At 64.3% G+C, this 57,671-nt stretch carries 38 protein-coding genes (1 of these 38 running past the window's edge); 30 read left to right on the top strand and 8 right to left on the bottom strand.

What is annotated here, in order from left to right; genetic code table 11:
* Positions 1 to 895: the 5' portion of a signal recognition particle-docking protein FtsY gene (gene ftsY, locus ACFSJC_RS11645; protein ID WP_386026825.1), read on the bottom strand. Its footprint begins 434 nt before the window's first position; the window shows 895 of its 1,329 coding nt (coding positions 1-895); the start codon lies at positions 893 to 895; its stop codon lies beyond the left edge, outside the window.
* A 329-nt stretch (positions 896 to 1,224) separates the two neighbouring features.
* Between ftsY and ACFSJC_RS11640 the strand changes: the two genes are divergently transcribed.
* The 8 genes from ACFSJC_RS11640 to ACFSJC_RS11605 all read left to right on the top strand — a co-directional run bounded on the left by ACFSJC_RS11640 (position 1,225) and on the right by ACFSJC_RS11605 (position 14,449).
* On the top strand, positions 1,225 to 2,604 hold the full coding sequence (locus tag ACFSJC_RS11640) for a M16 family metallopeptidase (protein WP_386026823.1): 1,380 nt from the start codon (positions 1,225 to 1,227) through the stop codon (positions 2,602 to 2,604).
* Positions 2,594 to 3,967: a M16 family metallopeptidase gene (locus tag ACFSJC_RS11635; RefSeq protein WP_386026821.1), complete on the top strand. Its 1,374-nt coding sequence runs from the start codon at positions 2,594 to 2,596 to the stop codon at positions 3,965 to 3,967. The genes ACFSJC_RS11640 and ACFSJC_RS11635 overlap by 11 nt, the downstream gene beginning before the upstream one ends.
* On the top strand, positions 3,951 to 4,526 hold the full coding sequence (rsmD, locus tag ACFSJC_RS11630; protein ID WP_386026820.1) for a 16S rRNA (guanine(966)-N(2))-methyltransferase RsmD: 576 nt from the start codon (positions 3,951 to 3,953) through the stop codon (positions 4,524 to 4,526). Before ACFSJC_RS11635 ends, rsmD begins: the two co-directional genes overlap by 17 nt.
* 272 nt (positions 4,527 to 4,798) lie before the next feature.
* Positions 4,799 to 5,275 carry a pantetheine-phosphate adenylyltransferase gene (gene coaD, locus ACFSJC_RS11625; protein WP_386026818.1) on the top strand — a complete coding sequence of 159 codons (477 nt, stop codon included), beginning with the start codon at positions 4,799 to 4,801 and terminating at the stop codon, positions 5,273 to 5,275.
* 84 nt (positions 5,276 to 5,359) lie between these two features.
* A complete protein-coding gene (locus ACFSJC_RS11620) occupies positions 5,360 to 5,614 on the top strand; it encodes a YfhL family 4Fe-4S dicluster ferredoxin (RefSeq protein WP_386026816.1) in 255 nt (84 codons plus the stop codon).
* A 633-nt stretch (positions 5,615 to 6,247) separates the two neighbouring features.
* On the top strand, positions 6,248 to 7,696 hold the full coding sequence (locus ACFSJC_RS11615; protein WP_386026814.1) for a glycosyltransferase: 1,449 nt from the start codon (positions 6,248 to 6,250) through the stop codon (positions 7,694 to 7,696).
* 278 nt (positions 7,697 to 7,974) lie between these two features.
* Positions 7,975 to 10,980 (top strand): chemotaxis protein CheB, encoded by a 3,006-nt coding sequence (locus ACFSJC_RS11610; RefSeq protein ID WP_386026812.1) that lies wholly within the window; start codon positions 7,975 to 7,977, stop codon positions 10,978 to 10,980.
* Positions 10,970 to 14,449: a bifunctional diguanylate cyclase/phosphodiesterase gene (locus tag ACFSJC_RS11605; RefSeq protein ID WP_386026810.1), complete on the top strand. Its 3,480-nt coding sequence runs from the start codon at positions 10,970 to 10,972 to the stop codon at positions 14,447 to 14,449. Before ACFSJC_RS11610 ends, ACFSJC_RS11605 begins: the two co-directional genes overlap by 11 nt.
* A 114-nt stretch (positions 14,450 to 14,563) precedes the next feature.
* On the opposite strand, the gene ACFSJC_RS11600 is transcribed toward ACFSJC_RS11605, so the two are convergent.
* Positions 14,564 to 15,607: a quinone-dependent dihydroorotate dehydrogenase gene (locus tag ACFSJC_RS11600; RefSeq protein ID WP_386026809.1), complete on the bottom strand. Its 1,044-nt coding sequence runs from the start codon at positions 15,605 to 15,607 to the stop codon at positions 14,564 to 14,566.
* A 140-nt stretch (positions 15,608 to 15,747) separates the two neighbouring features.
* On the opposite strand from ACFSJC_RS11600, the gene ACFSJC_RS11595 reads away from it, so the two are divergent.
* The 9 genes from ACFSJC_RS11595 to ACFSJC_RS11555 all read left to right on the top strand — a co-directional run bounded on the left by ACFSJC_RS11595 (position 15,748) and on the right by ACFSJC_RS11555 (position 23,211).
* Entirely contained in the window at positions 15,748 to 16,335 is a 588-nt protein-coding gene (locus tag ACFSJC_RS11595; RefSeq protein WP_007038842.1) for a DJ-1/PfpI family protein, read from the top strand.
* 7 nt (positions 16,336 to 16,342) lie between these two features.
* The gene (locus ACFSJC_RS11590) at positions 16,343 to 16,807 is read left to right on the top strand and encodes a gamma-glutamylcyclotransferase family protein (RefSeq protein ID WP_386026807.1); all 465 of its coding nucleotides are present in this window, start codon (positions 16,343 to 16,345) and stop codon (positions 16,805 to 16,807) included.
* Between the two features lie 38 nt (positions 16,808 to 16,845).
* Positions 16,846 to 17,307, top strand: coding sequence for an OsmC family protein (locus ACFSJC_RS11585; protein ID WP_386026805.1), 462 nt, complete (start codon positions 16,846 to 16,848; stop codon positions 17,305 to 17,307).
* Positions 17,308 to 17,380: 73 nt separating this feature from the next.
* A complete protein-coding gene (locus ACFSJC_RS11580; RefSeq protein ID WP_386026803.1) occupies positions 17,381 to 18,151 on the top strand; it encodes a hypothetical protein in 771 nt (256 codons plus the stop codon).
* 12 nt (positions 18,152 to 18,163) lie between these two features.
* Positions 18,164 to 19,900, top strand: a complete 1,737-nt coding sequence (locus ACFSJC_RS11575; RefSeq protein WP_386026802.1) for a RyR domain-containing protein — start codon at positions 18,164 to 18,166, stop codon at positions 19,898 to 19,900.
* Positions 19,901 to 19,906: 6 nt separating this feature from the next.
* Complete coding sequence (locus ACFSJC_RS11570; RefSeq protein WP_386026800.1) at positions 19,907 to 20,728, top strand: MlaE family ABC transporter permease; 822 nt, start codon at positions 19,907 to 19,909, stop codon at positions 20,726 to 20,728.
* A gap of 4 nt (positions 20,729 to 20,732) precedes the next feature.
* A complete protein-coding gene (locus ACFSJC_RS11565; RefSeq protein ID WP_386026798.1) occupies positions 20,733 to 21,470 on the top strand; it encodes an ATP-binding cassette domain-containing protein in 738 nt (245 codons plus the stop codon).
* Positions 21,467 to 22,582 (top strand): MlaD family protein, encoded by a 1,116-nt coding sequence (locus tag ACFSJC_RS11560; RefSeq protein WP_386026797.1) that lies wholly within the window; start codon positions 21,467 to 21,469, stop codon positions 22,580 to 22,582. Before ACFSJC_RS11565 ends, ACFSJC_RS11560 begins: the two co-directional genes overlap by 4 nt.
* Positions 22,579 to 23,211: an ABC-type transport auxiliary lipoprotein family protein gene (locus tag ACFSJC_RS11555; RefSeq protein WP_386026795.1), complete on the top strand. Its 633-nt coding sequence runs from the start codon at positions 22,579 to 22,581 to the stop codon at positions 23,209 to 23,211. Before ACFSJC_RS11560 ends, ACFSJC_RS11555 begins: the two co-directional genes overlap by 4 nt.
* A 6-nt stretch (positions 23,212 to 23,217) precedes the next feature.
* Here ACFSJC_RS11555 and ACFSJC_RS11550 read toward each other — a convergent pair whose 3' ends face one another.
* A complete protein-coding gene (locus ACFSJC_RS11550) occupies positions 23,218 to 28,017 on the bottom strand; it encodes an nSTAND1 domain-containing NTPase (protein ID WP_386026793.1) in 4,800 nt (1,599 codons plus the stop codon).
* Between the two features lie 334 nt (positions 28,018 to 28,351).
* Here ACFSJC_RS11550 and ACFSJC_RS11545 point away from each other — a divergent pair, with 334 nt between their 5' ends.
* Positions 28,352 to 30,328, top strand: coding sequence for an SEC-C metal-binding domain-containing protein (locus ACFSJC_RS11545; RefSeq protein WP_386026791.1), 1,977 nt, complete (start codon positions 28,352 to 28,354; stop codon positions 30,326 to 30,328).
* Positions 30,329 to 30,357: 29 nt separating this feature from the next.
* Positions 30,358 to 31,644, top strand: a complete 1,287-nt coding sequence (locus ACFSJC_RS11540) for a BPSS1780 family membrane protein (protein WP_386026789.1) — start codon at positions 30,358 to 30,360, stop codon at positions 31,642 to 31,644.
* Positions 31,645 to 31,716: 72 nt separating this feature from the next.
* Here the strand turns inward: ACFSJC_RS11540 and ACFSJC_RS11535 are convergent, their stop codons facing one another.
* Entirely contained in the window at positions 31,717 to 33,450 is a 1,734-nt protein-coding gene (locus ACFSJC_RS11535; RefSeq protein WP_386026787.1) for a PIG-L family deacetylase, read from the bottom strand.
* Positions 33,451 to 33,469: 19 nt separating this feature from the next.
* On the opposite strand from ACFSJC_RS11535, the gene ACFSJC_RS11530 reads away from it, so the two are divergent.
* The 7 genes from ACFSJC_RS11530 (at position 33,470) to ACFSJC_RS11500 (ending at position 44,572) form a co-directional block, all read left to right on the top strand.
* Positions 33,470 to 36,028: an O-linked N-acetylglucosamine transferase, SPINDLY family protein gene (locus ACFSJC_RS11530; RefSeq protein WP_386026785.1), complete on the top strand. Its 2,559-nt coding sequence runs from the start codon at positions 33,470 to 33,472 to the stop codon at positions 36,026 to 36,028.
* Positions 36,029 to 36,107: 79 nt separating this feature from the next.
* Entirely contained in the window at positions 36,108 to 37,055 is a 948-nt protein-coding gene (locus ACFSJC_RS11525) for a GNAT family N-acetyltransferase (protein WP_386026784.1), read from the top strand.
* Between the two features lie 422 nt (positions 37,056 to 37,477).
* Entirely contained in the window at positions 37,478 to 38,539 is a 1,062-nt protein-coding gene (locus ACFSJC_RS11520; protein ID WP_386026782.1) for a hypothetical protein, read from the top strand.
* A 181-nt stretch (positions 38,540 to 38,720) separates the two neighbouring features.
* Positions 38,721 to 40,559 (top strand): sialidase family protein, encoded by a 1,839-nt coding sequence (locus tag ACFSJC_RS11515; protein ID WP_386026781.1) that lies wholly within the window; start codon positions 38,721 to 38,723, stop codon positions 40,557 to 40,559.
* 146 nt (positions 40,560 to 40,705) lie between these two features.
* Positions 40,706 to 41,869, top strand: coding sequence for a glycosyltransferase (locus ACFSJC_RS11510; protein ID WP_386026779.1), 1,164 nt, complete (start codon positions 40,706 to 40,708; stop codon positions 41,867 to 41,869).
* Positions 41,870 to 41,954: 85 nt separating this feature from the next.
* A complete protein-coding gene (locus ACFSJC_RS11505; RefSeq protein ID WP_386026778.1) occupies positions 41,955 to 43,103 on the top strand; it encodes a hypothetical protein in 1,149 nt (382 codons plus the stop codon).
* Positions 43,104 to 43,105: 2 nt separating this feature from the next.
* Positions 43,106 to 44,572 (top strand): hypothetical protein, encoded by a 1,467-nt coding sequence (locus ACFSJC_RS11500; protein ID WP_386026776.1) that lies wholly within the window; start codon positions 43,106 to 43,108, stop codon positions 44,570 to 44,572.
* On the opposite strand, the gene ACFSJC_RS11495 is transcribed toward ACFSJC_RS11500, so the two are convergent.
* Genes ACFSJC_RS11495 through ACFSJC_RS11485 form a run of 3 tightly spaced genes read right to left on the bottom strand, consistent with a single transcriptional unit; the run spans position 44,523 to position 46,780 of the window.
* The gene (locus tag ACFSJC_RS11495) at positions 44,523 to 45,686 is read right to left on the bottom strand and encodes a glycosyltransferase (RefSeq protein WP_386026774.1); all 1,164 of its coding nucleotides are present in this window, start codon (positions 45,684 to 45,686) and stop codon (positions 44,523 to 44,525) included. The two genes, ACFSJC_RS11500 and ACFSJC_RS11495, sit on opposite strands and share 50 nt — an antisense overlap.
* Before the next feature lie 9 nt (positions 45,687 to 45,695).
* Positions 45,696 to 46,067: a DUF2304 domain-containing protein gene (locus tag ACFSJC_RS11490; RefSeq protein ID WP_386026772.1), complete on the bottom strand. Its 372-nt coding sequence runs from the start codon at positions 46,065 to 46,067 to the stop codon at positions 45,696 to 45,698.
* 26 nt (positions 46,068 to 46,093) lie between these two features.
* Positions 46,094 to 46,780 carry a glycosyltransferase family 2 protein gene (locus ACFSJC_RS11485; RefSeq protein ID WP_386026770.1) on the bottom strand — a complete coding sequence of 229 codons (687 nt, stop codon included), beginning with the start codon at positions 46,778 to 46,780 and terminating at the stop codon, positions 46,094 to 46,096.
* Between the two features lie 236 nt (positions 46,781 to 47,016).
* Between ACFSJC_RS11485 and ACFSJC_RS11480 the strand changes: the two genes are divergently transcribed.
* Positions 47,017 to 48,588 carry a hypothetical protein gene (locus ACFSJC_RS11480; RefSeq protein ID WP_386026768.1) on the top strand — a complete coding sequence of 524 codons (1,572 nt, stop codon included), beginning with the start codon at positions 47,017 to 47,019 and terminating at the stop codon, positions 48,586 to 48,588.
* Positions 48,589 to 49,050: 462 nt separating this feature from the next.
* Here the strand turns inward: ACFSJC_RS11480 and ACFSJC_RS11475 are convergent, their stop codons facing one another.
* Positions 49,051 to 51,549 (bottom strand): trypsin-like serine protease, encoded by a 2,499-nt coding sequence (locus ACFSJC_RS11475; protein WP_386026766.1) that lies wholly within the window; start codon positions 51,547 to 51,549, stop codon positions 49,051 to 49,053.
* Between the two features lie 309 nt (positions 51,550 to 51,858).
* On the opposite strand from ACFSJC_RS11475, the gene ACFSJC_RS11470 reads away from it, so the two are divergent.
* The 3 genes from ACFSJC_RS11470 (at position 51,859) to ACFSJC_RS11460 (ending at position 57,557) form a co-directional block, all read left to right on the top strand.
* Entirely contained in the window at positions 51,859 to 52,968 is a 1,110-nt protein-coding gene (locus ACFSJC_RS11470) for a glycosyltransferase (protein ID WP_386026764.1), read from the top strand.
* 41 nt (positions 52,969 to 53,009) lie between these two features.
* Positions 53,010 to 56,459 (top strand): acyl-[ACP]--phospholipid O-acyltransferase, encoded by a 3,450-nt coding sequence (locus tag ACFSJC_RS11465; protein WP_386026762.1) that lies wholly within the window; start codon positions 53,010 to 53,012, stop codon positions 56,457 to 56,459.
* Between the two features lie 144 nt (positions 56,460 to 56,603).
* Positions 56,604 to 57,557 carry a 2-dehydropantoate 2-reductase gene (locus tag ACFSJC_RS11460; protein WP_386026760.1) on the top strand — a complete coding sequence of 318 codons (954 nt, stop codon included), beginning with the start codon at positions 56,604 to 56,606 and terminating at the stop codon, positions 57,555 to 57,557.
* Positions 57,558 to 57,671: the final 114 nt, after the last annotated feature.

Genomic DNA, 57,671 nt, shown 5'->3' with positions numbered 1-57,671 from the left:
CCGGAATCTGGTTGCGCTCGCCCCAGGTTTCGAGCTGCTCCACGGCAGCGGCGCGGAAGGTGTCGCCGGCGGCGAGGATGACGCTGTTGCCTTCTTCTTGAAGACGCTTGGCGAGTTTGCCGATGGTGGTCGTCTTGCCGGCGCCGTTGATGCCGACCATGAGGATCACCTGGGGGCGTCCTGGCTGGGGTTGGCGGACCGGGCCGTCGGCCGCGCGCAGGATGTCGCGCAGCTCGTCCTTCAGGGCCTTGAGCAGGGCCTGGGGATCGGAGAGCGACTTGCGCTTCACCCGCTCGGCCAGGTCCGAGATGATGCGGCTGGTCGAGTCGACACCGAGATCGGCGGTGATGAGCAGCGTTTCCAGCTCCTCCATGAGGTCGTCGTCGATCTTCTTGCGTCCGAGAAAGGCGTTCCCGAGTCCGTCCCCAAGCTGGGTGCGGGTTCGGGTCAGTCGATCGCGCAGCCGGTTGAGGACGCCGCGCTTGGCGCCTTCGGGCTGATCGTCCGCTGTCGGCTTGGCCGAAGTCGCCGAGGGCGCGGTCTCCGGCTTGCGCTTGGTCGGCTCGGGACGCTTAGCCTCGACTGGGCGTGGCGTCGGCGGAGCGGTTGGCGTGGCGGGTTGGGTTGCCTTCGCCGGTGTCGGATCGGCCGGCTCGGTCTTGGCTGGAGCTGCCTTGCTCTGCGTGGGCTCTTGACTCGGCGGCGTCTCGGCGTCGGGAGCCGGCTGCGAACGGAAGAGCTTGCCGAACCAGGGCTTCTTGATCCTGCCAGGGGCTTCCGGTTCCGGCGTGGGTTCCGGGGCTGGAGCCTGTGCCGAAGGGACTGCGACCGGGGCGCTCTGTGGCTCCTTTTCAGGCTGGTCGGGTGTCTTGTTCTTCTTGCCGAAACCAAACATAAGAAGGATCGCTTGCGAGGTTGAAGTTCAGTGGTGGAGGTGCGTCAGGTCAACCGATGGATGGCCAGGAATGGCGAATGCCAATGCTAACAGATCACCCGAGTGCGCGTCCGCGCTCATCGGGATTGGCTCCGTGGGAACTTCCGGCGCTTCCGGCTTGCCCATAGATGGCCCGTACCGTATCCGCTTTGGGCACCGGTCTCGATTGGAGCGCTTCGCGCCGTCCCCCGGGGATGCTGTCATCCGTTCCCTTCCGTGAGATCATCCGCGCCCATTTTCGGGGAGCGCAATCGACCGATCCTTCGCTCGGCCTATGATTCGGAGTCTTCATGCAACGACGCCTCATTCCACTCCTGCTCTTGAGTCTTCTGCCGCTCGCTGTGCCGGCCGCTCCTGCGGTCTATGAGCACCAACTCGCGAATGGACTCAAGATTCTGGTCAAGCCCGATCATCGCGCGCCCATTCTGACCTCGCAGGTCTGGTATCGCATCGGTTCGAGTTACGAACATGGCGGTATCACCGGCGTGTCCCACGTCCTGGAGCACATGATGTTCCAAGGCACGAAGCGCCATCCGCCCGGCACCTTTTCGCGCATCGTCGCCGAGCAGGGCGGCGAGGAGAACGCCTTCACCGGGCGCGACTACACCGCCTATTACCAGAATCTCGCCAGCGATCGGCTTGAGGTCGCCTTCGAGCTGGAAGCGGACCGGATGCGCAACCTGACCCTGGGCGAAAAGGAGTTTGCGAAGGAGCTGGAGGTGGTGAAGGAGGAACGGCGCATGCGCACCGACGACGATCCCCAGTCGCTGGTGTACGAGCGTTTCTCGGCCGTCGCCTATGACGCCTCGCCCTATGGCAACCCGGTCATCGGCTGGGCCTCGGACCTGGATCATCTGACGGTCGAGGATCTGCGCGATTGGTATCGTCTCTGGTACGCCCCGAACAACGCGATTCTGGTGGTGGCCGGCGACGTGGAGCCCGAGACGGTGTTTGAGCTCGCGGAGACCTATTTCGGTCCCTTGAAGGCGGAGCCCCTCGTCCCGCCCAAGACCCGTAGCGAGCCCGAGCAGCTTGGAGAGAAACGCCTCACGGTCAAGGCGCCGGCCAAGGAGCCCTATCTGCTGATGGGCTACAAGACCCCGTCGGCGACGGATGCCTCCGAGCCCTGGGAGCCCTATGCGCTGGAGATGCTGGCATCGGTCCTCGACGGTGGCGACAGCGCCCGCTTCTCGCACGATCTGGTGCGCGGGCATCAGATCGCCGCCTCGGTCGGCGCTAGCTATAGCGCCTTCGAGCGTCTGCCCGGTCTCTTCCTGTTCGATGGCGTGCCGGCCAAGGGGCATGATCTGGACGAGCTGGAGCGGGCGATTCGCGCCGAGATCGAGCGCATCAAGCGTGAGCCGATCGCCGAGGCCGAGCTGGAGCGGGTGCGCACCCAGGTGGTCGCGGCCAAGGTCTACGAGCGCGACGCACTCTTCCGTCAGGCGATGCAGTTGGGCCTGTTGGAGGCCATCGGCCTCGACTGGAAGCTGGCCGAGACCTATGTCGATCATCTGGCGGCGGTGACGGCGGATCAGATCCAGACGGTCGCCAGGAAGTACCTGAACAGCGATCGACTCACGGTCGCCGTGCTCGATCCCCAGCCGCTCGACGGGCGGTCGCGGGTCACAACCCCGATGTCTCTGGGAGGACACGGCAATGTGCGTTGATCGGATATCCACCCATGTCGCTCGGGGACGCCGTTTTGGGCTGCCGCTGTGGATGGGGCTCTCGCTGCTGCTGGTCGGCGGTCTGGCCCAGGCGACCCCTGAGATCCAGTCCTGGCAGACCGCCAAGGGCGCGCGGGTGCTCTTCGTCGCGGCGCCCGAGATCCCGATGTTGGACGTCAAGGTGGTGTTCGACGCGGGCAGTGCCCGCGACGGCGATCGTCCCGGCCTGGCATCCATGACCGCTGCGATGCTCGACGAGGGGGCGGGTGAGTGGGACGCGGATGCCTTGGCGGATCGGCTGGAGAACATCGGCGCCTCGCTGTCGGCTGGGGTCGATCGCGACATGAGTGCCGTTGCGTTGCGCTCCCTGACCCAGCAGCCGGCGCTCGATACCGCCGTCGAGACCCTGACGCGGGTGCTTGCCCGGCCGACCTTCGATCCCGACGCGCTCGAACGAGTACGCAGGAATCGTCTGACCGGACTGCGTCAGCAGCAGGAATCGCCGCGCAGCGTGGGCCAGAAGGCGCTCTATCGCGCCATCTATGGGACGCATCCCTATGCCTCCGATCCCTCCGGCACCCCGGAGTCGATCAGTGCGCTGACACGGGAGGATCTGATGTCCTTCCATCGGCGTTACTACAGTACTTCGAACGCTCTGATCGCCATGGTCGGCGATCTGACTCGGGCCGAGGCCGAGACGCTGGCCGAACGCATCACCGCAGGTCTGCCGGTCGGCACGCCTCCCGCTCCACTGCCCGAGGTCTCGGACCTCAGCGCCGGCAGCCTGGAGCCGATCGCCTTTCCGGCGAGCCAGACCACGATTCTGGCCGGTCAGCCCGGTATGCAGCGTGGCGACCCCGATTATTTCGCGCTCTATGTCGGCAATCACATCTTCGGTGGCAGCGGCCTGGTCTCACTCCTGATGGATGAGATCCGCGAGAAGCGGGGTCTGTCCTACAGCACCTTCAGCTTCTTCATGCCGCTGGCGCGACCGGGTCCATTCATCCTTGGGTTGCAAACACGCAACGATCAGGCCGACGAGGCCCGAACCCTGATGCTTCAGACCCTGAAGCGCTTCATCGCCCAGGGGCCGACCGACGATGAGCTGACGGCGGCCAAGAAGAACCTGACCGGAGGCTTTCCGCTGCGTATCGCGAGCAACGGCGACATCATTCAGTATCTGGCGGTGATCGGTTTCTACCATCTGCCGCTCGATTATCTCGATCGCTTCAATGACCGCGTCGAGTCCGTGACCAGCGAGCAGATCCGCGACGCCTTCGCGCGGCGCGTCCATCCGGATCGGCTCGCCATCGTGACGGTGGGCGGTCAGACCCAGCGGGTGTCCCTTGCCAGCGAGCGCTAAAACCAATCAGCTGCGCATCATCGGCGGCCGGCATCGCGGTCGCCGTCTGCCCTTTCCCGATCAGGAGGGGCTGCGGCCGACATCCGACCGGGTGCGCGAGACGCTCTTCAACTGGGTCGCGCCCATCATCGAGGGCGCGCGCTGTCTGGACGTCTTCTCCGGCAGTGGCGCGCTCGGGTTCGAGGCCGCTTCGCGCGGGGCGGGCGAGGTGGTGATGCTCGAACGTGCGCCGAAGGTGGTGCGCCAGTTGCGGTGCAATGTCGAAACCCTCGCCTTGGAGGCGGTCAGCATCCATCAGGCCGACAGTCTCGAATGGCTCGACCGTCCGGGTCGTCCATTCGATCTGATCTTCCTCGATCCGCCTTTCGCCGACGATCTGCTCGAATCGGCCTGCGCGCGTCTGGCGGCCAATGGCTGGCTGGCCCCTGGGTCCAGGATCTATCTCGAATCAGCGGCCAAGCCGGGCTTCCCGAATCTGCCGGCCGATTGGGATCTGGTGCGAGAGAAGACGGCGGGGCAGGTTCTTTATGGTCTCGCCATCGTGGCGGATGCGGCCTAGGGCGATAAGGCGATGCCCTGTCGTCGTGCGAGGTCGTATGACGGACGCAGCGTTTCACTCGGGTTTGTGCTATGGTGCGCGCCGATAGTCGGGTCCTGGGTCCTTGATGACGTATGCTGGCGTCACGCCTCGGTTGCTTGGGCCTACCGCAAGTCGGCTCGAATGCCTGATCGGGTCGCAAGGCCGATCTCGTCGAGACGCTCGCCGAGATCGTGTCCAGCCCCTGCGGGGACATGGTGCGGCCGGTTTTTCATCGCAAGAGGATCCTAGGTTTGCGTAGCGTGGTCTATCCGGGAACATTCGATCCCATCACCAACGGTCATGTCGATCTGGTCCATCGGGCGGCGCGTCTGTTCGATCGGGTCGTCGTCGCCGTGGCGGCCGACACGGGCAAGGCGCCCCTGTTTTCGACCGAGGAGCGCGTGGATCTGGTGCGCAGCAGTCTCGGGGATCGGCCGAACGTCGAGATCGTTCCGTTCGCAGGATTGCTGGTCGAATTCACCCGCAAGCTGGGCGTGAGCGTCATCATGCGCGGTCTGCGGGCGGTGTCGGATTTCGAGTACGAGTTCCAGTTGGCTGGGATGAACCGCCACATGGCGCCCGATGTCGAAACGCTTTTTCTGACCCCGGCCGAGAAATACACCTATATCTCGTCCTCGCTGGTTCGGGAGATCGCCCGCCTCAAGGGCGATGTGTCTGCCTTCGTGACGCCGACAGTGCAGGCTGCATTGAAGGAGCGGTTTGGATAAGATCCGCGCGCTACAACATCATCACTGAACGAGTTCGTCAGCCCACGAGCTCATCACTGAACGAGCAGATTAAGGAGTAATTCCATGGCATTGATGATTACCGATGAATGCATCAATTGCGATGTGTGCGAGCCCGAGTGTCCCAACGGCGCCATCTCCCAGGGCGACGAGACCTATGTGATCGAAGCGAGTCTCTGCACCGAGTGTGTCGGTCACTACGAGACCTCGCAGTGCGTCGAGGTCTGCCCGGTCGACTGCATCATCAAGGATCCGGATCACGATGAGACCGAGGAGGCGTTGCGCGCCAAGTTCGAGCGCATCACCGGCGAGCAAGGCTGACCTCGGCTCGCTTCTGGATCTCGATTCGAAGGCCTCGACCTCCGCAAGGTGATCCGCCCGCCGAAGGCGGTGCCCTGTAGGCTCGCGGTATCGCCGATCGACGCAAGCGGGACGTCCCCGTAGCCGTTCGTCGATCGGCCTCTTTCTTCAGTCCTCGTCTTCCGATTGCGCTTGACCATCATTCTGGACCCAATGGGACGACCGCTTCCTGTCACACGGGTGAGCGATGTCCCGATGGATATGGTGGAAACCGAGGTGCTTGCGCGCTGACGACGGACGAACCAGTTGCTACATCGCGCCATGGACGGCTTTATTCTTCGCTTGACGCCGACGTCGAGCCATCTTTCTGTTTCGCCGATCTCGGCCCCTTCGCGGCCACCCTCCTGTATGCGCCTCGTTTCCGGGTCGCGAGCGTGCGGGGTTCCGCCGTATTCCCTCGCGAGCGAGGGGGACTTGCTGTGTGTATCGCACAGCCCTATGCTGTCATGTCTGTGACAACGCGCGGCATTGCACCCGTCACTCGGAATCCGGCCCCAACTCCCGTTTCCAGCTACCTCTCCGTTCAGTGCGACGCCTTGTTCGCGGTCCAGATGCCCCCTTCAACCATCCTTCAACTATACGGACACGCAACTCATGCTTGCGGCGGAATCTTCGATCGAGCTTTTCCTCACTCTCGGTCTCGCCATCTTGGCGATCTTTTCACTCAACCTTGCCTTGCTGACGCTGATTCGGTTGCTGACGCCAGCGCGCACGCTTCCCATCGCGACACCAGCTGAATCGGATCTGCCCAAGGTCTTGATCCAGCTCCCGCTCTTTAACGAAGGAGAGCTGGTCGAGCGGATTCTGGGCGCCGTCGTGGCGATCGACTGGCCGCGCGATCGGCTGGAGATCCAGGTGCTGGACGACAGCATCGACGGTTCGCTTGCCTTGAGCCGTCACGCCGTCGCCGAACTGCACAAAGAGGGCGTGCAGATCGAACTGCTTCACCGTGTCGATCGGACCGCCTTCAAGGCCGGTGCGCTTGCCGCCGGACTGGAGCGCTCGGATGCCCCCTTCGTCGCCATCTTCGACGCCGATTTCATCCCGCCTACCGATTTTCTGCGCAAGACGGTGGGTGCCCTGGTCGCCGGATCGGACCTGGCCTATGTCCAGACCCGCTGGGCGCATATCAATCGGGAGGAGAGTCTTCTCACCCGCATTCAGGCGCGTCTGCTCGACTCGCACTTCTGCGTGGAACAGGAGGCGCGCTGGCGCTTGGGTCTGCCGGTTCCGTTCAATGGAACCTGCGGCGTCTGGCGCCGCGCCGCCATCCTGGATGCCGGCGGTTGGGAGGGCGACACCCTGACCGAGGATCTGGATCTCAGTTTGCGGGCGCGTCTGCGCGGCTGGCGCTCCGGCTATATGAAGGATGTAACGGTCCCCGGCGTGTTGCCGGTCTCGACGCGTGCCTGGCGGGTTCAACAATTCCGCTGGACCAAGGGCTTCGTGCAGTGCTCGGTCAAGCTGACGCCCCGGATCTGGCGCGACAGTCCGCTCCCCCTCTGGCAGCGTCTGATGGTGAGTCTACAGATGGGGCAGCCGCTCGCCTTCGTGATCGGTTCGGCCTGTCTTTTCATGGGGCTGCCCTTCATGGCGGGCGCCGCAGTCGGTGGCGAGACGCTCGGACATGTCGCCATCGTGACCTCGATCCTGGGCTTCGCCGCTCCGATCGGTTTCCTGGTCCTGGCCGGCCCGCGCAGCTCCCTGCGGCGGACGGCGACCGAGGTGCTGGGCTCGCTGGTCCTGACGAGCGGCCTGCTGCTCTCGAACGCGCGCGCCGGTGTCGAGGCGCTGATGGGACATCAGACCGAGTTCGTTCGCACCCCCAAGGCGCGTTCTCTGCAGGGCGGTCTGGTGAAGATGCGCTGGCGTAACGGTGCCATCGAGTTGGGGGCCGGGCTGGGTTTGCTCGGATTCACACTCCTCGAACAGCCCCTGGCCGTCATCTATCTGGCGATGGTCATTGGCGGCCTGCTCGGCGTCGGGACCATGCAGATGCTCGACGGCGTGCTCTTGTCCAAACCGGTCGAAACTCGCCACTGAAGGCAAGGCAACGGCATCTCCCGGATTCCACAGGGTTCGGGGATGCCGCTTCCCTCCGTGGTTCGACGCGCGATCCCGCTCTTTCATCCCTGCGATCTTCGACGCGACTGGCTTGCGGTCGTGGGCACGTTTGGCCGAGGATCTGATGTTCACCCCCATGCGTGTTCGAAATACGGCCATGGGATTCTGGATCCGTTATGCTTTTATGCCGTCGCGGTGCGTGGCACCGCGCGTCTTATTAGGCCCTAGATCAAGCAGTCACTGCGGAAGTTCATCCTATGTCAGAGGCGACAGAGACCGATCACCTTGAGGCGCCGCCTCCTGGGAAGGCGTCCAACCCGTTCAAGGGCTATGTCGTGGCCATCGGCGCATCGGCCGGCGGGCTGGATGCGCTGGAGCGTTTTTTTCAGGGGATGCCTGAAAAGACCGGGGCCGCCTTCGTGGTGATTCAGCATCTGTCGCCGGATCATAAGAGCATGATGGCCAGTCTGCTCGCGCGCCATACCTCGATGCCGGTGGTCACGGTCGCGCACGATATGCGGATCGAGGCCGACCGGGTTCATCTGATCCCGCCGGCTAGTCTCATGACCGTCTTGCGCGATGCCTTGCGGTTGAGCCCCAAGAATCCGCGCGGACTGACGCTTCCGATCGATCTCTTCTTCTGCTCGCTTGCCAAGGAGTTCGGCAACCGCGCGATCGGTGTGATCCTGTCCGGTACCGGATCGGACGGCACGCGCGGGGCCGTGGCCATCAACGACTCCGGCGGCTTTCTGCTCGCCCAGGACCCCGAATCGGCCAAGTTCGACGGCATGCCCAGAAGCGTGATCGCGACGGGGCTGGTGGATGCCATCATGGCCCCGGAGGAGCTGGGACCGCGTCTGGTGGCGCACATCCATCAGCTGCCCCAGGCCAAGATCCGTACCCCGGTGCTCTATCACGAGATCGACAAGGACAATGCCAACGAGGAGGTGATGCACCTCCTTCAGCACTCGGGCGGCATCAACTTTCGTGATTACAAGCCGGCGACGGTCATGCGGCGCATGGAGCGGCGCATGCAGGTGCGACAGACCCCGGATCTGCTCAGCTACGCGCGATTGCTGGAGTCCGATCGAGCCGAATTGGCCACCTTGCGTCGCGAGCTGCTGATCCCCGTTACCAGCTTCTTCCGCGACCCCGAGACGTTCGATACCCTCGCCGAGACGGCCATCAAGACCATCGTCGCCGAGCGTGGCGACAATCAGCCGATCCGGGTCTGGGCCCCGGGCATTGCGACTGGCGAGGAGGCCTATACGTTGGCGATCCTCTTCGCCGAGGCCTTCGAGCGCGACAGGCGCTGGCCCAACTTCAAGCTGTTCGCCACAGACGTCGAGCCTCAGAACGTCGAAACCGCAGGAGCCGGCGTCTTCTCCGAGGCGATCACGACCGAGCTCTCGCCCGAACGTTTGGAGAAGTTCTTCACGCGCCGCGGCAATCACTTCATGGTGCGTCCAGAGATTCGCCAGAGCATCATCTTTGCCCGGCACAATCTGCTCGAAGATCCGCCGTTCACCCGGATGGATCTGGTGTCCTGTCGCAATCTGCTGATCTATTTTCGCTCGGAGGCACAGGAGCGCGCCTTGCGAAGGCTCCAATATGCCATGGCGCCCGGCGGTTTTCTCCTGCTCGGACCGAGCGAGACGATCGCCAATCTGCAGACGGACTTCACGGCCGTCAGCTCGAAGCACAAGATCTATCGCATCCTGCGGCATGTCTCGCTTCCGCTGGACCTCGCCAATTCGCCGCTGTCGCGTCACGCCAGGGCCGGTTCCAAGCCGCGCGCGCCGGTTCATTCCCACTCCCCGGTCAGCGATGCCGCCGTGATCGAGGCGGCCCAGTCACTGTTGCTGCACACCTATGCGCCCACGAGCCTGTTGCTCAATCAGGGGCACGATCTGCTGCACGTCTTCGGCGACGTCGGGCATTACCTGAGGATCGGGGAGGGCAGCGTCAGCCTGGATCTCGGCAAGCTCCTACCCAATACCCTGGTGTCGATCGCCAAGGCACTGCTCTACAAGGCGGCCCGAGATCGGGCGCCGCTACGTTCGGATCTGCTCGGGGTCGCCCTTTCCGAGCATGGCGTCGAGCGCTTGCGTCTGGTGGCACGGCCGGTCGAGCCGTCACATGGCGAACTCCATCTGCTGCTCTCGTTCGAGCCGGAGGGGGTGGTCGAGCTGGATGTCAAAGGAGAGGGTGGGGCTCGCGTCCAGGGCGATCCCCTTGCGGTTGAGACCAAGACGTCTCCGGCCGACATCGAGGTCATCAGTCTCGATCGCGAGACCGCCCAGCGCATCGAGAATCTGGAGCGCGAGCTGGCGGCGACCCGCGAGAGCCTTCAGGCCACGATCGAGGAGCTGGAGACGGCCAACGAGGAATTGCAGGCGACCAACGAGGAGCTCATGGCCTCGAACGAGGAACTGCAGAGCTCGAACGAGGAGCTGCAGTCCGTCAACGAGGAACTCTACACGGTCAATGCCGAGAATCAGGAGAAGATCGAGATCCTCAACCGGCTCAACGCCGACCTCGACGGCATGGCCAAGGCCGCCTCGATCGCGACCCTATTCGTGGATTCGAAGCTGCGTCTGACGCGTTTTACCCCCGAGGCCACGGCGCTTTTCAAGATCCGCGACTCGGATCTGGGGCGCCCGATCGACGACTTCAGCAATCTGCTGCAGTCTCCCAATTTCATTTCGGAGTTGCGCCGCACCATCGACTCCGGCGAGATGCTGCAGCACGAGATCGAGGCCGCGAACGGCCGGCATTATCTGGCGCGGGTCCTGCCCTATTTCATGCGCTCCGGCGAATCGCGCGGCGCGGTCGCGACCTTCGTCGACATCAACAGCCTGCGCGATGTGGAGCGTCTACAGGCGGTGCTGGACTCGCTGCCGGAGCATGTGGCGGTGCTCGACCGCGAGGGCGTGATCACGCTGGTGAACAGCGCCTGGCGCCGGTTCGCCGCCGAGAACGGCGATCCCGAGCTGCTGCGCTCGGGGGTGGGGGTCAATTATCTCGACGCCTGCGATCTCAATCTGGCGTCCGAGGATTCCAAGGCGGGCGAGGCGCGCGAGGGCCTCAAAAGGGTGCTGAGCGGCGAGACCTCGTCGTTCTTGATGGAATATCCCTGCGACTCGCCTGAAAAATCACGCTGGTTCCTCATGCATGCGGCACCGATCGCGCATTCGGCCGGTGGGGTGGTGGTGAGCCACATCGATGTCACCAAGTGGGCAGGTGAGCCGCATGCGAAATGATGGCGTTTCGGCTCTGCACGACCTGCGTTCGAGCACGGCTCCCGATACCGACGACCTGACCGAGGTGTCCGCCGAGCAGATTCGTCGGCGTGCGGCGGAACGCTTGCGCGAGGGCGGCTTCAAGTTGGCCGACGTCCCGCTGGAACAGGCCGATCAGGATCTGGCATCGCTGATCGAGAACCAGCGCATCTATCAGGCCGAGCTGGAGATCCAGAACGAGGAGCTGCAGCGCGGTCAGCATCAGATCCAAGAGGCGCTCGCGCGCTTCGCCTCCTTCTTCAACTCGCTGCCGGTGGCCGAGCTGGTGATCGATCGCAAGGGGCTGGTGCTGGAGGCCAATCCGGCCGCCCAGTCGCTCTTTGGGCTGGCCGGCACCCATCTGCGGCAGCATTTCTTCGCCCGCTTGCTCGAAGAGTCCGATCGTGCCTCCGTGATCGATGCCTGGTCCAATCTGCACGCCGACCATGGGGTGGAGCTACCGGAGGTCCGTTTCCGCAACGGTCGGACGGGTGGTTTCATCGGGGATCTTCACATCGCCCCGCTGGTAACCTCGCTCGGCGAGATCGAACATTATGTCTGTGCCGTGATCGACCGTACCGACTCGGTCGCTCAGCGTCGCGCCCTCGACGACTCGACCGCGCGTCTGCGTCGCAGCGAATCCAAGCTGCGCGAGCGTCTGAAGGAGTTGTCGGCGCTGCATGACATATTGGCCGAGACCTCGCGCCTGGAGGCGCCGGCCGAGGAGGTTCTGCGGCGGGTCGTGGAGCGCCTGCCTTGGGCGTGCCGTTTCCCCGACATCGCCGAGGCTCGGATTCGCTTGCCGGATGGCGACGTCCAAACGATCAGGTTCGTCGAAACCGACTGGCAGCGGCGAGTCGATTTGGTGCTGCCGGATGGCACCCGAGGTGATATCCGGCTCGTCTATCGCGAGCGGCCGCCGCTCGTCGATGAGGACGTGCCCTTTCTTGACGAGGAGCTTCGTCTGCTGGACGCGGTGGCGGCCCATATCGAAGGATTTCTCGGTCGTCGGTACGACGAACGCCGATTGCGCGAGACCCGCGAGCGCTACCGCATACTCGCCGAGTTCAGCTCCGAGTGGGAATACTGGCTTGGGCCGAACGGATGCTACCTCTACGTCTCGCCGGCCTGCGAGCGTATCACCGGATACGCGGCCGCCGCGTTCGAGTCCGATCCCTCGCTGCTGTCCCGACTGATTCATCCAGACGATCGCACGCTCTGGGAGGCCAAGCACGCGTATCTGGAGCTGGACCATGGTGCGGCCCAGGACGGATTCGAGTTCCGTCTGATCGCGCGTGACGGCAACGAGCGCTGGATCGAACAGATCTGCAATCCGGTCTTCAACGGCACAGGGGAGTTTCTCGGCAGGCGTGGGGTTAACCGCGACATCACGGAGCGCAAGCGGACCGAGGAGGCGCTCAAGCGCAGCGAGGCGTTCCTCAACGCGACCGGTCGCATGGCCAAGGTTGGTGGTTGGGAGCTGGACCCGACGAGCCAAGAGATGCGTTGGACGCGCGGGACCTATGAGCTCTTTGCGCTGCCGGAGGGGAGCGCGCTCACGGTCGACCGCTGTCTCGATCTGTTCCAACCCCAGGATGCGGCCAGGCTGCGCGCCGCGCTCGACCGTGCCTCGAACGAGGGAGTCGCCTTCGATCTGAGCGTGCGCCTCGCTGCCAGCAGCGATCCGCCGCGCTGGTTGCAGATCACCTGTCAGCCCTTGCAGTATGCCGGTTCCGTGGTCCGGCTGCTGGGCGCCATCCAGGATATCAGCGCCCGGGTCGAGGCGGAGAAGGCGCTGCGTCAGGCCGCCCGCGTCTTCGAGAGCACTGCCGAGGGCGTCATCATCACCGATCCGGAGGCCCGTATCCTGGCGGTGAACCGCGCCTTCACCGAGATCACCGGATACAGCGAGTCCGAGGCGCTCGGTGGCACACCGAAGCTGCTGCGCTCGGGACGCCAGGATAGCGACTTCTACGACCGAATGTGGCGTGAGCTTGCGGAGCGAGGTCATTGGCGCGGCGAGCTTTGGGATCGCAACAAGAACGGCGAAATCTTTCCGGTTCTTCTGACCCTCAGCTCGGTCCTGGACGATGCGGGCGAGCTGACCCACTATGTCGGCGTCTTCAGCGATATCAGCCATATCAAGCGCGCGGAGGCGAGGCTCGAATTCCTCGCCAACCACGATCCGCTGACCGAACTGCCGAATCGCGCCCTGTTCCAGAAACGTCTGCTGGAGTGCATTCAACGCGCCGAACGCTATCGGCGTCAGTTTGCGCTGCTCTTTATCGATCTGGATCGTTTCAAGGACATCAACGACACGCTCGGGCATCTATTCGGCGATGCCCTGTTGAAGCGGGTCGCCGCCATTCTGGGGCATCAGGTGCGCTCGGTGGACACCATTGCGCGTCTGGGCGGGGACGAGTTCGTCATTGTCCTCGAGGACATTCCCGAACCCCGATTCGCTGCACGATTTGCCGACCGCCTGATGGAGATCTTCACCCAGCCGCTATTGGTCGAGAATCATGAGCTCTTCATTACCGCCAGCATCGGGATCAGTCTCTATCCGCAGGACGGCTGCGACATCGAGAGCCTGGTGCGTCACGCGGACATCGCCATGTACCAGGCCAAGAACGCTGGGCGCAACGCCTTCAGCTTCTTCGAGCCGCTTATGTCCGAGGGGGTCGCTCAGCGTTTGAAACTGGAGCATGAGCTGCGCGGCGCGCTGAAGCGCGAGGAGTTCGTTCTCCATTATCAGCCGCAGCTGACGTTGGATGGCCGATGCCTGCGGGGCGTCGAAATACTCTGCCGCTGGCGCCATCCCGTACTGGGTCTGCTGCCGCCCGAGCGCTTTCTGCCGATGACCGAGGAGCTGGGTCTGATCGACGCGCTCGGTTATTGGATCCTGGAACAGGGCTGCCGGCAGCTCGCGAGCTGGGACCAGCTCGGTGTGAAGGTGCCGCGACTGGCCATGAATCTCAGCGTGCGCGAGCTGTCGAACGAAAATCTCGTTCCCCGGATCCGGGAGACCCTGGAACATTACGGCATCGCGCCCGAGCGTCTGGAGCTGGAGGTGGCGGAGTCCAAACTCGCGCGCTGCTCGGATGCGTCGCTCGGCAATCTCTCCGTCCTGAGCGCGATGGGCGTTACGCTGGCGATCGACGACTTCGGTATCGCAAGTCCGGCGCTGACGCGTCTGCAGCGCCTGCCGCTCAAGAGGCTCAAGATCGATCGTTCCATCGTGGAGACCCTGGCGGCCGATTCGGGGGGGCGCGCCTTGGTTCGCGCCATCTCCGGGCTGGCGCGCGGCCTGGGCCTGGAGATCTTCGCCGAAGGCGTCGAGACCGCCGAGCAGGCGGACATCCTGCGTCTCGAAGGCTGTGACGAGGGACAGGGCTTCCTCTTCTGTCGGCCGCTCCCGCCCAACGATCTGCATCTGGTCTGGCCGCTCTGATGCGAGGCTGCGTCTCTGCCTGAGCAACGTGCATCAACCGCTTCCCGATATCTGGGTGCCGCAGGCGTTTCGGAGGGCACCTACGAAATCGGGACTCTGTTGTCGGACGATTCCCTAGCGGGCTCGTTGTGCCAGGGCTGAGAGCAGTCCGCGAACGAACCTCGGTCCTCCATAGATCAGCCCCGTATAGACCTGAATGAGGTTGGCGCCCGCGTCGAGCTTGGCGGCCGCGCCTTCCGGGTCCATGATTCCGCCGACGCCTATCAGGATCGGAGCCGGGCCGATCTCGGCGCGCACGTGCGCGAGCAGTTGGGTGCTGCGCTCCAGCAGCGGGCGCCCCGAGAGCCCGCCGCTCAGTCCCTCGGTCGCGCTCTTGAGGCCGTCGAACCGAATGGTGGTGTTGGTCAGGATGAGTCCGGCGCAGCCGGCCCCGAGCGCGGCGCGGGCGCAGGCGATGGCGTCCGCGTCGGCCAGGTCGGGCGCCAGTTTGACCAGGAGCGGTCGCGGTTGGCTCAGACGCTGATTGGGCTCCTGGATCGCGCCGATGATGCGCTCCACCTCATCGACCCGTTGCAGGTCGCGCAGTCCGGGCGTGTTGGGACTGGAGATATTGACGACCACGTAGTCGGCCAGCTCGCCGAGCCGCTCGAAGCTGCGGCGGTAGTCCTGCGCGGCCTCTTCGGCGGGCGTGACCTTGGATTTGCCCAGATTCACCCCGAGCGGGACCTGCAACAGACCTCGTGCGCGCAGGCGTTCCAGCCGGCGTCCCATCGCCTCGGCGCCAGCGTTGTTGAAGCCCATGCGATTGATGATCGCCCGGTCTTCGGTCAGCCGGAACAGACGTGGTTGCGGATTGCCCGGCTGGGCCAGCGCCGTGACCGTGCCCACCTCAATGAAACCGAAGCCGAGCCCCTGCCAGGCGGGGATTGCCTCGGCGTTCTTGTCCAGTCCGGCGGCCAGTCCGATCGGGTTTGGGAAGCGCAATCCCATGGCCTCGACGGCCAGTGAGGGTCGACGGGCGATGTCGGTGTCGCCAAGCCTGCCGTCGAAGAGGTTCGACCAGCGCGACAGCAGTCCGAGCGCGTGCCGATGCGCGCGTTCGGGATCCATCTGAAAGGCGAGCGGTTTCAGAAGTGGCCAGAGGTCGGGTGTTTTCATGCGTGATTTCTGTCCGGAAGCGGGTGTTCGATCGTGCGTTCGGGGGCGGGATGCACTGAGATATCTTGTCCAAGCCCTCAGGGACTAAATGCTATAGTTTTGCCTTTCCAATCGATGCGATCCGATGGAGGTCTCATCCCATGGCTGCAAAAAAGATTTTGATGCTGGTCGGCGACTACGTCGAGGACTATGAGGCGATGGTGCCCTTCCAGATGCTACAGATGGTCGGGCACAAGGTCCACGCGGTCTGTCCGGGCAAGATGCCCGGCGACTTCGTGCGTACCGCGATCCATGACTTCGAGGGCGATCAGACCTACAGCGAGAAGCCCGGTCACCGCTTCGCCATCAACGCCGATTTCGCGACGGTCGATCCGGCCAAATACGATGCCCTGGTCATCCCGGGCGGACGTGCCCCCGAGTATCTGCGTTTGAATCCGCACATCATCGAGATCGTGCGTCATTTCGCGGCCGGCGACAAACCCATCGCCTCCGTCTGTCACGGTCAGCAGATCCTGGCCGCCGCCGGTGCGCTTGAGGGCCGCCGCTGCACCGCCTATCCGGCGGTACGCCCGGAGGTGGAGCTGGGGGGGGCGACCTGGTGCGAGGTGAACGAAACCTTCTCCAACGCCTATGTCGACGGCACCTTGGTCACCGCCCCGGCCTGGCCGGCACACCCCGAATGGATGCGCCGATTCCTTGAGGTGCTCGGCACCCGTATCGAGCCCTGAGCCGGCCATGCATCACCGTGTCTTCGTCTACGGCACGCTACTGCGTGGCGATGTGAATCACTACCTGCTGGACGGGGCCGACTTCCTCGGCCCTCACCGCACCGCGCCCTGTTTCACGCTCTATCTGCTCGGGGCCTATCCGGGTCTTGCGCGTGGCGGCTCGACGGCGGTCCATGGCGAGGTCTATGAAGTCGATGGGGCTGGGCTGCGCCGACTCGATCGGCTGGAGGACTATCCACGTCTCTACGACCGGTTGCCGATTCCGACGCCTTATGGTCGGGCCTGGGTCTATGTCTATCGCGGTTCTTTGGAGGGGCGTCCACTGATCCCAGCAGGTGACTGGCGCACCTTCGTGTCGGATCCCGACTCGTTCCGCGCTGCGGGTGTGCGCGGTGCTCGGGACTCCAAGACGCTTCATCGCCGCCAGGAGCGTTTGCTCGCCTTGGCCGACGCAGGGTCGCATCCGTCCTGATCCATTTCATCGTCGAGAACCCGAATCCCGGAGGTCGCATGTCCGAAGAAGGTCGTTTCACCATCCATCTCGAACAGGTGGAAGGGTTCCAGATCAAGGCCGCGTTCGATTGGAAGCGGGTCCCGGATCTGCTGATGGATGAACCGCCTCCGCTCGGCGAGCAGCAGGGGCCGAACGCCTCGCGCATGCTGGCCGCCGCAGCGGCCAATTGTCTGAGCGCGAGCCTGCTCTATTGCGTCTTCAAAGAGGAGCCGCCTGACGATTGTCTGACGGCCGAGGCGACCTGCATCCTGGTGCGCAACGAACGCAAGCGGCTGCGCATCGGCAGTCTGGAGATTAAGCTCGTCGTCGCCGATGTGGTCAAGGAAGCCGCGCGTTTTAAACGCTGCAAGGAGTTGTTCGAGGACTTCTGCGTGGTCTCGGCGAGCATCCGCGAAGGGATCCCGATGCGGGTGAGCGTGCTGGATCGGCAGGGCGAGATCCTTCACGTCTCCGAATGATGCCTCCGATGCCTGCGCTGTCCTCAATCCGAATGGCTCCGTCCCGAATGGTCCTATTGGGACGATCCGCCTGATGGACGCGCCTCGCCAGCCCTCCGGCGATGCCGTCGCGGCCGAATGCCGGCCCGACCGCTCCGAGTTGGCGGCGGCGCTCGCCTCGCTCGGTCTGGTGGGGTCGATGCCGGTTCTGGTGCTGGTCGGCGGCGCGGCCAATCTGGATCCGGCGGTCGCGGATCCGCTACGACGGACGTTCGAGTCGATCCTTCCCTGTCTCGACCGTCTGGACGCGGCCCTGGTCGATGGTGGCACGGCCTTCGGGGTCATGCGTCTGATCGGCGATGTGCATCGACGGCGTGCGGCGCGCTTCCCGTTGATCGGGGTCGCGGCGTCCGGCACCATCGATTCCGACACGCTGCCCGATTCGGCGCGGGTTCATCGCCTGTTGGGCGCAGCCCCGGATCCGCGTCTGGATTCGGGCGCGCGGCTCGATCCCGACCATTCCCATTTCATCCTGGTGCCCGGCACACGCTGGGGCGATGAGTCCGCGTGGATCGAGGCGACGGCATCGGTCTTGGCCGCCGGTCGCCCGATCCTGACCCTCGTCGCCGCCGGTGGTCAGATCACCCGGCTGGATGTCTCGGTCGCGCTTCGGGCCGGGCGTTCGCTGGTGGTGCTGGCCGGCAGCGGCGGCACCGCCGACCTGCTGGCCGATGCCTGGCGGAGCGGTCGCGAGATTCCAGAGATTCCCTCGGGTCCGCGTGAGCGGGCCTTGGTCCAGTTCCTGGATCTGGCGGAGGCGCCACGGCGTCTGCCCGAGATCCTGGCGCGCACCTTCGGCGGCTGAGCGGGGCCGCTCGTGTTCGGACCGCACCCCGTCCATGTGCTCGGCGAAGCCCCTTTGGTCGACCAGGTGGTGAGCGGACTGCGCGAGGGTGAGCGTGTGGCGGTCCAGATCACCCCGGATCAATTGGAGGCCATTCGCCCCAGACGCATGCGCACCCTGGTCCTGGCCGAACCGTTCGATCCGGCGGCGATCCTCGCGCGTTGCTCGGAGCGGCGTCGCGCTGGGCGCTGGTCTCGCACCACCCCTCTGCGGGTTATCCTGATGCACCGGCGCGATCCGCCGCCCCAATTGCCGCCGCTCGATCCGAGTCATCCACTGCGTTTGGAGACCTTCTCGGTCGAGACTCGGGCGGCGCGGGCCTTGCTCACGGCCTGGCCGTTGCACCGTGGTATGGATCCGCGCTTCGGGCAGATCCCGCACCTGCTCCTGGCTGGATTCGAGCATCCGGCGCCCGCCGTCCTGCTCCAGGCGCTGCGCCTCATCCAGTATGGCGAGACGCGGCCGGCCGTGACCATTCTCGACGCCGATCCTCAGCGGGTGGCTGCAGCCCTCTCGAAGGACTATCCCCAGGCCGGTCAGATCGCCGATCTGAGGTTCGATCGGCTCGATCGGCCTGCGCTGGAGGGGCTTCCGCCTGTGACGCAGGCGTTCGTCTGTCTCCCGGATCCACTGGATCGCGCGATCGATACGGCCCGCTCGTTGGGGGAGACCATCGCTCGGGTTCAGGGTGTCTCGCCCGCGATCCTGGTCGAAATCGGCGACGGCGTGGCGGATGGCGAGGTGGGCGATTGGGACGGACAGATCGTTCCCGTGTCCAGCATCCGCACGGTCTGTCGCCCCGGCGTCTTGCTCGATGGTGTCGGTGACGAGATGGCACAGTCCATCCATCGGCACTATCGCGACAGCATCGCCGCACAGGGGCGGAACCCGGATCGCGAACCGGCCGGCCAACCCTGGGAGACGCTCCCCGTTTCCTACCGTCAGGCGAATCGGCATCAGGCGGATCATCTCTGGGCCAAGCTGGCGCTCACCGATTGCGGTGCGGTGGCCGAGGAGATGGTCGAGTCGTTCGCCTTCACCCCGCCGGAGGTCGAGGGGCTCGCGGTCATCGAGCACCAGCGCTGGGCGGCCGACCGTTATCTGGATGGCTGGACCCATGCGCCCGAGCGCGACAACGCACTCAAGCATCATCCGCAGCTGATCCCTTACGCCGAGCTCTCGGAGCCTATGAAGGATCTCGACCGTTTCGCCGTGCGCGGCGTGCCGAGCCTGCTCGCGCGTTCCGGGCTGGGCGTGGTGCGCATGCTCATCCTGGCCATTCCGGACGCGCCTGGAGCGGCGCTCGACCGGCGCGGTCAGCGCCGTCTGCTGCGTCCGCTCTTGGAGCGATTGGTTCGGCGCTACCCCGACCGGGCGCTGGTCTGCGCCTCGACGCTCGGGTCTCCGTTGGCGCGCCAACTGGTGCGCGCGGCCATGGAACACGCCGGGGCCGGGCTCTTCTGGCTTCTGCCAGAGCCGCTTGCCGATCTGCTCGCGCGTCAGGCGGACACCGCGTCCCGTGTGGATCTGCTCGGTCTCGCCGCGCGGGCCGAGCGACGCATCGGCCTCTCGGGCCCGGCGGAGCTCGAACGCTGGCATGCCGAGCGTGCCGAGATTCTGATCGCGTTGGATGAGATGCCCGAAACGCCGACGCCCGCGAAGCGGGTTCGGGTCGGTCGGCGCGGTCTGGTCTGGGATTTCGAGTACTGATTCGCGATGCTCATCCGCCAACGCCATTCGATGCTGCGTCCCGAGCGCGAGCCCGCCCCGCCGCTGAGCGGCTCGAACGGTTGGATCGAGCAGCTCGGGCTGGCCTTTCTGGCACTGGCGTCCTGTCTCGGGCTCTATGCGAGCATCCTCGTCGGCCGCTCGCGTCTGGATCTGCCCGCCTTTGCGATCGCGTTGCGTCAGGCCGGGCTTTCCATCCTGCCGGCGATGACGCTGGTGGCGGGTGCCGTCGGGATCATTTTGGGACGCCAGGCTCAGTCCTTCCTGGCCCAGTTCGATCTGCCGGGTCTGATCCTGCTGTCGGTCAGCTACGGCATCGTGGTGGAGGTGGTCCCCATCCTGGTCGGTATCCTGGTGGCCGGACGGGCCGGTGTCGCACTGGCCGTGCGCCAGGCGACGCTGGCGGCGAGCGGCGAGATGGATGGACTCCTGGTCAACGGCATCGATCCGATCCGCTTCACCCTGGGTCCGGTGCTGCTCGCCATGCTGCTCATGAGCTTCGCCTTCACCGTCTGGGGATCCCTGGTCACCTTCGGTGCCGCCGGGATCTGGTTGTGGGCGATGTCGGGCCTGCCGCCCGTGCTCTTCATCGACGCGCTGGAGCGTGCGCTGACCTCGGGGGATCTGGTCGAGGCGCTGCTCAAACCCGTGCTGTTCGCCGTACTGATCGCCTTGATCGCGACCGTTCACGGTACCGCCGCCGGTCGCGATCCGCAGGGAATCGCCCAGGCCGCGACCCGCACCATGATCGGTGCGGTGAGCGCCATCCTGCTCGCGGATCTCGCGGTCGTACTGCTTGTCGGGGGCTGAGGCCATGATCGCTGCACTGGAGCTGGACGGTATCTTCCAGCATGTGAAGGGACGCGCCGCCCTGAGCGATATCCGCTTGCGGATGGCGCAAGGCGACTGGCTGCTGGTCGTCGGACCGAACGGTGCGGGCAAGTCGCTTCTGATGCGGCTCGTCCTTGGTCTGGATTCCCCTTCGGCGGGTACAATCCGGGTTTTGGGGCAGGATCTTTCGGCGCTGAATGGACGTGCGATGCGGACCTTGCGAGGTCGCATGGGCGCCGTGCTCCAGGGTGGATCGCTCCTCGCCGGATACAGCGTGCTGGAGAATCTGCTGCTGCCGCTGCGCGATTCGCCCCTGAGCCGCGACCAGATGGCCTACGAGGCGCGGCTGGTGATGACGCTGCTACAGCTCGACGGGTTGGAGAATCATCCGCCGCGCGCGCTCTCGCTCGGCCAGCAGCGCCGGGTGGAGCTGGCGCGGGCGCTCATCCATCGGCCGAGCCTGCTGATCTGGGACGGCTTCTCCGACGGATTGGATCCGGCCGCCATTCAGGAGACACTGGCCGTTCTGGCCACCTTGAGGGAGAACACCCAGCTGACCCTGATCGCCACCGACAATCGACCCGACATCCTCACCGGCGCCGACTATCGGGTGGCGGTGCTGGATCGCGGTCGTCTGCTGTTCGAAGGTTCCGCCGAGGCGGCGATCGCGGCCAGCGCGAGCCGACTCGACCTGCGGGCGGCGCTCTGGGGGCGGATGTGAGCGGCCCGGATCGCTCGACCTCCGGTCGGCTCGACCGGCTCTATTCGCCGCCCGAGATCGGCGGTCCGGGCAAGCGCCGGGCACGGGCGCAGCATCGCGATCTGCTCCTGGCCGGCGGATTCGTGCTGGCGATGGTTCTGGTCGTGGCCGGTGCCTTCTATCTCGTGCTGCCGGGGCTCTTCGGTCGCGCCTATCATCTCGACGCCTATTTCCTCGACGCCGAGGGGCTGGACGCCGGAATCCAGGTGGTTCAGGAGGGCTATGTCATCGGCATGGTTGATCGGGTGACGCCCGTCTTTCCGCAGCGGGATTCGGAGGCCGTTCGCTGTCCTGCGCCGCCGCAGGATGCCCCGCGTCGTCATGCGGCGCTGCCCTGCTTTCGCGCCAGGCTTCGGATCAAGGATGGCTGGCCGGTGCCGCTCGACAGCCGTGCCCAGTTGGGGGCTGCGGGGCTGCTATCGGGCGATGTCATCCGCATCACGCCCGGATCCGCCACCGCGCTGCTCGCCGATGGCTCCGTCATCGAGGCCGATGGGCGTGAGATCGATCTGGCAGGGCGGCTCGGCCAGCTCACCGAGACGATCACGGCTTTGGTCGAGGAGACCATCGCCCCGACATTGGCCAGCATCCGCGACCAGATCAAAACCATCGAGCTGCTGATCGGCACCGGCGACGACCAGTCCGGGAATCGAGATCGGCTGGCCGGTGCCTTCGCCAATCTGCAGGAGCTCTCCGCACGGCTCAAGGAGGCGGTCGATCCAGCGGCTATCGCAGCCATACTGGGGTCGGTTCGGGTCATGTCGGACAATCTCGCCAGCATGACAACCGCGCTGAAGTCGAGCACCGGCGACATCCAGGGTGCCGTGAACAACTATGGGTCGCTGGCGTCCGATATCCGAGGACTGGTGCGCGAGAACCGGCCGGCGCTCCAGAAGTCGCTCGACGATACCCAATATCTGCTCCAGGAGCTGTCGGCGGCGCTGACCCCGATCCTGGCCAATATGGAGGAGGCGACACGCAATCTCTCGGTTCTGTCGCGCGAGCTGCGCGACGATCCCAAGGCCCTCCTCAAGAGTCGCGAACAGGAGGACAGGACGCCGTGGTTTCAGTGAGTCGCCTCATTTCGCCACTGTCGCTCCTCGGTTGCGTCCTGCTCGTCGCTGGATGCGGATCGGCTCCGCCGATCGAGCCCGATCGCTATTACCTGCTCGAACCCCCGACCCAGGTTCAGCGGGCGCGAACGCAGACCCCGGCCATTCTGCTGGTGAACGATCTGGCGGCGCGCGGTTTCCTCGGCGGACGCGAGATCCTCTATCGCACCCGCGAACAGCCCCTGATGATCGCGCGCTACCGCAACCTGCTTTGGGCTGAGCCCGTGCCTCAGGCGATGGTCGGGGTGCTGGTCGGCGCCATTCGCAAGGCCGGACTCTTCCGCTATGTCGCCATCCCGGCGGATCGGGTCAGGGCCGATTATCTGCTCAACGGCGAGGTGGAGCGTTTCGAGCACTGGCCGACGGACCGTCCGCCCCGGGTGACGGCCACACTGAATCTGTCGCTGGTGGCGGCGGACGATCGGCGCTCGCTCTGGGCGCGTCAGTACAGCGGCGAGGAGGTCGTGGAGGCCAGCACCCCGGACGCCATGGCTGCCGCCTTCGACCGTCTCGCCGCGCGACTGGCCGGAGAGGTGGTGCGCGATCTGGAGCGGGTCCAACCTCTGCTGGTCTCCATCCCTCGGTCCTGATCGGGCTCAGGGCGTGTGTTCCTCGGCGTAGCGTATCGCCTCTTCGATCAGGGCCAGTCGGGCACGGTTGCGGCCCCAGGTTCGCGTCAGACCGTTCGCGGGTCTCTCTCCCTCGCTCCAGAGCCGCCAGAGCAGCGCGGCGTTTTCCCAATAGCCAGCGGCGATTTCATGGCCGTCTGGGCTGAATGCCGCGTGGGTCACCGCGCCCAGATCGGCGTCCAGCGTGAGGAATGGCGTGAGGGTTTGGCGCCGGGAGCCTGTCGGCGTCCTCCAGACGCGTAGCGTTCCGTCGCGCGAGGCGGTCAGAATCCAGCGTCCGTCCGGGCTGAACCGGGCCGATGAGACGGCGTTTTGGTGTCCGCTCAGCTCGGCGATCAGGTCTCCGTCGATCGACCAGAGCTGCGCCTTGGCCTCGAAGGCCGCCGTCACCAGGCGCCGGCTGTCGGGCGCGAACTGGACGTCGTAGAGACTGCCGGCCCCGGCGTCGAGATAGCTGGGCTCGCCGCAGCCGGCCTCGGTGAGCGCGATCAGTGCGGCCCGACCGTCCCGGCTGGCGGAGGCGAGCCAGTTGCCATCCGGCGAGAAGGACAGTTCCGTAATGCTCGCCGTATGCGCCTCCAGGCGACAGCGCCGCGACCAGTCGCCACTGGCGTTCTGGCGCAGGACCTGGATGACGCCCTCCTGGCTGCCGGTCGCCACCAGTGCTTGGTTCGCGTCGCCGTCTTCACGCAGCGTTAGGGCGCGGATGCGGCCCTCGAAGTGTGACAGTGCGTTCGGCAAGGAGAGTGCCGTGCAGTTTGCCGGGTCCCAGAGCCTGACGGGTCGGTCCGGGTCGCTAGAGGCCGTCATCAGCCAGCTCGCGTCCGGGGCGAAGAGGACGCGATAGACATCCGGGCAGTCGGGTTCGCCGGCCGTTTGGCAGGATTGGGGCTTGGATGCCGTGGGCAGGGCGCAGTCGTGGCCGTCGGTGAGATCCCAGAGATGGCCGAAGCCGTCCGAGCCGGCGCTCGCGAGCCAGCGGCCGGACGACGAGAAGGCGACCTGTCGCACTCGTGCCTGGTGGGCGATCTGCGAGATCTGGCGCGTCGGCGGACGTGATTCCGGGCCGCGCGCGTGGCGCCAGAGCTCGACCCGACCGTCGTAATCGGCGGTGGCGATCAGCAGATCCGCTCCCGATTCGGCCATGGCCAGATGCCGAACGTGGTCCTCCTGATCCATATGGAAGGCGAGGCGGTTGTTGGCCGCGACCGACCAGAGCCGCGCTGCGCCATTCTTGGTCGAACTGGTCATGATGCGTTGACCGTCACGACTGAAGGCGGCCTGCGCAATGGGGGTCTGCTGGCTGAGTGTCGCGAGCTGGCGACCGGTTTCGAGCGCCCAGAGGCGTGCCGTGCCGTCCAGGGACAGGCTCAAGACCAGATTCTCGCCCAGCGTTGGATCGACCTCTCGTGTGACTGCGATTCGATCGATCCCCAGCTCCTGCTGACCCAGGACCTCGGCCGTGCCGGCGCGCAGATCCCAATGAACCAGCTGACCGGCCGAGTCGCCCGCGATCAGGCCGAAGCCATCGGCGGTGAAGGCGAGGTCGCGGACGTAGGATTGATGGATCCGCACGATGCGTTTGCCGCGTTTGACGGTTCCCAGCTCCTGGATCTCGCGGCCCTGGCGATCGTAGAGATGGATGCGCTCGTCGAGCGCGGCGACGGCGATACGCGCACCTTCGTCGTCGAAGGTCGCTCGAATGGCTGGCCGCCCGAGGCTGCCTTTGGCAGGGAGCCGGAGGCGTTCCTCTCCGCTCTTGGTGTCGAAAACCTGGGCGAATCCACGTAGGTTGGCGGCGACCAGGCGCTGGCCGTCCGGCGCGAAGGCGAGATCGCGGATGGTGCCAACGGATTCGGTGTTCCGCCATAGTGGCTCGCCCGGATGTTCGAGATCGAGCATGCAGAGCTGGGCATTCTTGCTCCGGTAGTCGCTGATCAGGGCGAGATGACGGCCTTCTGGATCCAGGGTCAGCGGGGCGTCGGCACGCGTGCCGCAGTTCCAGTCGGGCGGTCGATCGGACGCGCTCGGCAGGCGCCAGACTCCGCCGACGCCGATTCCGATGATGGTCGGATCCGCCTCGGGTCCGGCGAAGCGAACCCGTTCGATGTGGTTTCCGGGGGCGGCGAGTTCGGCGACTTGCTCGAATCCCCGGGCGCCTCGCTTCCAGAGACGGATGCCCTGGCCCTTGGAGCCGGTGATGAGCGCATTGCCGTCGGGGCCGAAGACCGAGGTGATCCAAGGACCTGCAGTCGTTTGGTCAGGCGTCAGCATCGCCAGCAGTCGGTTGGACGAGAGCGCGCGGCCGAGCGTATCGGTCGCCTCCTTGGGCAGATAGGGGCCGGCCTCGAGCGCGAGCGCGACGGCGGTTGGCGTGTCGCCGCGCCGGATGGCGAGATCGGCCTCCAGAAGACTGCCGCGTACTTGGTTGATCTTGGTCTGATGGTTCGCATCCCAGAGGCCGTAAAAGGCGATACCGGCGAACAGGGTCAGGGCGGCGGTGATGGAGCCGATGGTCCAGCGGTTGCGGCGTCGCTGCGTGCGCAGGTGGGCCCAGGAGTGGTCCAGATAATCGCGTTCGAGCGGGTCCAGCTCTTCGGCGTGGCTCTCGACGAACAGACGCGCGGCGGCGTGGCCCAGTTCTCCGAGCAGGTATTCCCGGTTGAAATCGGTCCGCTTCCAGAGCGCCGCCTGCCGTCCGATCTGATAGCGCAGATTCAGGTCGCGGCGGTTGTTCGGCTGCGAGAGCCAGTCGCGGACCGGTTGCCACCGCTCGATCAGTGCTGGATGGACGAGGGTCGCCACGGCTCGGTAGTCTTCCCAGCCCAGACCTGATTCGTCCTGGGTTGGCGTGAGGGCCTCGTCTTGAATGAGCGTATCCAGTCCGCCCTTGGAACGGCGCAGACGGCGCTTGGCCCGCCACTCCTCGCGCGTTTGGTTCAGGGCGTGACGGAGATAGGCGATGACCCCCTGTTCGGGCGTGGGCGGTTGGGTGCGGGTCGTCGTGTCCGGGACGGATTCCAATACGATCAGGCGGGCCTCGGTGAGCGCTCCGATGAGGTCGGCGCACCCGGGATCGCGCTCTAGGGTCGCGAGGTCGGCCGCGCGCGGGGTCGGATGCGAACGCGGTCCGGCTTCGAGCGACAGCAACGCCCGGCACAGCATGGGCAGCGCCGCGCGCGTTCGATCGTCGAGTCCGTTCCAAAGCGCATCGGCACGGTTCACCAGCGTTCCGGCAATGCCGCCGAGCTGGCGGTAGTCGGCGAATCGCAGCAGACGGCCGTGGCGGGTGCCTGGTTCCTCGCGCTCGACGGCGAGTCGATAGAGCGCCTCCAGCGCGGGTTCCAGCAGTGTCGGCCAGTGTTTCAGGTCGCTGGCCTCGGATTCCAAGGCATCGACCAGTCCGCCGCTGGCGCCTCGGCCCGGCTCCTCGTATTGGATTCCGGCGACGCGCCCCGGGATCTCCATCACCTGGCGAATCCGCGCGGGGGCGGGCGGCTCGACCCTGTACCAGCCTGGCTCGTCGAGCAGCGCGTTCAGCGCAGGGAGATGGGCCAGGCTTGGAAGCAGATGACTGCGCAGCGTGGCGATCACCCATATGGATGCGTGTCGGGCGAGCGTGGCGAGGATTGCGGCGAACGCTTGGATCTCGGGCGTGTCGATGCGCTCGGGCTGGAGGTAGGGGTCCAGCGGATCCAGGATGATGATCAGCTGGGTTCGGCCCGCGCGCGTTTCAGCGTCGCGGTCCGTCCTGTCGGTCCGCTCCAGTGCCGCGCCGATCTGCTCGACCCCGACGTCGCCATCCGTTACCAGAAGTCGGGCGAGGCGTTTCCCATCCAGTCCCTGCTCGCCGAGCGCGCCGCCCAGCACGCTCGGTGTGGCGAGCTTCGCGGCCAGTGCGGCGATCGGATCGTCGTGCGAGGGTTCGAGCAGACACCAGCGGCAGGCGCCGATGCTGGTGAAGAGAAATGGGCGCACCAGGTGCGGCAGTAACCCGCAGCGGACCAGCGAGCTCTTGCCGATCCCGCTCGCTCCGCTCAGAAGCAACAGGCCGGGGCCGGATTCGCTCAGACGATCGAGTCGCGCGACCAGTTCACGGCTTTCGGTCTCGCGCCCGGTGAAGATACGGTCGTCGCCGATATCATATGGCGCGAGGGCACGAAATGGGCTGCCGAGCCAATCCTCGCTGCCAGCGGCAAATCGGCGCTCGGCGCTGATGCGGCGGTTGAGCAGCTTGCGCAGCTGGGACTCGACCAGACCGCGAAAGCCCGCGTCGCTGTCGAACTGGCGGAAGGCGCGGCGGAAGCTGCCGTCGGGATTGTAGAAATGATGTCGGAAAAAGGATTCGAGTCGCTCCCGATCCGCCATGGCGGTGCGGATCGCCTCGGCGTCGTTGATGTCGATCAGCCGCGGCGCGGTCTTCTGATAGACCAGCACCTCGGGCGTGCCGTGCTGGGCCGATGCCTCGACCGCGTCTACGAACTCCCATTCGGTTCCGGTCATGCCGCCGTAGGGATCCTCGGCGAGCGGTGTGCCCAGTCGGGTCCAGAGCATCACCAGAACGATCTCGCACTCGGCCGGCCTCAATAGACCGGCCTGGAAGCTCTGGGCTGCGGTCAATGCCTCCTCTTCCCAGAGGACGGCCTGGAGCTTGAAATAGGGCAGGTACTCCTGAGCGAGCTGTTCGATGATGTCCTTGACGAGCGCACGCTCGTGCTCGACGTCGGACGGCGATGAAACGAAGATGCGTACCTGGGGTTCGGGCATGGCGCACTCGTGGATCTGCGGTGGAGAGGGTTAGGGTGAGCGGACGGGGCGCGAACCGCAAGTTCGCCCCTGATGACGGCTCATCGATGTTCGTCGCCGGTGTGAAACGCGATGTCGGTCGCACTGGCGATCGACACAAATCGCGGGCCGCGCGGTACAATAACGTTTCCTGTGCGCGATGGGGCCCGTGCACTGCATGGATGCCGATCGGATCCGTTCGAGCGGAATGTCCCCGCCCTTGTTCGGGCCCGTGTGACTCGGGTCATGCGTCGACACTGATTTGCCGAGGTGGCCGGGCATTGCGGCGGCCTCGCTATGAGCGGAGGAACCCGCTATGTTCCACCATGAGACCGTCGACGCAGAGCGTTTCGAGCAGGTCATCGTGCAAGCGATCCGCCAGATCCTGGAACGTCCGGATCCAGAGCACTTTCTTCATTGGGCCAGGTCCAATATTCCGGGCATTCTCGGCCTCTCGGACGATTTTCTGAGCGATTTCGAGGCCCATCGTCTAGCGACTCTGCTCGGAACCGTCATCTGGAATGCCACCCCACAACGGGCTAACGGCTTTCGACCTCTGCCGATCGATCCACCCGACGCCGAGGCGCCCTGCCCCTGTGGTTCCGGGCTGCGTTACCAGGATTGCTGCGGCAATCTCGGTGACATGCCAATGCTCTCGACCGAGCTCATCTGGGAGATCCTGCTCGATGAGATCTCGGAGCGTTCGTTGCGCGAGGCGCTGTCGCTGAACGCGATCCCCGGCCCGTTGCTGGCCAAGATCGCCGATCGTTGGCTCGACGAGGACCGTCCGGGGCGAGCGGTCGCCCTGCTCGAACCGCTTTTCTCCGGTTCGCTCTCCGACCTCGGTGCCGCATATGAGCCGGCGCTCGATATCCTGTGCGATGCCTACGATCGGCTCGATCACTGGCGCAAGAAGCTGAACTTCCTCGACCGCGTCTGTGCCGAGGGCAGTCGGTCGCTCCAGGCTGCGGCCTGGCAGCGCCGCAGCACCATTCATATCGACGAGGGTGATTTTGCCCAGGCCCAATCGGCCTTCACCTCGGCGTTGCGCTGCGACCCGGACAACCCCAGTACCGCGTTGCTCGAAATCACCCTGCTCGCGGCCCAGCACAACGACCGGCTGGCCCGCGAGCGCGCGCGCTTCTGGTTGCACCGATTCCGCAGACAGGGCTATCGGGACGAGAGTTTCATGGATTTCCTGGAGCGGGCGGTCGCCGATCCTCAGGAGGCGATGGTCAACAGCCATGCCGATGCACTGGATCCGCAGTTGGTGGATTGGCACGATTGGGTGGGGTTGGTGTTGGGCCGTCCATTGCCCGATTACGGCCTGGCGAGCGCCCGGATCGAGAGTCCGCGTCGCGATTCCACCCAGATGGAACTCTTCGTCGCGATCGAGGACACGTCACCCGACGCCGACGAGCCGGACAGGTCCAACTCTCCCGCTCCAGATCCCTCCACGCTGGTGTCGGGTCTGGCGGTCGAGGTGCGTCCGTCCGCCGCCCTGCGTCGGATGGAGGCGCTGTGGAGGGCGCTCTATCCGGGATCTAAGCCCCATTCGACGCACCTGTCCCTGATCGAGGGCGCCGATGTTTGGGGCGAGCCCGGATGGCTCGATTATGTTCTTGCCCACCCGGAGGTGACGGACAGTCTGGATGTGCTCGACGATCTGGCCACCGCGCTCTACGAGCATCCCGAGAGCGCCTTGCCCTGGGTGGCGCACGCGCTGATGCGTCCGTTGCTGGACCGGGCCTGGGCGATCTTGGAGCAGTTGTTGCCGCCCGAGGATCCGCGCATTCTGCCCTGGTCCGCGCCGGCCAATCGTCCGGCCCTCAGACTCCTGTTTCGGCGCTATTTGAGCCAGGTGCAGGAGGGCGAGTCCAAGGCGGCAGTCTTCACGCTGGAGACGCTTCTGCGGCTCAATCCCCAGGACAATCACGGTGTGCGCGCCGAACTCATGAACCATTATCTGCGTGATGGCGAGGACGAACAGGCGCTGATCTTGGCTCGGCGTTTTCCGGGCGATCTACTTGCCGACCTCGCCTACGGCGAGGTGCTGGCGCTCTATCGGTTGGGGCGCGAGGAGCGCGCGCGTTTCGTGCTGAACACGGCGGTGCGGCGTTTGCCGAGAATCCCGTATTATCTGACCCGCAAGCGTATTAAGCAGCCTCGGCTGAATCCGCTCGGCATCACGCCGGGGGGCGACGATCAGGCATGGCTTTATCGCGAGGCCATGCGCGATGTCTGGGAAGCCGAACCCGGCATCCTAGCCTGGCTCAAACGATTCTCCGCTTAACGAACTCGGCCGAGAGGGGAGGCCAATCGATGGAAGCACAGTATCGGATTCTGTTTTCCGGCAAGCTGATGCCGGGCCAGGATCTCAATGATGTCGCGGCGCGTTTGGCCAAGAAGTTCCGCATGCAGGAGAAAACGGCGCGCGAACTCGTCCTCAAAGGTGGTGGGCGCGTGCTCAAGCACAATGTCAACGCATCGGTCGCCGAGCGCTATCGGGCCGCGCTGACGGCGGCTGGCCTGGTGATCACCATCGAGCCTCAGGAGACCGACGAGGAAACCGAGGTCGAGTCCTTGCTGCGGCCCTATTCGATGCCATCCACCGTGACCGCTCCTCCGCCGAGCCTCGCGAAGACGAGCAGCACACCCAAGGCCCGAGAGCCCGCAGAAGGTTGGTCGCGCTGCCCCAAGTGCGGAGAGCCGGAGGTGTCCGACCTCACAGGCGTCTGTCAGGCGTGCGGCGTGGTCGCCGAGCGCTATCGGGCGAACCACGGCATGGAACCGCCGGAGCCGCCGGAGCGTCCGGCTTCAGTCGAGAATCCCTATGCGCCGCCTCGTGCCGATCTGACTCCGCCACCCCTGGACGATTCGGGCGATGCGCTGCAGCCGCCCCAGTCGATTTCGGCCGGGCGCGGTTGGGGCTGGATCCTGTCGGGCTGGGATCTGTTCAAGGATCAGCCAGGTCCCTGGATCGGGGCCGTCCTGCTCTTCTATCTCATCATGATCCTGCTCAATCTGGTTCCCGTTGTCGGTGGGCTCGCGACGACGATCCTGGGTCCCATGTTCACCGCCGGGCTCATGATGGGCGCGCATGCCCAGTTCAAGGGGGAAGGTTTCTCCCTGAACCATCTGTTCGCCGGGATCTCGCGCAAACCGGGTCCATTGGCCTTGGTCGGTCTGGTCTATCTGGGGGCCGCGCTGGCGATTGCGCTGATCATGGCCGGACTGGTCATCGTCATGCTGGGAGCCTCCGGGGCCTTGATCAATTCCGCCTCGGGAGGTCCGGGCGGTCTGGATGTGCTGAGTCTGTCGAGCATCGCCCTGCCGGTACTGGTCGCCTTGTTGGTGGGAATTCCACTCGGCATGGCGATGTTCTTCGCGCCTGTGCTGGTTGGCTTGAACGATGTCCCCGTTCTGCGCGCCTTTAAGCTGAGCTTCTTCGCCTGCCTCAAGAATATCCTGCCGTTCCTGGTGTTCGGGCTCATTGCCATGGTCATGATCTTCATGGCGATGTTGCCCTTCATGCTCGGTCTGCTCGTGGCGATGCCGATTCTGACGATCGCGGTCTATTTCTCCTATCGCGACATCTTTTATCGCTGAGATCGTTCGGCCGCTCGGGGTCCGCGTTCGCGGATCCCGAGCGCCGGGTTTGCTTCACCTCGGCGTCGCGTCTCATCGAAGGCGCGTGACCAGCCAGCGGAGCGGGGCGGTCAGGCGCCAGGAGGTCGAGCGATAGACCTCCTCCAGCGCCAGGCGCAACGCCTCTCGTTCGGCGGTATTCCGTTGCGATGCGTCTTCCATGGCGACGATCCGCGCGTGCAGTTCCTGCCGTTCCCGGACCGCCGAGTCCAGATCGGATCGGACTCGATCGCGTTCGACGCTCAAGGCGGCGCATTGGTCGTCGCGTTCCGCAAGCTGGAGACGCAACTTGTCGAGCGAGCCGTTCAGGCGGCGGGCCAGCGTCAGCATCTCCCGTCCGCCCCAGCGCGCGGTCCATTTTGCGTAGGACTGCGGCGAGGCCCCCCAGCGCGTTGCACGCGGGTCGTCCAGATTCCCCGTCTGTCTCGGCCGGCGCCAGGTCAGGGTGGCTCGGTCCAGATGGATCGGGTCGGTGCGCTCGTGGATCTGAGCCGTCAGATCCCAGAAATCCAGCGTGTCGAGCTGTTCGTCGAATCGGCATCCGGCGGTGACCAACTTGCGTGCGAATAGCACCGCAGGCATTGGGAGTCCGGTTCCGGCATGCAGATCCAATCGATCCAGTCGCCCGTTCAGGGTGCGTGATTGATCCGAGGTGTCGTCTCGGATGCGCAGGCCGCTGTAGACGCATTGACCTGTCGGGTCGCTGCTCAGTCGTTCGAGCAGCAGGGTCAGATGGTCGGGGTCTGGAAGGCTGCGGTCGTCGATGAGACAGATGTAAGCGCCCCTGGCCTGTTCCAGCGCCTGGTTGAGCGTCTTGACTGGGTTCTCGTCGGTGTCGGCGAGGAGGGTTCGGATCGGAAAACGTCCGCACCAGTCGGGCGATCCATCGGCGATCCCCGGGATTTGGCCGACGATCAGGATCTCGACGTTCGGGTGCGTCTGGAGCGCGAGCGCGTCGAGCGTGTCGGTCAGGCACCGGGGGTCCTCGGCGAGCAGAATGGCGGACACCAATGGCGGCTGTTTGACGTTGTCACTGGTGGTGCGCGTGTAATAGTCGCCTGGGCGGATGAGGCGCAGCGGATCGCGTTGCAGATCCGCTCGGCGCATCGTGCGCAAGGCCTCTGCCGCCTGGATCTCCTCCGGCAGGGTGTAGGTTCGGAAGCGGTTCAGGGCCGAGACGTGCCGGTCGTAGGACTGCTGGCTCATCTGGCTCGCGAAGCAGGCCATCGCCGCCGATTTGCGTTCGAGCACGGGGGTGATGTCGACCAGATGCGAGGGATGCAGGGGCACCCCGACCTCGTACATGACGAGCCGGATGTCCCTCGGGCAACGTCTCACGGCCTCGGCGGCGGCGAGCGCGAGCACCAGATGATCCGGGTGGACCTCCCACCAGGACGGGGAGTAGAGCAGTTCCGCGCAGCTGTCCTCGATCGTATCCAGGATGCGGCGGATGAGTGCCTCGCCGTATTCCAGCCCTCGGTCCGGCAGTTCCCAGAAGGTCGGCTCGCCATAGCCGAGCAGGGTGCCGGCGCGGCGACTTTCCGCCTGACGGGTCGACGCGTATGTCGCCCGATCGCGATCCTGGCCGAAGGCGCCGTCGGTGACGATGACGACCCGCACCGGGTCTCCCGCCTCCAGATGACGCATAATGGCGCCCCCACAGCCGAACACCTCGTCGTCCGGGTGCGGTGCCAAGACCAGAACGGGTCCACGGCCGACCGAGCGTACCGCTTCATAGGGAACGAATTGGTGTTCCGAAAATTTCATTGATAGAAGGCCAATCGCTGTGAGCAATTATTCGATTTCATGGTCATCCAAGGAGGCTGCGCCGGTCGCATCCGACCCCTTTGTCACGGGACTCGCCGCGCATCGGCGGGGCGATGTCGAGGAGGCGATCAGCCAATACCTGAAGGTCCTGGGTCAGCATCCGAATCAGGCGGTCACCTGCTACGATCTTGGCGTCGCGCTCATCGATGCCGATTTGACGCTGGTCTCCATGCCCTTTCTGCGGCGTGCCTCGCTGCTGATGCCCAACTCGGAGACGCTGCGCTACGCCGTGCTGTTCGCGCTCATCTATTCGCGTCGGTTGGACGAGGCGGAGCGCTTGATCGCCGAGGGCGAGGGCACGGGGCTCTCTCCCGAGCGCAGTACGCTTTGGCGCTCCTGGGTGAGCGACTGCAAGGGCGGGCGCAATCCGGCCGATCTGCGTCTGGCGTCTCCGCTTCCCGCGCAGGCCAACCCCGGTCTGCCCGAGCAGCCGCCGACACCGATTACGTCCACCCTCGTCCACGCCCGGCTTCAGGAGTCGTTCGCCAAGGCCGTGCAAGCGTACCAGGCCGGGCGGATGGAGGTCTTGATCTCCGAGTTGGGGCACCTGGTCGAGGAAAGTCCCTCTTGGGGCGAGGGGCATCATCTGCGCGGCCTGGCCTTCCTGGCGCTCAACCGCATTGAGGAGGCTGTGGCCGCGTTGCGTCGGGCGAGCGAGCTACTGCCGGGACGGGCCGAGCTGTGGGATCACCTGGGTGTTGCCGCCGTCCGCCTCGGGGACGAGGCGCTGACGCGATATGCCTTCGAGCAGGCACTTTTGCTGAATCCGCTGCGCCCGGAGACCTGGAACAATGCGGCGGATACGGCGATGCGTCAGGGTTGGCTGGGCGCAGCCTATCAGTATGCCTTCATGGCGCTACAGCTGAAGCCGGATTTGATCCAGTCCGCCTTCTGCCTGTTGCAGGCGGCCTACAAGATCGAGGTCGAAGGGGAGGCCGGCTCGGTCGATCCGGATGGTCCTCTGCTCGCGCGCGCGGCGAGTCTCGTCAAGCGAGGCGTTGCAACCGCGCAGCAGGCGTTGGAGGTTTCGGAGCTCTTGTCGCAGATCGGGCGCTATCCCGATGCCTGCGAGCTGCTGGAGTCGAGTCTGGAGCGTTTCGGCGATCATGAGCCGGCCACGCTTGGAAAACTCGTCATCAACCAGCGCCGCGTGTGCGATTGGCGCGCCTTGCCCGAACGGCAGGCGTGTCTCGTCGATCGAATCCGGCAGTCGGATCTGACCGTCGTTTCGCCGTTCGCCGCCATGAGTCTTCCGGGGCTCGGTCCCGAGGATCTGCTCAAGACCGCGCGGCAGCGCGCGAGCCAGCTCCAGGAGTGGGCGAGTCAGTCCGCAAGCCTTCGGCCGGGTCCGGCGAAGGCTCCTGGAATTCGGCTGCGCATCGGCTATCTGTCCGATGATCTCCAGGACCACGCCACCGCCTATCTGACCGCCTCGGTCTTCGAGCGGCACGATCGCTCGCGTTTCGAATTCTTCGCCTATTCGACCGGCGCGGACGATGGCGGACCTATGCGCCGTCGCTTGAGCGATGCCTTCGAGCATTTCGTCGACATTCGCTCGCTGGGACATCTGGAGGCGGCTCAACGGATTCGCGATGATGGCATCGATATCCTCGTCGACCTCAAGGGCTACACCAGCAGTGCCAGGATCGAGATCCTGGCACTGCGGCCAGCCCCTATCCAGGTCACCTGGCTTGGATTTCCGGGGACCCTGGGCACGTCCTTCGTCGACTACATGATCGTGGATCCCGTCGTGGTGCCGCCGGAGTGTGCCGCGTGCTACGACGAGAAGCTCGCCTATATGCCGGGCGCCTATGCGCCGGTCGACGATCGTCGTCTGGTGGCGGACAAGCCCAGTCGGGCGGAGGCGGGACTCCCCGAGCAGGGCTTCGTCTTCTGCTGCTTCAACGATCCCTACAAGATCACCCCCGAGATCTTCGAGCGTTGGTGCGCCATCCTGAATGCCGTGCCGGGATCGGTGCTCTGGCTCTATGCCAAGACCCGAGCGGTGGCCGACAATCTCCGGCGCGAGGCCGAACGGCGGGGGCTCGATCCCGAGCGACTCTATTTCGCGCGCAAGGTTTCGCAGCCCGAGCATCTGGCACGACTTGCGCTTGCCGATCTGGTGCTGGATACGCTGCCCTACAACGCCCATACGACGGCCTCGGACGCACTCTGGGCGGGAGTGCCCGTGTTGACCTGTCAGGGCGAGACCTTTCCATCGCGGGTCGCTTCCAGCCTGCTGCGGGCGGCCGAGCTGCCGGAGCTCATCACGTACGATCTCGCCGGTTACGAGGCTCGCGCGGTGGCCCTGGCCAAAGAACCTGCCACGCTGTCCGCGCTCAAGAGCCGCCTGGACGATGCCCACCGAACGGCGATCTTTTTCGACAGCGCGCGCTTCGCCGCCGATCTGGAGTCGCTCTATCGGGAGATGTGGGAACGGCAGGCTCAAGGATTGGCGCCCTCGCATCTTGGGCTGTCTGGCGCAGGGCTGGTCGACGGATCTCCGTTGACGCGATGAAGCGGTTCGGATCGATTGACCACCGATTTTCCCTGGCCATAATGGCGGATTATTGGCGGTACCTGGGGTTGTTTTAACGATGCTTGACTACAGAATCCGGGTTTGCGAGCCGGGCGATGCGACCGAGTTGTGCGCGCTGTTCCAGCACGTATTCGGTAAACCGCGCTCGCTCGAAGAGTGGCGCTGGAAGTTCGACTCCAGTCGCGAACTAGGCGCTTCTTCGGTGCCGCATTCGCTGGTCGCCTTGACGTCGGAGGGCGACATCGTCGGTCATGCCGGTGCGGTCGTCTTGCCGGGCTGGTTTCGTGGACGATCGATCCCGATGGTTCAGGGGTGCGATGTCATGATTCACCCAGAACATCGCGGTGGCTTTGGGGCGAACAATCTGTTCACGCTGCTATTGCGCGAATTGCTCGATCGGATTGCGGCGCAGCTTCCCAGCGCCTTTCGCTACGGTTTCGCCGGACAGGGACCCTGTCTGGTCGGTGAACGAGCGGGAGTCTACGAGCGTATGGAACTCGCCTTGGACATCGACGTCGAAACCGGTTCATCCGCGTGGTCGCCTTGGCAGGCCGTGCCCTTGGGTTGGGACGACCCGAGACTGGATCGGCTTTGGGCGCGTCGGCGTCGCCAGTTATCGCTGGCCGTGGTCCGTGATCGCGCCTACCTGGATTGGCGCTATGGTCGTAATCCTTCTTATGTGTATCATCTGACTGGAGTCGCCTTTCTGGGGCAGTTGATTGGCTGGGTCGTCTCGCGTTCGGACGGGAATCGGCTGCTCTTGGTCGATGTTCTGCTCCCGGCCTTCGGGCTGAGAGCCGCCCTCCAAGCGGCGGCTTCGAATGTGGTGAGCGACGATGCGTCGGCGGCAGTCGTTTGGCTGCCGGCCCCTCTGCGCGATAGACTCGGGTCGTCGGCGCGCGAGACGCCGGTGATGGTGACGGCCATGAGTCGTAAGAGTCCGATTCCAACGCCTGAGGCGCATCGGATGCTCTATTACACGATGGGCGACGTGGATATCTTTTGAGGGTCGCTTGTCTGGAGCGGATTTGCTGGGTGAGCGGTCGTTTGCTCGATGCAAACCACGGCAATCGTAGCGGGCAGTTTCGATGGATGGAATCGGTTCGCGAGGTTTTTCCGCCAAATGTTGTTGTGGCGCAACAGTCGGGGCGGGGCAGCCTTCCGATGCCGGTTGTATCAGCACTTTTGCACGATTTTCTAATCTTTTGGCGTGGTTCGAAAGGCGCTGCGAGGCGGCTCTTGCTCGTCAGATGTGGGTTGACAACAACAATTTGTGGTGTAGACTCCTGATCGAGCCGCGAGCCAGCGTGGCATGCGTTTCGGATGGGTCAGCGCCCCGCTTAAGAACCATCCCGGGTAGTCCACGAGATCCGGAATACTCAGTAATCTGTTAGTTTATCACGTGTGAATCACAGGAGAACTCCAGCGATGTTTGCAAAATCCACACTCGCATCCGCGGTCGCGGCAGCCATCGGCGTTTCTGCGGTCGGTATCGCCCAAGCGGACAGCGTCTTTTTCCCCCAGGTCGTGCTGAGCGACACCGTCACCACTATCGCCAGCGTCATCAATACGACTGCTTCTAACTGGGACAATGCCGGTAACGTTTCCACGACGCACCTGCACTATCGCTTCTATTACAAGGCGGGCGTCAACGCCTCCGACGCAACTGCGTCTTGCGAAGAATACGACGAATACCTGCCGACCAGCATCGGCGATATCCAGACCATCGATCTGAGCGGCCACTTCGGCGCCGATACCCTGGGTGTCCTCTTCAACGATCCCAGCATCAACAACAACTGGGCCGCGACCAATCGCGACTACGCCTTCGGCCGTAACGTGGCGCCGGCTCGTGGCTATCTCTACGTCGACAACAGCGCGAACTCCGGCAATACCCTCGGCGGTGAGGCGTTCGTGTTCGAGTTCGGCAGTGGCGCGGCTTGGGGTTATCAGGCTTACAACACCAACAATGCGAACTACGCCTGGGCTGCCTCCGCAAGCCCCTCGCTCGTTCCTCTGATGCCTTTCGGCGAGATCACGACCGCCTTCTTCGTGACCCCGGTGTCCGTCGATCAGGCGCCTGACGTGGCCAACGACTATCGTGCACGCGTCGAGTTCTTCACCTCGATGCAGCGCGGCGATGTCTACGATCGTGACGAGAACCTGATCTCCGGTACCGTGCCTCAGGATGTGGTCTGCGTTGCCCGTATCGATGCTATGGATCTGCTGAGCGATGGCGCTATGGCTCGCATCGCTGATGGCGGCTGGGCTCGTCTGCTCAACTACCGCTTGACCTCCAACTCTTCGACTGCTTCGCCTGCTAACATCAACGCGACTGCGACGGACGATGCGGCCAGCTTGTCGGCGGCCGCTACCAAGCTCACCGCTGACGATGGCGCTGTTGTGATCAAGCTTGAGTACAACATCGGCGGCACCTTCAACGGTGAAAGCGTCGGCGGAACCTACAACAACGCCATCATCTATCAGCCGTAATTTGACCCTATCGGGTGAAATGTATGCGCTGAGTGGCCAACTTGTTTCAGGCTTGATCTGATTCAATGTGCGCCATAAAAAGGCCGCCCTCGGGCGGCCTTTTTTCATCGTTCCTATCTATTCCGTGTGACAAAATACGGCCTGGTTACTTCGGGTCAGTGTCGAATGACGGGAGACTTCTGTGAATTTCTTTGGGTTTGACTCGGTTCGTCCGGTTCGTCATACGGGCGTCGTTTGCCTGTTCCTCGCTTCATTCGGTATCGGTCAGGCGGTTGCGGTCGATACCTCGCCGGATCTCTCCGTGTCTCCTGTCGGGCTTTCCTCCCTTCCGTTGGACATCAATAGCGATTGGAGCTATGCCCTGGATAGTGCCGGTCGACGTTGGCTGGCCTACTATGACAAGGATCGCTTGCTGCACTTGATCGATCCTTCGGGCAAGGAACAGCCCATGGCCACGGAGGGGCGTGCCCAGGCGCCGTCCGGTTTGGCCATGACCGCCGAGGGAAAAGGGGTCGCGGTTCTTTGGCGTGACAAATTTCCGACGAAGGGTTTGTATCTGTTCGATACCAACCATGCCGATCTGAAGCCGTTGGATATCGGTGGAGACACCGAGCCCTTGGCGCGTTTCGTCGCCACCGCCGCGAAGAGCGGAGCTCTGCATCTGCTCTGGTACGGTGAGAAGAAGCTCGACGAGTCGAGCGAGCTGCACAACCTCTATTATCGCCAATTGGATCCCAAGACCCAGGAGCTGTCCCAGATCGAATGGGTGACGCCTGGCATCTATCCGCTGCTTTCGGTCGGCGACTCCGGAGACATGGTCTATAGCTGGATGCAGACGGCACTGGGGAACCAGATCGTTTCGCGTTTCCGTCCCGAGAACGGGACCTTTGCCGAGGCGGTTCCGGTTGCGACCGTGCCCGAGATTTCGCCTGTCTTCGAGGCGTTCCGTAGCGGTTCTCGCTGGTTTACCGTCTGGCTCGCGCAATATGGCGCGGACAAGCGCGACTTCCGGCTGGAGGGGGCGCATTCCGACGATGATGGGAAGACCTGGACGCGCTTCGAGATCTCGGGTCTTGCCGGCCGGGATATCGGGAGCCTACAGATCGTGTCGGACGAGGCCGGGCATATCCTGATGGCGGCGACCGGCCGTAAGCGCGAGTCGGGTGTCAAGACGAAACAGGATGTCTTCCTGGTGCGCTCATTCGATCGTGGCGATACCTGGGAGGCCATGTCCGAGATTCGTGGCGGCACGGCGCTTGGCAAGACGGTTCCCGCCAAGATGGATCTGAGCCAATTCAGTGCGCGCAATCCTGTCGTCGCCTTCGGTGAAAAGCCCGGAGAGGTGCTCTTCGTGTGGGAGGATTGGCGCGACATTCGCGGCAAGCTCTATGCGAGTTTTTCGAATGACTATGGTCGCACCTGGACGCTCAGCAACGTGCCCTTGACCGCCGATGACGGGCAGAGTTACGGATTGCGTTTCGAGCCGAATGCGCTCTTTTTCTCCGAGGGCAAATTTCATGTGATCGCCGAGCGCGCCGTTGATGACGTCTTCGCTCAGAAGGAACTGGTCGAACTGAGCGTCACGGCGGAGGATCTGACGCGATTGGCGAAGGCCGCGCAGTCTCGGCCTAGCTTGGACACGAAGGAGAACCAGGACGCCTTGCGCGAGCGCGAGAAAGGCTTCTGGAAGGCGATGGAAGACAAGGACTTTGAGGCGACCTATGCCTATCTGGATCCCTTCTTCCGCGCACGTGTGCCGCTCCAGCGCTATCTTTCCATGATGGGCAAAATCAAATATGACGCATCCGAGGTCGAATCCGTCTCCATCGATGGACCGCGTGCCGAGGTCGTCGCCAAGATCAAGGCGTCTATCCCCGCCTTCAAGGCGCCGACCACTGGCGAGACCCTCAGCCAGCCGGAGCGCGAAGCTTCGGTGAAGAGTCACTGGCTTTGGGTCGATGGAAACTGGTATCGCGAGTTCCTGGTCGAGTCGAGAGGAATCGTCTTCTCGCGTTATTGATCGCGTTCGAGGTGTCCGCCAAGGCCCATGGATCGGCCTTGGTGGGCATTGATCTCTAGGGGGGAAGTCGAGTCTGCCTCCCCATCTGCTGACCGTCCTCCTGTCGTTTCGAGTCTGATTCGGACTCCTTGTCGAATGGAATGCCCATGCGACTCCTGATTTTGCACCTTGCCTCCGTCTTCGGTGGTGCGGAGCGTACGACGAGCAATCTGCTTCGCTATCTCGATCGTGATCGGGTGACGCACGTCACCTTGGCCTCCACGGCGGCCCTGCGCCCCTTTCTGCCGGATCGTTTCGACGACTTCATCGATACAGCGCCCCATCTTCCGCGCGGCTGGTTCACCGATTCGCGGGATCTTCTCCGAGATGCCCGAGTCGCGGGCGCCTTGATTCGCGAGGCGGAGCCCGATCTGGTGCTCGGGATGATGCACTATTCGGCGGCGCTCGCCGTTTTCGGCACCCGTCTGAGCCGAGTGCCCGCGCGCACGATCGGGAGCTTTCGGGGACCCGTCTTCGAACATATGCGCCATTACGAACGTGGTCTGCGTCGCCGAACCTTTCTGCGACTCGCCGTCGGGGCGACGGCACGCTTGGCCGACCGCATGATCGTGCCATCGCGCGGCACGGCCGACGAACTGAGGCGCCATTTCCTGGGGGCGAGAGAACGGACGGTCGTCATTCCGAACGGGATCGACAATGAGGAGGTCGCGTTGCTCGCCGAGGAGCCGACATTCGGCCTTGAGCACCTGGATCCCGCGCTTCCCCTGCTGTGCGTGGCCGCTCGTCTGTCTCCGGAGAAGGATATCGGTCTGCTGCTGGAGGCCTTTCGTCGCGTTCAGGATGTCTGTCCGTCTGCCCTGGCCATCGTCGGAGACGGGCCGGAGTGTATTGCGCTAGAACGGTTGATAGACCGTTGGGGATTGGGGGAGCGCGTGGCCTTTGTCGGTCACAGGGAGAACGTTTATCCTTACCTCCGCCGAGCCGATCTCTACGTGCATACCTGTAAGTTCGAGGGATTCGGCTACACCATGCTGGAGGCGATGAGTTGTGGAACCCCGGTTGTCGCCACCGATTGCCCCTACGGACCGCGTGAGGTGATCGGAGACGATCGATTCGGATTGCTGGTTCGCCCCGAGGATCCCCTAGCCTTGGCCGATGGGATTCAGGCGTTGCTCCTTGATCCAGCTCGACGCCAAGGGTTGCGGGATCGTGGGCTGGAGCGGGCCCAGGAACTCTCCACAGCACGCATGGCCGAGCGTTATGGGGCCGTCTTCGCGGATTTGATGCCACCTTCGATCCAGGACCGTTAGTGTCCGTGCGGTCGATCCGATTCCCAATCCATCTATCGTGACAACACCGATTCGACCGAGACCACTGCGTCAGGCAGGGACATGGATGCTGGCCTTCATCGGCGCCTCGGTGCTTTTGATTCTGGCTGTCTGGGGTTTCTATCGCTCCGGTGATCCACTCGTCGCTCCGACCCTGATGTTGTCTGGCGAGTCGCTGCGTCTTACCAATGGCGAGGGGGCTCCGACTCCAGATGGCGTGCGTGTCGATGCGCTCGCGCCGAATGGGAATGCCGTTGTGCAGGCGGCCATCAAGCCGTTCGATGCCGCGCTCTATCGAGACCTGCGCTGGCGCGCCGATGGTCTGGGCGAGGGGCAGCAGATGCGTTTGATCTGGGCCAGCGAGAGCGACCCGAGATCCATTCAGGCGCGTCCGCTGTCCGATATCGCCGATGGAGGGGGCCGCATCGATCTGCGCGCGGATCCTTACTGGCAGGGACGCATCGTTGCGCTCGGACTGGTCGTGCTCGGTGAGCTGCATGGTTCGATCTTGGTGCGAGGAATGGAGTTGCACCCGCGTCCGCTGTCTTTCCCGGCCCTAGGCGATGCCTTTCTTGCCGATTGGACCTTTTTCGAGGGTTGGACAGGTCGGTCCCCCCATTTCAATCGAGGCGCACCCTTGGGGGCGGCCTTTTCTCCGGTGGTCTTGGCCTTCCTTTGGGTCGGTCTGGCCTGCGCCCTCTACCTGGCGATCAATCCACCCTGGCGTTTCAAGCCGGGGATCCTGCCTTATGTGGCCTTCTTTCTGATTGGTTGGATCGTCTTGGATCTGCATTGGCAATGGGATCTGAGCAAACGGCTCGATATCACCAAGGAGACGTACGCCGGCCTGTCCGATGCGGATAAACAGGCGGCTGGGTCGGACAGCAGCTTCTATCCCTATTTGATGGAACTTCGGCGTCGTCTGCCGGAGCAGCCGGCTCGGCTCGTTCTGGTCTCCGCCGATCCCTTCGGTTATGCCGCCATGCGCACGCGCTATCATCTGGCACCGCATAATGTGTTTGCGGGATTGAAAGGACTGCCCGAGCGATCGCAATTGAACCCCGGCGATTACGTTCTGCTCATGTATCCCTTGCCGCGTATTCGGTATGAGGCGACGCGTCATCGGCTCATCGAGGGGAATCGGGTATTGCCCGTGGACCTGATCGATGGGCGATCGAGTCTCGGCGCACTCTTTCGCGTCGGGAAGGAGGATTGAGCGTGGGCTGGTGGGGCGTTGTGCTGGCGGTGGTGATTCCCTGGCTCGCTGTGGCCGTCTGGCTGAGGTCGGTCTGGCCCGATGCGCGTCCGGGCGCCAGGGCCGCAATTCTGGGATATGCCTATCCACTGGCCTGCCTTGTGGTCGCCGCGATTCTGTGGGGCAGTGGAAGGCTCGGTCTCCCGTTTGGTCTCTCCGGTCCGCTCATCCTGGCGATTGCCGCGCTCTCGCTGCTGATCGGTGCTCGCCGAATCTGGCCGCCCAGAAGCGGTTTCGAGTCGTTCAAACCGATCCGACCCGATTGGCGTCATCTGTTGGCGGCGATTCTGCTGATCTGGATGCTGGCTCGCTTCATCGATCTCCTGCTCGAACTCTGGTGGCAGCCTCTGTTCCCTTGGGATGCCTGGACGACCTGGTTGCTGCGGGCGCGTGTCTGGTCCCAGCTCGGGCATTGGGTGCCGTTCGTCGCCTCTTCTGAATGGCTGACCGATCCCAGCACCCAGGCCCAGACGATCGCGGCCTGGAACTATCCTGACGCGGTGTCGCTGATTGGGCTGTGGTCGACCTTGGGCTATGGCGAATGGAACGAAACTGCGGCGAAGATTCCCTGGATCGGTTGCGCCTTGGCCTTGGCTCTGGGTTTCTATGGTCAGGCACGACTCTGGGGTGCCTCGAATCTGACCGCTCTTTGGTTTCTGTGGCTACTCGCCACCTTGCCGCTGCTCGATAGCCATCTTGCGCTCGCCGGATATGCCGATCTCTGGTTGTCGACGCTGCTGCTGCTGGGCTTTTCCGCCGGGTTGCACTGGGCGCGCGACGGCGATCGCAGGCAGGGTCTTTTGGCCCTCGGCTGCATCGTCGCCTGCGCCTTCATCAAGCAGGAGGGGATGGTCTGGTCGCTGCTCTTCATCCCCGCGTTCCTCGGCGCCAGGTTGTCCGGGCGCTGGATGTTGGCGCTGATCGTTGCCTTCGGTCTGACGGTAGTTGGTCTATGGATTTCGGGGGGGCTGGTCGCGGAGTCTCCTTGGGGGCATGTCGAGTTGAGTCTGCGTGCGATCGAGCTCCCTCTGATCGGCCGATTCGAGATCGCCTACCACGCCAGTTGGTCTGGGATCTGGCGCAACCTTTTCCTCTACGACAACTGGCATCTCTTCTTCTTCGGGTTCATCCCCGTTTTGGGCTGGGGGTGTTGGAGGGTGGTTCGCCATTCCGTCGAGCCGTGGGAACGGGCCGGGCTCGTTTTCGTTCTGAGCGCCTTGGGCGCGCTCTATGTCCTCTTCTTCTGGACCGGCGCCTATCGCTGGGCCGAGGATTCGACTAGCGTCGCTCGGCTCTTCATGCATTTCGTGCCGGCCTTCACCTTCTGGGCGCTGGTCCTCTGGTCGGATCAGTCCGCTCGGGCTGCTGCCGAGGGGGCGTCTATGCCCCAGACTGGATCTGACGATAGAGATCCGCAGTCGCCGAGCTGATTGCCTCGATTCCGAATCGTTCAGCCAAGGCCCGGCGCCCGCTCGTTCCCAACTCCTGTCGCAGTTGGGCGCTGGACTGGATTCGGCCGATCCGTTCGGCCAATTGAGCGGGCTCTCCGGGCGCTGTCAGGAGCCCGTTCCCCGCTTCGCGTACCACCCAGCCGGTCCCCGATCCTGGGATATCGCTGACCACGACCGGTTTGCCAAAGCGCATGGCCTCCAGCTGTACCAGCCCGAATGCCTCGGTCCGTTCCAGCGACGGGAGACAGAGTAGATCGCAGCTCGCCATCAATGCCTGAAGCACGGCATCCGGTTGGAATCCGGTCAGTGTGACCCGCTGCTCCAGTCCGAGCGCGGCGATTTTGGCCGTGAGCCGATCGCGCAGATCGCCTGTTCCGACGATCAGGATCCTGGAGCCAGGCAGGCGTGCGGCGGCATCGATCAGAACCTCATGTCCCTTGTAATAGGTCAGTCGTCCCACGGCGAGGATACGTGTTCCGGGTTCGGCCCAAAGGCGTTCCGCTTGAGCGAGCGCGTCGCGGTCTGGGTGCGGAATCCGCTCGGCATTCAGTCCCAATGGGATGACGTGACAGCGATCGTGCCAAGGACGGAGGGCGGCGCTCGATTCGAGATAATCCGGCGAGGTCGCGATGACGGCCCGCGCGCGGGCGAGCAGGGCCTGCTCGAAGGGGCGATAGAGTCGGTAGGCCAGGGCCAGCCGGCGATCGATATCCGATGTCACCACATCCGAGTGCCAGTGCACGACCCATGGGATTCGCCGTGCCGAGGGCAGTGCGAGCGCGGCGAAGGCCGAGGTGTTGGGCAGATGCAGATGCAGCAGGTCGGGGCGGAAATCCCGGATGAGACGATTCAGCCAGATCGGGAAGGCGGGGCTGATGGGGGCGTAGAGGAGCCGACCGAGACAGGGTGCCCGGTAGACCGGGATCGGATCCCCATGCGTCGGTTCTGGTCCCTGCGTCGGTCCACCGTCCGAATGGACCAGTGCGGCGACGGCGACGCCCTGCGCCCGCAGGGCTGGTAGCAGGTCGCCGAGGAAATACTCCATGCCGCCGGCGAACGGAGGGAAATACTTTCCGATATGCAGGACGCGCATCGACGGGGCCTAGCAATCCTTCGGCGTTTGGGCTTCGGTCGTGATGTCAGCCGAGGGCTGGCGCGCCTCCATCATGGCGATCTGTTGCGCCAGGCGTCGGATCTGACGCTCCTGGCGCGAGCGCTCCAGATCCATGGTGAGGATCTTGATGAGCAGCATCGCGAATCCGAGCAGGATCGCCAGCATGGGTGGATAGCTCACACCGAGGTAGCGGGCGATGAGATCGAACAGATGCGGGAAGAATCCGAGCAGGGTGACGGTCGCGGCGGCTCCGATCCACCAAAAGGCGTAGGGACCGTGCAGGTGGTCGCGGCGGACTAGCCAGAGGATGGTGGCGGCGAGCGCCAGCCCGATCGCCATTGAGGTCATTTGATGCGTCATGTCGACTCACGCTTCATTGGATGAGATCACTCCTGATCGGATCGCGAGCCGCGCCCGTGTCCCACCCTGGCGATGCATAGCAGGCTGGTCTGAAGCATGTATTTTCCCACCGTCCACCAGGAATTGAATACCCTGGAAACGCCCTGCGTCCTTGGCTTCATGGGCACGGCGACCTCCAGGGCGCGCAATCCGCGACGGCGTAGGATCAGCAGTACGCCTACGTCCTGATAGTCGAGCAGGCTGGCGACGGGGGAGGCGAGTACGGTCATGGCCGCGCGGTTGTAAGCACGGAAGCCGGAGGTGATGTCCTCCAGTCGGATTCCGGTCAGACCTCGAAAATAGCTCCAGGCGACACGGCGCAGCGCGCTGGCCCGTTCCGGGAAGGCACCGATGACGACATCCGCCTTTTGGGTCAGAACGGGTTCCAGAACGGCAGCCAATGCCGCCGGCTCATGCTGACCGTCGGCGTCGAGCGTGACGGCGAAGGGACTGTTCGTCCGTAGCGCATAGCGCAGTCCGGTTTGAATCGCCCCCCAGGCACCCAGTTGGAGCGGAAGGGGAAGGACGATGGCGCCAGCCGCGCTCGCCTCGGCGATCGTGGCGTCCGTGCTGCAATCGTCGATGACGACGACCGGAAGGTCGTAGCGTCGGCGAACCTCTTTAACGACGGCCCCGACCGTGGCGGCCTCGTTGTGGGCGGGAATTAACACCATAAGGGGAGCGTCTGCGAGATCTGGCCCGATTCGCTGTCGCATCGTCGGCCGCAGGTCGGAGAAATTAGACGAATATGTGAATCAGGGCGTTGCGTGAAGAACGAGACGTGGTTGTTTGCTTGATCGATGCGTCCGTTCGGCTAAACTTGACCGGCGCCCGTTATCGCTCCACGTGTTCCGGCTGTTTCAGCACGTGCGTCAGGCCCCTGTCGCGTCAGTCTACCAAGGAATGAAATATGAAGCTCCTCTTCCGTATCGCCCTCGCCTCACTCATACCCATAGCGACCGCCAATGCGCTTGGACTTGGCGACTCCACCCTGGCGAAAACCTGCGAGTCCTATTGCGAGAGCCAATATGGCTATGGCTTCGCGGACGGAAAGACAGCTGGCATCGAGGTCGGTTTCGGTCAGGGTGTCGCCGCCTGTGTCGCCGATCCCCTGGCCTATGGCGTGACCCTCGCATCCTGTATTCCCGCCGCGACTTACGGTGAGACCGAGCCGAACGACAGTCTCATCACGGCGGATCCCTTGACGCTGGGGGTGGCTTTCTGGGGGCAGAACTACAGTACCGCCGACCAGGACTGGTACTACACCCAGTCGACGGCCGCAAACCAGAATCTGACTCTCAGCTTCGCCGTGCCGGATTGGATCGAGGGGGCCGATCTCGCGACCGGAAATCCCGGCGTCTGGAACGTCTCGGTGCGGGATGCGGCGGGCAATGTCTTCGCCAATTTCAATACCGACGTGGTCGGTGCGCTCTCCTCCAACCCGAATGCCGCAACCTATACGGTGACCCTCGGATTGGTCGGAACCTATTACGTCCTGGTCCAATCGGCGGATAAGGCGACGCCCAATCAATTCGCCTATTCGATCACGGCCTTCTTGCAGGACAGTTCTCTGGATAACGAGCAGCCTATCGCGGGTTTCTACGACTCCGAGATCGAGCCGAACAACATACCTTCGGCGTCCAATCCGCTCGCCACCGGTGTGGCCATGTACGGACTCATCAATCTCACCTTCAGTAGCGTCGTCACCGATCCCGACGATGACACGGCCTCTGTCTGGGGGCAGGGCGAGAACGATTGGTACGTCTACTACACGGACGGCAACGAACTGGTGACCTTGACCTTCTGTGCGCGCGAGGGCTGCGCCAACGGAAATTGGAACGTTCAGGTCTACGACAAACCGACGGCCAATGCCTGGGAATCGCTGACGGGTGCAGGCGCGTCGACGACCAGTCTGACGCCCCTGTTGTCCTTCAACACGGATACGGCGGCGGACAAGCCCATCACCTATAGCCTCGGCTTGAAGGATCCCGGCTATTATTTCATGAAGGTCAACCACAAGCGTCTCTTCACCGCGCCCTGCAACGAGTATCGCTATGTCACCGATTCGGGAACCTTCGGTGCCGCCTGCACCTGCGACTCCGACATTGCGGCGGGCAGCAGTTCGACCGGCAACTCGTGTTACATCCCGACCGACAGTTGCAGCGACAGCTCCAGCAGTTTGTTCTGTCGCAAGGTCACGGAGGATTGTACTTTCGGCAGCGATCCGGGCTGTCTCTACAACACGAGCTCTCCTCCCGGTTGCGTGACGACCAAGCCAGACACGGAGGCTGAGGAAGAGATTTGTTCGACCTATGTCACCCAGGCGCGCTGTGCCTGTTCCTCCTATGGCGGGGTCGTCGAGGTGCCTGATAACGACACCAGCAGTCCCTACAACTTCACCTGGTATGGAACCAAGTTGCCGACAAACACCATCGACACGAATGCCTATCAGGACTACCTGAATCGTCCCAGTCCTTACTGATCCGTCCCAAGTCGCATGACCCTAAGGCCAACCGGCGCGTAACGCGCCGGTTGGCCTTTTCATTAATGCCGGAGAATTTGAGAGGAACCTTCAGCTGGATCGTGGAGCGGTTGAGATCCCGCGTAGGGCGCAATAGCGATAGCGTATTGCGCCGCATGGCAGGCACTTGTGGGGCTTCGATCGCGTTCGGCGCTCGCAGGCGGCGCAATACGGCCGCTCCAAGATCGAACGCTGGCCGTTCAGGGAATGTATCACCAGGGGAAATGCGGCGAGCCACCTGTTGAAGGCGCCCTATTGTTCGCCCTACCTGAGGCCGGGTTTCCGCCTTCGGTGGGTTTGGCTTGGTATCGACATGCTTGGAAATCGTCCAAGCAGGAAAGCAGAGAAATCGCTGGCGGGTACTGGTCTTGGCACAGAGCCCGAGTTTTGCTCGGGCTCTGTCGGTTGCGAGAGGTTGTCGGGTCAGGGCGTACAGAGCGATTGGCTGCTCGCCTGGGGCGCGTTGAAGATCGCCCTGACGTTGCTCGCCTTGCTCATGATCAGCTCGCAGCTGCTGTCCGTTCCCGTACAGTCGCCCTCCCAGCCGGCGAAGACCGATCCGGCCGATGCGCTTGCGGTCAAGGTGACCAGCGTGTCCTTGGCGTATTCCGCGCGACAGACGCTGCCGCAATCGATGATTCCGGGGCCGACATCCGAGGTCAGATCCAAGTCCGTCATCCGTTCCATCCAGCCCACATAATTGGCGACCCGTGTGTAGACGGTCGGGGCGGATTGGTCGTCGCAACCATTGCCGAAACTCACGATTCCGGCCTGGGCATAGCCGCCACGTCCGTTGCCGACCGCAAGCGGGCTGCCGTCGTCCGACTGACAGTCCTGGGTATTCGTCGCCGCCGAGGAGGTGCAGATCATGTTGTTGGTGAGCGCGCCATAGGCCGTGCCGCAGACGCTGGGCAAAACGATAGTGGCATCGACCTTGGAGAGCACCGTCGCCAGGTTGCCGCAGGCCGTCGTCGCCGTCCAACCGGTGACCGCGCCCGCCGTGCCCAGGCAGGCCAGCGTTTCTTCACGCTCCAAAATGACAGGGCGGATCGGGTCGGCGTACACCGGGCTCTTGAGCTCGATGAGCGCGATGTCGTTGTCGCGGGTCAGCGGATCGAAATCCGGGTGCTTGACGATTCGCTTGACCTTGGACTCCTGTCCGCCGTACTCGAAGCGGTTGGATCCGGTCCGAACGAGGATGTTGGACGGCGAGACCGTGCTGTAGCGTTCGGTGCTGTCGTCGACGATGCAATGGGCCGCCGTGAGGATCCAGTAGGGATCGATCACGGATCCCCCGCAGGTCCAAGAGCTGTTGATGCTCCAGGTCGTGACCTTCAAGGCCGCCTGCCATGACCAGTCGCTCTGGTCGATCTCGGAACCGCCCAGAAGCTGCGGCTGTGCGGTGCCGGCGCTTTGGCTGGCGGACTGGCTCGTGAGCGAGGACACCACGCGTCCCTCGCCGGTGCCGCGCTTCTCTAGCGTCAACGGCAGTGCCTCCTCGTCCGGGCTCAGCCATTTGGATACATCCGCGTAGTAATTGGCGAAGGCTCCATCCACGGTGACGTTGTTGGCCGAGTCGCAGACATCATTGAGGTTGCTGCCACAGGCCCCGAACAGTTGACCGACCACCTGTCCGTTTTCCTGAATCACGGGCGAGCCGCTGCTGCCGCCCTCCGTCGCTCCGATTACGTCGCGGCTGAAGATGAAGGCGCCGCGCGGCATGGTCGTGGTGCCGCAATAGAGCACCGGACTCACATAGGCGTCGATCTCTTGGGTGGAATAGGCCTGCGGCGAGCCCAGGGGGTGGCTCAGCCGATAGAGCGGCGTGCCACCGATATAGGCGACCGGCGTGCTGCTCCAGCCGAGGAACCAGGCCTCGGCCGGCGGATCCTCGTTGAGGACCATGAGGCTGTGGTCGTCCACCGCTGAATGATCGAGCAGCGTGGCTCCGAGCGTAGCGGTGGTGTCGGCGAGCGTCGGGCATTCCGCGCCGCAGGATTCGGTCTGGTAGTTGAACCAGGCCTCCACAGTGGCCGCGACCTCTGGGGTGCTGATGCAATGGTTCGCGGTGAGGAAATAGGGGATGGTGCTGGAGTCGTCGGTATCCGCGAGCAGGCCGCCGGTGCACATATAGCTGCCGTCGCCCTCGACGAAGTTGATGTGGGCGATGGCCTTGCGGACCTCATCGATGTGCTCCCAGTCCGAGCTGTCGTAGCAAGAGCCGTCCTGGATGCAGGGGGCGTTGTCTGGGCAGAAGGCCTTGGTTTCGGAGTCGATCAGCATCATGGCGCCGACCTTGAAGCTGACGGTGTCGGAGTCCGTGTCGGTGGTGTCGACCTGGACGTAAAGCGTATCGCCCGGGAGCGAATGGCTCCAGAAGCTGCGGGCCTTGCCGCTATAGGGGCCTCGAACCTCGCCAGCGTCGTTGTAGACGTAGAGGGAGGATCCCTCGGGCAGGCTGACATCGTCGAAGCGGACCCGGGTCGCGAGAGAGCCGACCGTGTCCAGTCGAACCGTCCAGGCCAGCCGATCGCCGCTGCTCTTGACCATGCCCTGCTGGAAGGAATAGGTCTGATCCTTCATGGCCGCGACGTCCAGTGGCTGCAGGTCGACACCGAGCGCGACCGACTTCATGAGGCCGATCTTCAGCGGCGTGCCGCTCGTGGCGCTCTTGTTCGCCTCCGCGATCTGCTCGCGATCCTCGGCGGTGAATTCCACCGTTGCCGCCGCCGAGGCCGGGCGCTGGCCGATCATCCGCTCCAGATGTTGCAGCGTCGTCTGCTGCGCGACCTGCCGAGCCTGTTGCGTCATGCCCGTGGTTTTGGGTTGGGGTAGCACCTCGGCTGCATACGCCGTACCGGACAAGGCTAGCAAGCAGAGCGGAAATATAACCAGTCTTGCGGTCAGCCGACTTCTCTCCATCGCGATGACTCCTGTAAGACAATCAAGTGGCCTGGGATTTTGGAGGATAAAGCAGTGGTCGCCGATCGGCCAATCCGCTCGTCGACCCCGAGTTCGCCCGGATCCCGATTCGGGGCCGGTTCGAGAGCACCACCTCGTTCGCGTCTTCGATCTGCGTTTGCAGGGGCGCGTTCACCGCTCCATGTCTCTCGAATCGCATTCTATTCTAGTTGTCGTGAAGGTTTAGGATACGCTTGTCGCTATCTGGGCGTTCCTATCGTCGCGCGATGGAGTCGCCCCCTTTGCAACCCGCTGATATCCCCATTGCTCATGTCCCGATCCCAGGCCCCGCTCGCCGTCTTTGCCTCCTTCTCCGGGACAGGAGGGGTCGAGCGCATGCTCGTCAATCTGCTGCGGGGCTTCGTCGATCTGGGGCAATCCGTTGATTTGGTTCTTGTGCGCGCGGATAGCCCGCATCTCGCTCGGGTGCCCGCCGAAGTTCGGCAGGTGCGCCTGAATGTGGAGCACAGCCTGCTCGCGGCCCCGGCGCTGGCCCGCTATCTGCGCGCCCGTCGGCCCGCAGCGCTCCTGGCCGCCAAGGATCGGGCGGGGCGCGCGGCCGTGATGGCGCGCACGCTTGCCGGGACCGGGACCCCCATCCTGCTGCGTCTCGGCACCAATCTCTCGACCGCCATGGAAGCGCGCACGGCGCTGGAACGCTGGCTGCGGTATGCCCCCATCCGTCTGCTCTATCCAAAGGTGGATCGTATCGTCGCCGTGTCCGAGGGGGTCGCCGAGGACACCGCCCGGATTGCACGTATTCCGCGCGAGCGGATCGGGGTCATCCGCAATCCGGTGATTACGCCGGAGCTCTCGGCTCAGGCCGCGCAGCCCTGCCGCCATCCCTGGCTTGCGCCGGGCGAACCGCCGGTTCTCATGGGTGCGGGCCGGCTGCAGCGCCAGAAGGATTTCCCGACCCTGATTCGCGCCTTCGCCCGGCTGCGCGCCGAGCGTGACTGTCGCTTGATGATCCTGGGTGAGGGTGCCGCTCGACCCAAGCTCCAGTCGCTGATCCAGGAGCTCGGGCTGGATGATTCGGTGGATCTGCCCGGTTTTCAGACCAATCCCTATGCCTTTCTGGCTCGGGCCTCGGTCTTCGTGCTCTCGTCCGCCTGGGAAGGGTCGCCAAACGTGCTGACCGAGGCCATGGCCTTGGGCGTGCCGGTCGTCTCGACCGAGTGCCCGAGCGGACCCTATGAGATTCTGGACGCCGGGCGACACGGTCGGCTGGTGCCGGTCGGCGACGCGGAGGCGCTGGCCGAGGCGATGGCGGCGACCTTGGATGCGCCGACGCCGGCCGAGCGCCTCCGGCAGGCAGTCGCCGAGTACGAGCAGACGACGAGCGCCAGGCGCTATCTGGAGGCGCTCGATCACTTTTAGGTCCCATTCAGACGACAATCCGCCGAACGAGGGGTGAACTCATGGGTCAGCTGTTCCGCATCACCGGCTTTCTGTCCTACGTGACGATGCTCTTTCTGAATGCCTTCGTCGATCTGGGACACAAGATCGTCATCCAGAACACGCTTTTTAAAACCTACGATGGCGAAGCCCAGATCCTGCTGACGGCGATCGTCAACGCCTTCATCCTGCTTCCGTTCGTCCTGCTCTTTACGCCCTCCGGATTCATCGCCGACCGCTTTCCCAAGAACCGGGTCATGCGCACGACCGCCTGGGGTGCGATCGGTCTCACGCTCGGCATCACGCTCTGTTATTACCAGGGCTGGTTCTGGCCGGCATTCGGCATGACCCTGCTGCTGGCGGCCCAGAGCGCCTTCTATTCGCCGGCCAAGTACGGCTATATCAAGGAGCTGGTCGGCAAGGAATCGCTGGCGGCGGCCAACGGCTGGGTTCAGGCGACCACGAGCAGCGCCATCCTGGCCGGCATCTTCTTCTTCTCGGTGCTGTTCGAGCGTGCGCTCGCCGGAACCTCCGGTCTGTTGGATCCGGACGCGATCATGCGTTTGGTGGCGCCGCTCGGTTGGGTACTGGTGCTCTGCTCGGCGGTCGAACTCCTTCTGGCCTATCGACTGCCCCAGGTCAGCCCGCCGAGCCCGTTGAACTTCGACTGGCGTCAGTACCGCACCGGACGCTATCTGGTCCGCAACTGGCGGGCCGCTTGGGACAATGAGGTCATCTGGCTCTCGATCGTCGGACTCTCGGTGTTCTGGGCCATCTCTCAGGTGATCCTGGCCGCCTTCCCCGCCTTCGCCAAGGAGAGCCTGGGCGAGACCAATACCGTAGTGATCCAGGGTATGCTCGCCTGCGCCGGGGTCGGCGTCATCCTCGGCTCGGTCATCGCCGGGCGTGTCTCGCGCAACCATATCGAGACGGGACTCATTCCGCTCGGTGCGATCGGGGTCGCGGCGACCTTGTTCCTGGCGCCCGGTCTGGACTCGGTCTGGGCCCATGGATTGAACTTCCTGCTGCTCGGTGTGCTGGGCGGATTCTTCCTGGTGCCTCTGAACGCATTGATCCAGTTCCATGCCGGCGAGGCAGGGCTGGGGCGCGTGCTGGCCGCGAACAACTTCATTCAGAATCTGACGATGCTGTTGTTCTTGGGCCTGACCGTGGCGGCCGCCTATGCTGGGATCGACGGTCATGTCCTGATGCTGGCGCTCGCCGTCGTCGCTTTGTTGGGGGCCGTCTACACCCTCTATAAGCTGCCGCAGTCGCTGGTGCGTTTCATCCTGGCGCGGGCCATCTCGACCCGTTACCGCCTCAATGTCATCGGTCTGAAGAACATGCCCGCGCAGGGCGGTGTGCTGATGCTCGGCAATCATGTCAGCTGGGTGGATTGGGCCATGGTCCAGTTGGCCAGCCCGCGTCCGGTGCGCTTCGTCATGGAGCGCTGGATCTACGAGCGCTGGTATCTGCGCTGGTTCCTCGACTTCTTCGGGGTCGTGCCCATCTCGCGCGGCAGCAGCCGCCAGGCGATACAGACGGTCTCGAAGCTGCTCGACGCAGGCCAGGTGGTCTGTCTCTTTCCCGAGGGGACGCTGAGCAAGAACGGGCAGCTGTCCGAGTTCAAGCGCGGCTTCGAGCTGGCCGCGCGGGCCGCCAAGTCGGGCGTGATCCTGCCCTTCTATCAGCGCGGTCTGTGGGGCAGCCGCTTCTCCTATGCGAGCGATAAGCTCAAGTCGAACCGGCGCGAGGGACGTATGCGCGACGTGATCGTGGCCTTTGGCCCGACCCTGCCGCTGGATGCCAGCGCCGAGCGCGTCAAACAGGCGGTCTTCGAGCTGTCGGTCACCTCCTGGCGGACCTATGTCGAGACGCTGCCGACCCTGCCTCAGGCCTGGCTGCGGACGGTCAAGCGCGATCCGGGCGCACTGGCCGTGATCGACTCGATCGGCACTTCACTGACCAATCGTCGCCTGCTGACGGCGGTGCTCTTGTTCGCGGGGCGGATCCGGCGTCTGGTGCCCGAGCCGGCGGTCGGGATACTGCTGCCGGCCAGCAGCGCTGGCGCCATCGCCAATCTGGCGGCGCTACTCTGCGGTAAGACGGTGGTGAACCTCAACTACACGGCCAGCGCCGAGGCGCTGCGCGCGGGCGTCGAGAAGGCCGGGATCCGGCACGTCGTCACCGCCGATCGTTTCCTGGCCAAGCTCGACCAACGCGGCATCGATCCGAGTACCCTGCTGCCAGGGGTGAGGCTGCACGCGATGGAGTCGATACGGGCCGAGTTCGGGCCGCTGCGCACGTTCTCCGCACTGGCCATCGCCACACTCATGCCCGCCGGGATGCTCCATGCGCTCTTCTGCCGCGCCGCTCGGCCGGACGACACGGCGGCGATCCTCTTCTCCAGCGGCAGCGAGGGCGCGCCCAAGGGGGTCGAACTCACCCATCGCAACATCATGGCCAACGTGCGTCAGATCTCGGACGTGCTCAATACCGAGCGCGAGGACGTGGTGCTGTCCAACCTGCCGCTCTTCCACGCCTTCGGGCTCACCGCGACCACCTTTCTGCCGCTGCTCGAAGGCATCCCCATGGTCTGCCATCCGGACCCGACCGACGCGGTCGGCGGCGCCAAGGCCGTCGCTCGGTATCGGGTCACGGTGCTCTGCAGCACCTCGACCTTCCTGCGGCTCTACGTCCGCAACAGGCATGTGCATCCGCTCATGCTGCAGTCCCTGCGTATCCTGGTCGCCGGGGCCGAGCGTCTGTCGCCCGAGGTGCGCGAATCCTTCGCGCTCAAGTTCCACAAGGCCATCCTGGAGGGCTATGGGGCGACCGAGACGACCCCGGTGGCCAGCGTCAACGTGCCCGATGCATTGGAGACGGACACCTGGAAGATCCAGTCCGGCTCGCGTCCCGGCACGGTCGGGATGCCGCTGCCGGGTACCAGCTTCCGGGTGGTGGATCCGGTCTCGCTGGAGTCGCTGCCGCCCGGGGAGGACGGTCTCATCCTGATCGGGGGCGTTCAGGTCATGAAGGGCTATCTCGGCGACCCCGAGAAGACGGCGGAGGCGGTCGTCGAGCTGGACGGCACACGCTGGTACAAGACCGGCGACAAAGGCCATCTGGACGCGGACGGCTTCCTGAGCATCGTCGATCGCTATTCGCGTTTCGCCAAGCTCGGCGGCGAGATGATCAGCCTGAGCGCAGTCGAGGAACAGGTGCGCAAGGCGCTCGAACAGGAGGATCTGGAGATCGCGGCGGTCAATCTGCCCGATGAGCGCAAGGGCGAGCGCATCCTGCTGTTGACCACCGAGTCGATCGATCCGGACGCGCTCCGTCGGCGCATGCTGGAGCAGGGGGCCAATCCGCTGGGCATCCCCTCCGAATTGCGCGAGGTCGCCGAGATCCCGAAGCTCGGCAGCGGCAAGACCGACTTCGGCGCGCTGAGACGCTTGGCGATGGCCGGCTGAGCGGCGCTCTATCGGGCGGGACTCAAGCCCTTTGACCGACCGGGCATGAGTCCCCACCTTCTCACCCTTGGCCGATGAAGCGGAAACGCTGGTCGAATCCTGCCGCTGGCCATCCTCGAACATCCCAACCACATTCCAGATTCCATGACCCTGAATACATCGACTCCGCACGACCTCAGTTTCACCATCTTCGGCACGGGCGCCCTGGGCGGTTTCTATGGCTCCAGACTCCTAGCGGGTGGTTCCACTGTCCGTTTCATCGCCCACAGCGATGTCGATTTCATCCGCCGCGAGGGGCTGCGCGTCGACTCGCCCCTGGGCGACCAGCATCACCAACCCGTCGAGGTCTATGCCGATTCGGACGCCATTCCGCGCAGCGATGTCGTCTGTGTCGGTCTCAAAAGCACCCAGAACCATCGTCTGGTGGAATTGCTCGAACCCTTGATCGGGGAGGGGACGCTCATCCTCAATCTGCAGAATGGGCTGACCATGGAGGAGGAGCTGGCCGAGGCATTCCCCCAGGCCGTCGTGGTGGCGGGGCTGTGCTTTCTATGCTCGAACAAGGTGGGGCCGGGACATATCGCCCATCTCGACTATGGCCTGGTCAGCTTTGCCCCCTTCGATGAGCGCGGACGCGAGCGGATCCCGGCGCTGATGGCGGCCTTCTCGGCCGGCGGCGTGAAGGTGGAGTCGCAGCCCTCGCTGCCCCAGGCACGCTGGCGCAAGCTGGCCTGGAACATCCCATTCAACGGTCTGTCCGTCCTGCTCGACGTGGATACGAACGTCATCATGGGGGACCCGGACGGTCGCGCGCTCGCCGAGCAGCTCATGGCCGAGGTCGCCCTGGGGGCCGAGACCTGTGGCGTTCCCTTCGAGGAGGGCTTCATGCCCAAGCTGATGCAGATCACCGAGGCGATGACGCCCTATGCCCCCAGCATGCGCCTGGACTATCTCGCCAAGCGCGAGCTGGAGATCGAGTTCATGTACGAACGACCGCTGCGCGAGGTGGCCAAGCGGGGCGTGCGGCTGCCGGCCGTCGAGACCATTGCGCGTCAGCTGCGTTTCGTGGATCGGCGCAATCGCGATCGCGCGCGTTGACGTCGGGGTCGACGGCCAGCTCGTGCGCCATCCGTGGCATTCCGCTCAGAGGGTGTTTACAAAATCATGTCGTTAACCGCCGAGCCAGGATTCGCGCTTCGGCGAGCCAAACCC

This window comes from Thiorhodococcus fuscus (assembly GCF_042682685.1).
GTDB classification, from domain to species: Bacteria; Pseudomonadota; Gammaproteobacteria; order Chromatiales; family Chromatiaceae; genus Imhoffiella; species Imhoffiella fuscus.
The sequence above is the reverse complement of the archived record's forward strand: the minus strand, read 5'-3'. Positions and strand labels throughout refer to the sequence as shown.

Excerpts from the sequence above, each read along its gene's own strand:
- ACFSJC_RS11605 (WP_386026810.1), top strand. The coding sequence starts at position 10,970 with ATGCGAAATGATGGCGTTTCGGCTCTGCACGACCTGCGTTCGAGCACG.
- ACFSJC_RS11640 (WP_386026823.1), top strand. The coding sequence starts at position 1,225 with ATGCAACGACGCCTCATTCCACTCCTGCTCTTGAGTCTTCTGCCGCTC.
- ACFSJC_RS11490 (WP_386026772.1), bottom strand. The coding sequence starts at position 46,067 with ATGACGCATCAAATGACCTCAATGGCGATCGGGCTGGCGCTCGCCGCC.
- ACFSJC_RS11620 (WP_386026816.1), top strand. The coding sequence starts at position 5,360 with ATGGCATTGATGATTACCGATGAATGCATCAATTGCGATGTGTGCGAG.
- ACFSJC_RS11475 (WP_386026766.1), bottom strand. The coding sequence starts at position 51,549 with ATGGAGAGAAGTCGGCTGACCGCAAGACTGGTTATATTTCCGCTCTGC.
- ACFSJC_RS11520 (WP_386026782.1), top strand. The coding sequence starts at position 37,478 with ATGTTTGCAAAATCCACACTCGCATCCGCGGTCGCGGCAGCCATCGGC.
- ACFSJC_RS11465 (WP_386026762.1), top strand. The coding sequence starts at position 53,010 with ATGGGTCAGCTGTTCCGCATCACCGGCTTTCTGTCCTACGTGACGATG.
- ACFSJC_RS11550 (WP_386026793.1), bottom strand. The coding sequence starts at position 28,017 with ATGCCCGAACCCCAGGTACGCATCTTCGTTTCATCGCCGTCCGACGTC.
- ACFSJC_RS11565 (WP_386026798.1), top strand. The coding sequence starts at position 20,733 with ATGATCGCTGCACTGGAGCTGGACGGTATCTTCCAGCATGTGAAGGGA.
- ACFSJC_RS11505 (WP_386026778.1), top strand. The coding sequence starts at position 41,955 with ATGCTGGCCTTCATCGGCGCCTCGGTGCTTTTGATTCTGGCTGTCTGG.
- ACFSJC_RS11580 (WP_386026803.1), top strand. The coding sequence starts at position 17,381 with ATGGACGCGCCTCGCCAGCCCTCCGGCGATGCCGTCGCGGCCGAATGC.
- ACFSJC_RS11510 (WP_386026779.1), top strand. The coding sequence starts at position 40,706 with ATGCGACTCCTGATTTTGCACCTTGCCTCCGTCTTCGGTGGTGCGGAG.
- ACFSJC_RS11495 (WP_386026774.1), bottom strand. The coding sequence starts at position 45,686 with ATGCGCGTCCTGCATATCGGAAAGTATTTCCCTCCGTTCGCCGGCGGC.
- ACFSJC_RS11610 (WP_386026812.1), top strand. The coding sequence starts at position 7,975 with ATGTCAGAGGCGACAGAGACCGATCACCTTGAGGCGCCGCCTCCTGGG.
- ACFSJC_RS11525 (WP_386026784.1), top strand. The coding sequence starts at position 36,108 with ATGCTTGACTACAGAATCCGGGTTTGCGAGCCGGGCGATGCGACCGAG.
- ACFSJC_RS11635 (WP_386026821.1), top strand. The coding sequence starts at position 2,594 with ATGTGCGTTGATCGGATATCCACCCATGTCGCTCGGGGACGCCGTTTT.
- ACFSJC_RS11615 (WP_386026814.1), top strand. The coding sequence starts at position 6,248 with ATGCTTGCGGCGGAATCTTCGATCGAGCTTTTCCTCACTCTCGGTCTC.
- ACFSJC_RS11470 (WP_386026764.1), top strand. The coding sequence starts at position 51,859 with ATGTCCCGATCCCAGGCCCCGCTCGCCGTCTTTGCCTCCTTCTCCGGG.
- ACFSJC_RS11585 (WP_386026805.1), top strand. The coding sequence starts at position 16,846 with ATGTCCGAAGAAGGTCGTTTCACCATCCATCTCGAACAGGTGGAAGGG.
- ACFSJC_RS11485 (WP_386026770.1), bottom strand. The coding sequence starts at position 46,780 with ATGGTGTTAATTCCCGCCCACAACGAGGCCGCCACGGTCGGGGCCGTC.
- ACFSJC_RS11480 (WP_386026768.1), top strand. The coding sequence starts at position 47,017 with ATGAAGCTCCTCTTCCGTATCGCCCTCGCCTCACTCATACCCATAGCG.
- ACFSJC_RS11535 (WP_386026787.1), bottom strand. The coding sequence starts at position 33,450 with ATGAAATTTTCGGAACACCAATTCGTTCCCTATGAAGCGGTACGCTCG.
- ACFSJC_RS11595 (WP_007038842.1), top strand. The coding sequence starts at position 15,748 with ATGGCTGCAAAAAAGATTTTGATGCTGGTCGGCGACTACGTCGAGGAC.
- ACFSJC_RS11545 (WP_386026791.1), top strand. The coding sequence starts at position 28,352 with ATGTTCCACCATGAGACCGTCGACGCAGAGCGTTTCGAGCAGGTCATC.
- ACFSJC_RS11570 (WP_386026800.1), top strand. The coding sequence starts at position 19,907 with ATGCTCATCCGCCAACGCCATTCGATGCTGCGTCCCGAGCGCGAGCCC.
- ACFSJC_RS11600 (WP_386026809.1), bottom strand. The coding sequence starts at position 15,607 with ATGAAAACACCCGACCTCTGGCCACTTCTGAAACCGCTCGCCTTTCAG.
- ACFSJC_RS11460 (WP_386026760.1), top strand. The coding sequence starts at position 56,604 with ATGACCCTGAATACATCGACTCCGCACGACCTCAGTTTCACCATCTTC.
- ACFSJC_RS11590 (WP_386026807.1), top strand. The coding sequence starts at position 16,343 with ATGCATCACCGTGTCTTCGTCTACGGCACGCTACTGCGTGGCGATGTG.
- ACFSJC_RS11540 (WP_386026789.1), top strand. The coding sequence starts at position 30,358 with ATGGAAGCACAGTATCGGATTCTGTTTTCCGGCAAGCTGATGCCGGGC.